Origin of the sequence: Listeria tempestatis (genome assembly GCF_963575625.1) — a bacterium.
Taxonomy (GTDB): Bacteria; Bacillota; Bacilli; order Lactobacillales; family Listeriaceae; genus Listeria; species Listeria tempestatis.
Genome location: NZ_CAUYTK010000016.1, coordinates 1 through 53,459, shown reverse-complemented (window position 1 = coordinate 53,459; position 53,459 = coordinate 1). Strand labels below are relative to the sequence as shown.

General features: G+C 40.7%; 44 protein-coding genes and 1 rRNA gene. 42 read left to right on the top strand and 3 right to left on the bottom strand.

Translation table 11 applies throughout. The annotated features are described in order from the left end of the window. The 16 genes from rrf to R8923_RS13425 form a co-directional block, all read left to right on the top strand. A 5S ribosomal RNA gene (gene rrf / locus R8923_RS13500) occupies positions 1 to 67 on the top strand; the annotation flags it as partial. A gap of 147 nt (positions 68 to 214) precedes the next feature. After that, positions 215 to 751: a DUF2179 domain-containing protein gene (locus R8923_RS13495; RefSeq protein WP_485873281.1), complete on the top strand. Its 537-nt coding sequence runs from the start codon at positions 215 to 217 to the stop codon at positions 749 to 751. 164 nt (positions 752 to 915) lie between these two features. Next, positions 916 to 1,404, top strand: coding sequence for a 5-(carboxyamino)imidazole ribonucleotide mutase (gene purE / locus R8923_RS13490; protein ID WP_485873280.1), 489 nt, complete (start codon positions 916 to 918; stop codon positions 1,402 to 1,404). Beyond that, complete coding sequence (purK, locus tag R8923_RS13485; RefSeq protein ID WP_485873279.1) at positions 1,397 to 2,521, top strand: 5-(carboxyamino)imidazole ribonucleotide synthase; 1,125 nt, start codon at positions 1,397 to 1,399, stop codon at positions 2,519 to 2,521. The genes purE and purK overlap by 8 nt, the downstream gene beginning before the upstream one ends. Positions 2,522 to 2,538: 17 nt before the next feature. Continuing rightward, a complete protein-coding gene (purB, locus tag R8923_RS13480) occupies positions 2,539 to 3,831 on the top strand; it encodes an adenylosuccinate lyase (RefSeq protein ID WP_485873278.1) in 1,293 nt (430 codons plus the stop codon). A gap of 191 nt (positions 3,832 to 4,022) precedes the next feature. After that, positions 4,023 to 4,736: a phosphoribosylaminoimidazolesuccinocarboxamide synthase gene (purC, locus tag R8923_RS13475; protein ID WP_485873277.1), complete on the top strand. Its 714-nt coding sequence runs from the start codon at positions 4,023 to 4,025 to the stop codon at positions 4,734 to 4,736. Beyond that, positions 4,736 to 4,981 (top strand): phosphoribosylformylglycinamidine synthase subunit PurS, encoded by a 246-nt coding sequence (gene purS, locus R8923_RS13470; protein ID WP_485873276.1) that lies wholly within the window; start codon positions 4,736 to 4,738, stop codon positions 4,979 to 4,981. Before purC ends, purS begins: the two co-directional genes overlap by 1 nt. Before the next feature lie 2 nt (positions 4,982 to 4,983). Further along, the gene (gene purQ / locus R8923_RS13465) at positions 4,984 to 5,673 is read left to right on the top strand and encodes a phosphoribosylformylglycinamidine synthase subunit PurQ (protein WP_485873275.1); all 690 of its coding nucleotides are present in this window, start codon (positions 4,984 to 4,986) and stop codon (positions 5,671 to 5,673) included. Further along, on the top strand, positions 5,660 to 7,879 hold the full coding sequence (gene purL, locus R8923_RS13460; protein ID WP_485873274.1) for a phosphoribosylformylglycinamidine synthase subunit PurL: 2,220 nt from the start codon (positions 5,660 to 5,662) through the stop codon (positions 7,877 to 7,879). The genes purQ and purL overlap by 14 nt, the downstream gene beginning before the upstream one ends. Then, on the top strand, positions 7,864 to 9,294 hold the full coding sequence (purF, locus tag R8923_RS13455; protein ID WP_485873273.1) for an amidophosphoribosyltransferase: 1,431 nt from the start codon (positions 7,864 to 7,866) through the stop codon (positions 9,292 to 9,294). The genes purL and purF overlap by 16 nt, the downstream gene beginning before the upstream one ends. Positions 9,295 to 9,313: 19 nt before the next feature. After that, a complete protein-coding gene (purM, locus tag R8923_RS13450) occupies positions 9,314 to 10,363 on the top strand; it encodes a phosphoribosylformylglycinamidine cyclo-ligase (protein ID WP_485873272.1) in 1,050 nt (349 codons plus the stop codon). Then, a complete protein-coding gene (gene purN / locus R8923_RS13445; RefSeq protein WP_485873271.1) occupies positions 10,360 to 10,920 on the top strand; it encodes a phosphoribosylglycinamide formyltransferase in 561 nt (186 codons plus the stop codon). The genes purM and purN overlap by 4 nt, the downstream gene beginning before the upstream one ends. After that, positions 10,921 to 12,438 (top strand): bifunctional phosphoribosylaminoimidazolecarboxamide formyltransferase/IMP cyclohydrolase, encoded by a 1,518-nt coding sequence (purH, locus tag R8923_RS13440; protein WP_485873270.1) that lies wholly within the window; start codon positions 10,921 to 10,923, stop codon positions 12,436 to 12,438. Positions 12,439 to 12,453: 15 nt separating this feature from the next. Further along, positions 12,454 to 13,716 carry a phosphoribosylamine--glycine ligase gene (gene purD, locus R8923_RS13435; protein WP_485873269.1) on the top strand — a complete coding sequence of 421 codons (1,263 nt, stop codon included), beginning with the start codon at positions 12,454 to 12,456 and terminating at the stop codon, positions 13,714 to 13,716. Between the two features lie 127 nt (positions 13,717 to 13,843). After that, positions 13,844 to 14,137: a YerC/YecD family TrpR-related protein gene (locus R8923_RS13430; RefSeq protein WP_485873268.1), complete on the top strand. Its 294-nt coding sequence runs from the start codon at positions 13,844 to 13,846 to the stop codon at positions 14,135 to 14,137. Between the two features lie 11 nt (positions 14,138 to 14,148). Then, positions 14,149 to 14,400, top strand: a complete 252-nt coding sequence (locus R8923_RS13425) for a hypothetical protein (RefSeq protein ID WP_485873267.1) — start codon at positions 14,149 to 14,151, stop codon at positions 14,398 to 14,400. 76 nt (positions 14,401 to 14,476) lie between these two features. On the opposite strand, the gene R8923_RS13420 is transcribed toward R8923_RS13425, so the two are convergent. Then, positions 14,477 to 15,385, bottom strand: a complete 909-nt coding sequence (locus R8923_RS13420) for an acyltransferase family protein (protein WP_485873266.1) — start codon at positions 15,383 to 15,385, stop codon at positions 14,477 to 14,479. An 838-nt stretch (positions 15,386 to 16,223) separates the two neighbouring features. On the opposite strand from R8923_RS13420, the gene R8923_RS13415 reads away from it, so the two are divergent. The 13 genes from R8923_RS13415 to R8923_RS13355 all read left to right on the top strand — a co-directional run bounded on the left by R8923_RS13415 (position 16,224) and on the right by R8923_RS13355 (position 33,637). Continuing rightward, a complete protein-coding gene (locus R8923_RS13415; protein ID WP_485873265.1) occupies positions 16,224 to 18,686 on the top strand; it encodes an immunoglobulin-like domain-containing protein in 2,463 nt (820 codons plus the stop codon). A gap of 342 nt (positions 18,687 to 19,028) precedes the next feature. After that, positions 19,029 to 19,727 carry a geranylgeranylglyceryl/heptaprenylglyceryl phosphate synthase gene (locus R8923_RS13410; protein WP_485873264.1) on the top strand — a complete coding sequence of 233 codons (699 nt, stop codon included), beginning with the start codon at positions 19,029 to 19,031 and terminating at the stop codon, positions 19,725 to 19,727. Positions 19,728 to 19,757: 30 nt separating this feature from the next. Beyond that, positions 19,758 to 21,953, top strand: coding sequence for a DNA helicase PcrA (gene pcrA / locus R8923_RS13405; protein WP_485873263.1), 2,196 nt, complete (start codon positions 19,758 to 19,760; stop codon positions 21,951 to 21,953). A gap of 15 nt (positions 21,954 to 21,968) precedes the next feature. Further along, positions 21,969 to 23,978 carry an NAD-dependent DNA ligase LigA gene (ligA, locus tag R8923_RS13400; protein WP_485873262.1) on the top strand — a complete coding sequence of 670 codons (2,010 nt, stop codon included), beginning with the start codon at positions 21,969 to 21,971 and terminating at the stop codon, positions 23,976 to 23,978. Positions 23,979 to 23,981: 3 nt separating this feature from the next. Next, positions 23,982 to 25,100 (top strand): CamS family sex pheromone protein, encoded by a 1,119-nt coding sequence (locus tag R8923_RS13395; protein ID WP_485873261.1) that lies wholly within the window; start codon positions 23,982 to 23,984, stop codon positions 25,098 to 25,100. A 189-nt stretch (positions 25,101 to 25,289) separates the two neighbouring features. Next, positions 25,290 to 25,583, top strand: a complete 294-nt coding sequence (gene gatC / locus R8923_RS13390) for an Asp-tRNA(Asn)/Glu-tRNA(Gln) amidotransferase subunit GatC (RefSeq protein WP_485873260.1) — start codon at positions 25,290 to 25,292, stop codon at positions 25,581 to 25,583. A gap of 22 nt (positions 25,584 to 25,605) precedes the next feature. Continuing rightward, the gene (gene gatA, locus R8923_RS13385; RefSeq protein ID WP_485873259.1) at positions 25,606 to 27,057 is read left to right on the top strand and encodes an Asp-tRNA(Asn)/Glu-tRNA(Gln) amidotransferase subunit GatA; all 1,452 of its coding nucleotides are present in this window, start codon (positions 25,606 to 25,608) and stop codon (positions 27,055 to 27,057) included. 15 nt (positions 27,058 to 27,072) lie between these two features. Further along, positions 27,073 to 28,503, top strand: coding sequence for an Asp-tRNA(Asn)/Glu-tRNA(Gln) amidotransferase subunit GatB (gene gatB / locus R8923_RS13380; RefSeq protein ID WP_485873258.1), 1,431 nt, complete (start codon positions 27,073 to 27,075; stop codon positions 28,501 to 28,503). A 134-nt stretch (positions 28,504 to 28,637) separates the two neighbouring features. Then, positions 28,638 to 29,582, top strand: coding sequence for a diacylglycerol kinase (locus tag R8923_RS13375; RefSeq protein WP_485873257.1), 945 nt, complete (start codon positions 28,638 to 28,640; stop codon positions 29,580 to 29,582). A gap of 30 nt (positions 29,583 to 29,612) precedes the next feature. After that, complete coding sequence (locus tag R8923_RS13370) at positions 29,613 to 30,569, top strand: glycosyltransferase family 2 protein (RefSeq protein WP_485873256.1); 957 nt, start codon at positions 29,613 to 29,615, stop codon at positions 30,567 to 30,569. 106 nt (positions 30,570 to 30,675) lie between these two features. Further along, on the top strand, positions 30,676 to 31,431 hold the full coding sequence (locus R8923_RS13365; protein WP_485873255.1) for a hypothetical protein: 756 nt from the start codon (positions 30,676 to 30,678) through the stop codon (positions 31,429 to 31,431). A gap of 47 nt (positions 31,432 to 31,478) precedes the next feature. Then, a complete protein-coding gene (rlmD, locus tag R8923_RS13360) occupies positions 31,479 to 32,840 on the top strand; it encodes a 23S rRNA (uracil(1939)-C(5))-methyltransferase RlmD (RefSeq protein WP_485873254.1) in 1,362 nt (453 codons plus the stop codon). Between the two features lie 263 nt (positions 32,841 to 33,103). Beyond that, positions 33,104 to 33,637, top strand: a complete 534-nt coding sequence (locus R8923_RS13355) for a molybdate metabolism regulator (RefSeq protein WP_485873282.1) — start codon at positions 33,104 to 33,106, stop codon at positions 33,635 to 33,637. 56 nt (positions 33,638 to 33,693) lie between these two features. On the opposite strand, the gene R8923_RS13350 is transcribed toward R8923_RS13355, so the two are convergent. After that, a complete protein-coding gene (locus R8923_RS13350) occupies positions 33,694 to 34,197 on the bottom strand; it encodes a shikimate kinase (RefSeq protein ID WP_485873253.1) in 504 nt (167 codons plus the stop codon). A gap of 122 nt (positions 34,198 to 34,319) precedes the next feature. Here R8923_RS13350 and R8923_RS13345 point away from each other — a divergent pair, with 122 nt between their 5' ends. From R8923_RS13345 to R8923_RS13295, 11 genes are all read left to right on the top strand, one after another. Further along, the gene (locus tag R8923_RS13345; RefSeq protein ID WP_485873252.1) at positions 34,320 to 34,820 is read left to right on the top strand and encodes a hypothetical protein; all 501 of its coding nucleotides are present in this window, start codon (positions 34,320 to 34,322) and stop codon (positions 34,818 to 34,820) included. Positions 34,821 to 34,937: 117 nt separating this feature from the next. Continuing rightward, positions 34,938 to 35,708 (top strand): ABC transporter ATP-binding protein, encoded by a 771-nt coding sequence (locus R8923_RS13340; RefSeq protein WP_485873251.1) that lies wholly within the window; start codon positions 34,938 to 34,940, stop codon positions 35,706 to 35,708. After that, positions 35,695 to 37,677: an FtsX-like permease family protein gene (locus tag R8923_RS13335; RefSeq protein ID WP_485873250.1), complete on the top strand. Its 1,983-nt coding sequence runs from the start codon at positions 35,695 to 35,697 to the stop codon at positions 37,675 to 37,677. The genes R8923_RS13340 and R8923_RS13335 overlap by 14 nt, the downstream gene beginning before the upstream one ends. A gap of 151 nt (positions 37,678 to 37,828) precedes the next feature. Then, positions 37,829 to 38,506 carry a response regulator transcription factor gene (locus R8923_RS13330; protein WP_485873249.1) on the top strand — a complete coding sequence of 226 codons (678 nt, stop codon included), beginning with the start codon at positions 37,829 to 37,831 and terminating at the stop codon, positions 38,504 to 38,506. Between the two features lie 73 nt (positions 38,507 to 38,579). Next, positions 38,580 to 39,470: an NAD-dependent epimerase/dehydratase family protein gene (locus R8923_RS13325; RefSeq protein ID WP_485873248.1), complete on the top strand. Its 891-nt coding sequence runs from the start codon at positions 38,580 to 38,582 to the stop codon at positions 39,468 to 39,470. Between the two features lie 16 nt (positions 39,471 to 39,486). Then, complete coding sequence (locus R8923_RS13320; RefSeq protein WP_485873247.1) at positions 39,487 to 39,948, top strand: hypothetical protein; 462 nt, start codon at positions 39,487 to 39,489, stop codon at positions 39,946 to 39,948. Between the two features lie 14 nt (positions 39,949 to 39,962). Further along, positions 39,963 to 41,705: an adenine deaminase gene (gene ade / locus R8923_RS13315; RefSeq protein WP_485873246.1), complete on the top strand. Its 1,743-nt coding sequence runs from the start codon at positions 39,963 to 39,965 to the stop codon at positions 41,703 to 41,705. Positions 41,706 to 41,710: 5 nt separating this feature from the next. Then, positions 41,711 to 42,778 (top strand): sensor histidine kinase, encoded by a 1,068-nt coding sequence (locus R8923_RS13310; protein WP_485873245.1) that lies wholly within the window; start codon positions 41,711 to 41,713, stop codon positions 42,776 to 42,778. Beyond that, entirely contained in the window at positions 42,763 to 43,863 is a 1,101-nt protein-coding gene (locus R8923_RS13305; RefSeq protein ID WP_485873244.1) for an iron-containing alcohol dehydrogenase family protein, read from the top strand. Before R8923_RS13310 ends, R8923_RS13305 begins: the two co-directional genes overlap by 16 nt. Position 43,864: 1 nt before the next feature. Next, complete coding sequence (locus R8923_RS13300) at positions 43,865 to 44,380, top strand: GNAT family N-acetyltransferase (RefSeq protein WP_485873243.1); 516 nt, start codon at positions 43,865 to 43,867, stop codon at positions 44,378 to 44,380. Positions 44,381 to 44,392: 12 nt separating this feature from the next. Then, positions 44,393 to 45,763: a M24 family metallopeptidase gene (locus R8923_RS13295; RefSeq protein WP_485873242.1), complete on the top strand. Its 1,371-nt coding sequence runs from the start codon at positions 44,393 to 44,395 to the stop codon at positions 45,761 to 45,763. Positions 45,764 to 45,973: 210 nt separating this feature from the next. Here R8923_RS13295 and gltC read toward each other — a convergent pair whose 3' ends face one another. Continuing rightward, positions 45,974 to 46,864, bottom strand: a complete 891-nt coding sequence (gene gltC, locus R8923_RS13290; RefSeq protein ID WP_485873241.1) for a glutamate biosynthesis transcriptional regulator GltC — start codon at positions 46,862 to 46,864, stop codon at positions 45,974 to 45,976. Positions 46,865 to 47,043: 179 nt separating this feature from the next. On the opposite strand from gltC, the gene gltB reads away from it, so the two are divergent. After that, on the top strand, positions 47,044 to 51,630 hold the full coding sequence (gene gltB, locus R8923_RS13285) for a glutamate synthase large subunit (protein ID WP_485873240.1): 4,587 nt from the start codon (positions 47,044 to 47,046) through the stop codon (positions 51,628 to 51,630). Between the two features lie 14 nt (positions 51,631 to 51,644). Next, a complete protein-coding gene (locus tag R8923_RS13280; protein ID WP_485873239.1) occupies positions 51,645 to 53,114 on the top strand; it encodes a glutamate synthase subunit beta in 1,470 nt (489 codons plus the stop codon). The last annotated feature ends 345 nt before the right edge of the window (positions 53,115 to 53,459 follow it).

Sequence of the window (53,459 nt, the reverse complement as noted above, 5' to 3'; positions counted from 1 at the left end):
TAGTTAAGCTTCTCTGCGCCGATGGTAGTTGGGGGCTTCCCCCTGTGAGAGTAGGTCGCTGCCGGGCAATTTGGAAGGCTCAGAAATTTTCTGAGCCTTTTTTTGTTATCTTTTTTTAGGAAAGTGTTTAAAGTGATATTTAAAATGGAATAGGGATAGTGTAGAATAGATAGGAAGGTATGTCTTTTTGTTTTTATAGGAAGTGGGGATTAGGATGGTTCATGGAGCAATTGGTATTGTGCTTACAATTTTCATTGTGAACATTTTATATGTTGCAATTTCAACGGTGCGTTTATTGCTAACGATGAAAGGTTATCGTTATTTGGCGGCTTTTGTAAGTGTTATTGAGATGGTTGTGTATGTGGTGGCACTTAGTTTGGTGCTTGACAACTTAAATAATATTGCGAATGTGATTGCATATGCAGTCGGATTTGGCGTAGGACTTTTTATTGGTATGAAAATCGAGGAACGATTGGCGTTAGGATATATTACAGTGAATGTAATTACGCAGAAGTACAATTTGGATTTGCCTAATCAGATTCGGGATTTAGGTTATGGGGTGACAAGTTGGCTAGCGAATGGTCGAGATGGTGAGCGGATGATGCTTGAGATTTTAACACCACGGAAAAATGAACGAAAGCTTTATAAAGAAATCGTGGCGATTGATGAAAAGGCCTTTATTGTTTCTTCAGAGCCAAAACAAATTTATGGTGGATTTTGGGTTAAAAGCATACGCAAACGAATGAAGTGAAGTCCTGCTGAATGGCGGGTCTTTTTTTTTATTAACCTAAAACCGAACGTTCGGTTTTAGATGCATAAAAACGTTCGATTTTTAATTGACATTGATGGTTTGTATTGGTAGAATTAAGGTGTTGAAACGGAAATTCACTTTTAATAGAAGGAGTTGAGCCGTAAATGTCTGCGGATGTTGGAGTCATCATGGGAAGTATCTCAGATTTTGAAACGATGAAAAAGGCTTGTGAGATATTGGATGAGCTTAAGATTTCATATGAAAAAAAGGTTGTTTCGGCGCATAGAACGCCTGATTTAATGTTCCGCTATGCGGAGGCGGCACGTGAAAATGGAATAAAAGTGATTATTGCAGGTGCTGGTGGGGCAGCGCATTTACCAGGAATGGTTGCGGCGAAAACTACATTACCTGTTATTGGTGTGCCAGTTAAATCAAAGGCGCTAAACGGGATGGACTCTCTTCTTTCAATTGTACAGATGCCTGCGGGGGTACCAGTTGCAACGGTTGCAATTGGTGAAAGTGGCGCAACAAACGCTGGTTTACTCGCTGCGCAAATCTTATCAATTTCTAATGATTTAATTGCTAGCCGATTAGCGAAAAGACGTGCTACACTAGAGGAAACTGTACTAGAAAGTAGTGATGAACTTGAATAAGACATTTTTATTGCCAAATAGCACGATTGGTATTATTGGCGGCGGACAATTAGGCAGAATGATGGCACTGAGTGCGAGAGCGATGGGATATCGGGTGATTGTTTTAGACCCAACGTTTGATTCGCCTTGTGGTCAGGTTTGTGATGAACAGATTGTGGCGGAATACGATGATATAAAGGCGCTACGTGAGCTTGCAGCAAAGTCTGATGTAGTGACGTACGAGTTTGAAAATGTAGATTATGGTGCACTTGCGAAAGTGGAAGATATGGTGAAAGTTCCACAAGGCTCGGAGCTTTTGTCGATAACGCAAGATCGGATTTTAGAAAAAGCTTATTTGGAGTCTGTAAATGTAAATATTGCACCTTATGCCGTTGTGGTTGATAAAGATGATATTTTAGAGCAGGTTAAAAGTATTGGTTATCCTGCAGTTGTGAAAACGGCGCGGGGCGGCTATGACGGAAAAGGTCAAATTGTTCTCCGCAGTGAAGCAGATGTGGATAAGGCTGCTGAAATATTAAAATATGGTTCGTGTGTGCTGGAAGCTTTTATTCCGTTTGAAAAAGAAGTTTCAGTTGTTGTTGCTCGAAATGCTAGTGGGCAAATTGAAACATTTCCAGTAAGTGAAAATGTACATCGAAATAATATTTTGCATACATCTATTGTGCCAGCAAAATTAGAAGTCGACATTCAAACCGAGGCGCAAGCAATTGCTGTGAAATTGGCCGAAGTTTTAAGTTTAGAAGGTGTTCTAGCTGTTGAAATGTTTGTGACAGCATCTGGTGCACTTTATGTGAATGAACTTGCGCCTAGACCGCATAACTCTGGGCACTATACAATTGAAGCATGTAACATTTCGCAGTTTACTCAGCATATTCGAGCGATTGTAGGCTTGCCACTTTTAAAACCAGAATTAATAAAGCCGGCTGTTATGATTAATATTTTAGGGCAACATGTTAAAGGTGTAGAGGAACAAATGGGTGATTATTCGCGTTGGTATGTCCATTTTTACGGAAAAAAAGAAGCTAAGAGAGGTCGGAAAATGGGACATATTACGATTTTAGCAAATGATCCTGATGCGGTATTAATTGATTTAGAAGAAACGAAAATTTGGGAATAGATGGAGGAAGCGGACGCATGATTGAACGCTATACGAGAGAGGAAATGGGTAGAATTTGGACGGAGGAGAATCGTTTTAATGCTTGGCTTGAGGTGGAAATTTTAGCTTGCGAGGCATGGGCCGAGCTCGGCGATATTCCAAAAGCGGATGTAGCTAAAATTCGTGAACATGCAACATTTGATGTGGAACGTATTAAAGAAATTGAACTTGAAACACGTCACGATGTGGTTGCCTTTACGCGCGCTGTTTCTGAAACACTTGGTGCAGAACGGAAATGGGTGCATTATGGTTTAACGTCAACGGATGTTGTAGATACGGCAAATTCTTATTTACTAAAACAAGCAAACGAAATTTTACGTCACGATTTGGAAAACTTTATTCAAATTTTAGCTGATAAAGCGCGCGAACATAAAAATACGGTTATGATGGGCAGAACGCACGGAGTTCATGCAGAACCAACAACATTTGGACTAAAACTTGCGCTTTGGTATGAGGAAATGAAGCGTAATTTGGAGCGATTTAATCATGCGGCAAACGGTGTCGAATTTGGTAAGATTTCTGGTGCAGTTGGTACGTATGCGAATATTGACCCTTTTGTAGAAGAATATGTCTGTAAGCATCTAGGCACCACGCCGGCACCAATTTCCACGCAGACACTTCAACGCGACAGGCATGCGGAGTACGTTGCAACACTTGCTTTAATCGCAACTTCTGTTGAAAAATTTGCGGTTGAGGTGCGTGGCCTTCAGAAAAGCGAAGTTCGCGAAGTGGAGGAAGCTTTTGCGAAAGGCCAAAAAGGGAGTTCGGCAATGCCGCACAAGCGAAATCCGATTGGTTCTGAAAATGTAACGGGGCTTGCACGTGTGATTCGCGGGCATATGATGACCGCATATGAAAATGTACCATTGTGGCATGAACGCGATATCTCCCACAGTTCTGCGGAACGAATTATTTTACCAGATGCAACAACTTTACTTGATTATATATTGAATCGTTTTGGAAATATTGTGAAAAATTTATCGGTCTTCCCTGACAATATGAAGCGAAATATGGATGCAACGCTTGGGCTTATTTATTCTCAGCGTGTGCTACTTTCTTTAATTGATAAAGGAATGGCGCGGGAAGAGGCTTATGATACAGTTCAACCAAAAGCGATGGAAGCATGGGAGACGAACACATCTTTTAGAAAGCTTGTCGAAAATGAACCGAAAATTATAGCATTACTTTCTGAAAAAGAGATTGCTGACTGCTTTGATTATCACTATCATCTTAAAAATGTAGATTTAATTTTTAATCGTTTAGGGCTCTAAAATACCAGCTTGTAGAAAGCCTAAAGTTTTTAGGTAAAACAAGATGTCACACGTAAAACTAGACTGCTGACAAATGGTGAAGCATACATATCATGAGAGTTTTAATTGCTTTTTGTCGTCAGTCTGAAATATGACTTGCTCGTCTAGTATTAGGCGGGTGAGGCTACTTTTTCAAAAAGGAGAGATTTTAAGTGACAGACGAACTCATTTACGAAGGCAAGGCGAAGGAACTTTTTACGACAGAAAAAGCGGGTGTGCTCCGTGCAAAATATAAAGACGATGCAACAGCATTGAACGGCGGAAGGAAAGAAGTTTTTGCGGGAAAAGGAATACGCAATAACAACATCACTTCGCTTATTTTTCGTTATTTGAAAACGTGCGGGATAAAAAGTCATTTTATTGAACAAATTTCGGAAACAGAACAGCTCATTCAAAAAGTGGAAATCATTCCACTAGAAGTGGTGGTGCGAAATGTTCTTGCAGGAAGTCTTGCGAAAAGGCTTGGTAGAAGTGAGGGGGAACTCATTGATACGCCGATTGTGGAATTTTATTTTAAAAATGATGCACTAGACGATCCTTTTATTAATGATGACCACGTTGTTTTTCTCGGCGCTTGTAACAGGAAGGAAATTGAAACGCTAAAGGCTATGGCACTTCAAGTGAACGCTAAATTACAGGAACTTTTTGAAAAAATAGGGATTACGCTTGTTGATTTTAAACTTGAATTTGGGCGTGACGACGTCGGAGAGATTTTACTTGCGGATGAGATTTCACCGGATACGTGTCGGCTTTGGGACAAGGAAACGAAGGAAAGGCTCGATAAGGATGTCTTTCGTCGGAATATTGGGAATTTAATTACAGTTTATGATGAAGTTTTATCACGACTTGAGGAGGTCATGAAGTAATGTATAATGTGAAAATTTATGTGACGCTAAAGAAAAGTGTGCTTGATCCGCAAGGGGATGCGGTTCGTGAGGCTGCTGTAAGTATGGGTTATTCGAGTATTCAGGACGTTCGAATTGGCAAATATATGGAACTCCAAGTAGAAAAAACGGAGCGTGACGTGCATGCTATGTTAGATGAACTTTGTGATAAATTGTTAACCAATCCAGTCATGGAAGACTATCGCTACGAAATTGAGGAGGCGTAAAAATGAAATTTGCTGTAATTCAGTTTCCGGGGTCAAATTGTGATTTAGATATGCTTCATGCTATCCGAGATGTGCTAGGTGAGGAAGCTGAATATGTGTGGCATGCATGCGATTCACTTGCTGGTTTTGATGCCGTGATTCTTCCAGGCGGATTTTCATATGGTGATTATCTTCGCACAGGGGCTATTGCTAAGTTTGCGAATATTATGAAAGAAGTAATACGTTTTGCGGAAGAAGGACGACCAGTTTTAGGAGTTTGTAACGGATTTCAAATTTTAACTGAGTGTGGTCTGCTTCCAGGTGCACTCATTCGAAACCGCAATTTACATTTTGTGTGCAAGACGCTTCCACTTCAAGTTGAAAATGCTGATACGATTTTTACGGCGAGCTACCAAGTTGGCGAGAAAATTCAAATTCCTGTTGCCCACGGTGAAGGAAATTACTACTGCGATGAAAAAACACTTATGGAACTTCAGGCGAACAAGCAAATTGTGTTTACATATGCAACTGAAAATCCAAATGGTAGCTTGGCAAATATTGCAGGCATTGTTAATAAAGGTGGTAATGTACTTGGCATGATGCCACATCCAGAGCGGGCTGTCGAGAGAATTGTCGGCGGAGTAGATGGATTAAAATTATTCCAATCGATTGTAAAATCTATGAAGGGGGCGAGTGAAAATGCTAGCAAATGAACCAACGACAGACCAAATTGCACAGCAAAAAATCTATCAGGAAATGGGATTAACAGATAGCGAATTTGATCTAATCGTTTCCATTCTTGGTCGCAAGCCGAACTACACCGAAACAGGCCTTTTCTCAGTCATGTGGTCAGAACATTGTAGTTATAAGACCTCCAAACCGGTTTTGAAAAAATTTCCAACAGAAGGAAAACAAGTGCTACAAGGTCCAGGTGAGGGAGCGGGAATTGTTGACATTGGCGACGGACTCGGCGTGGCTTTTAAAGTGGAGAGTCATAACCACCCATCATACGTGGAGCCATATCAAGGTGCGGCAACTGGAGTCGGCGGAATCATTCGCGATGTATTTTCAATGGGCGCTCGTCCAATTGCAATGCTAAACTCGCTTCGTTTTGGCGAATTGGATAACCCACATACGAAATACTTGGTGAATGAAGTCGTTTCAGGTATTGCAGGTTACGGGAACTCTATTGGGATTCCAACCGTTGGAGGCGAAGTGCAATTTGAGGCGTGCTACACGAAAAATCCACTTGTTAATGCTATGTGTGTGGGGCTAATTAAAAAAGAAGATATTCAAAAAGGACAGGCAGTTGGTGTCGGAAATCCAGTTATGTATGTTGGCGCAAAAACAGGGCGTGATGGCATTCATGGTGCAACATTTGCATCCGTGGAGTTTAGTGAGGAAGGTGAACAACAACGCTCGGCAGTTCAAGTTGGGGATCCATTTATGGAAAAACTACTTTTAGAGGCATGTCTTGAGGTTATTCAAGAACACGCTGATATTTTAATTGGTATTCAAGATATGGGGGCGGCGGGACTTGTTAGTTCGAGTTCAGAAATGGCATCGAAGGCGGGAACTGGTCTTCGTCTTGTGATGGATGATGTACCACAACGTGAAACACATATGTCCGCATATGAAATGCTTCTATCAGAGTCTCAGGAGCGGATGCTTTTATGTGTGAAACGCGGGCATGAAGCAGAAATTAAAGCTTTGTTTGAACATTATGGTTTACATGCTGTGACCATTGGTGAAGTGACGGACGATAAAATGTACACGATTATGCATCACGGGGAAGTTGTGGCGAATGTACCGGTTGATGCACTTGCAGAAGATGCACCGGTTTACCATAAACCGTCAAGTGAACCAAAGCGCTACCAAGCGTTTCAAAATGAAGCGCCATTTCGGCCTAATCATTTAGACATAAAAGAAACGTGGGAAAAACTACTTGCCCAACCAACTGTTGCGAGTAAGCGTCATATTTATGAGCAGTACGATTATCAAGTGCGAACAAGTACGGCAGTTGTGCCGGGTAGTGATGCGGCGGTTGTGCGAGTGCGCGGAACTAAAAAAGCGATTGCTATGACGACGGATTGTAATTCAAGGTTTTTATATCTTGATCCAGAGCTTGGTGGTGCGATTGCAGTGAGTGAGGCGGCGCGTAATATTGTGGCAAGTGGGGCAAAACCTCTTGCAATTACTGATGGACTTAATTTTGGAAATCCAGATAAGCCAGAAATTTTCTGGGAGATTGAAAAAGCGGCAGATGGCATTAGTAAGGCATGCTTGGCCCTTAATACACCAGTTATTTCAGGGAATGTATCGATGTACAATGAAACAGATGGCACAGGGATTTACCCGACACCAGTGATTGGTATGGTTGGTTTGGTTGAAAATAATAAAGATATAACAACGCAGGATTTTAAGTCGGCTTCTGATGCAATTTATGTGGTGGGGGACACTTTCGCTGAATATAATGGCTCTGAACTGCAAAAACTTATACAAGGTAAAATTTCTGGGCGTGCCCCGCGTCTTGATTTAGATGTGGAACTTTCAAACCAAGAAGGTGTACGTAAGGCGATTCAAGCGGGGCTTGTTCAAAGTGCGCATGATATTTCGGAAGGCGGTTTTGCGGTGGCGCTAGCGGAATCTTCATTTAAAGGGAATTTTGGCGCAAAAGTAACCGTGCCATTTGAACTGGAAATGATTTTTAGTGAGTCGCAATCGCGATTTATTGTGTCGGTAAAACAAAATGATAAGGCAAAATTCGAGGAACTTTTCGCAAATCAAAATGTGCATGAAGTTGGAGTGGTGACAGAAGACGCGGAGCTAATCATTTCTTCTAAAAGTGAAGAAGTGGCTGTTTCTACGAAAAGGCTACGTGAAATTTGGGAAGGGGCTTTGCCATGCTTGCTGAAATAAAAGGTTTGAACGAGGAATGTGGAATTTTTGGCGTTTGGAATCACCCGGCTGCGGCTGAAATTACGTATTATGGTTTGCATAGTTTGCAGCACCGCGGTCAAGAAGGGGCAGGGATTGTATCAACGGATGGTGAGACGCTTCGTGGGCACCGTAATTTAGGGCTTTTAGCGGATGTGTTTAAACATGGTGAACTTGACGGATTAAAAGGAACAGCAGCGATTGGACATGTGCGCTATGCGACAGCAGGTGGAAAAAGTTTAGGGAATGTGCAACCTTTTTTGTTCCACTTTCAAAACTCATCACTTGCGCTCGCTCATAATGGTAATTTAATTAATGCATCGTCATTACGTGCGGAGTTGGAACAGGAAGGAGCCATTTTTCAAACGAGTTCGGATACGGAAGTGTTAGCACATCTCATTAAGCGCAGTCAGACGGGGGATTTTATTCAAGATTTAAAAGTGGCGCTAAACCGAGTGAAGGGCGGCTTTGCTTATATGCTGCTTACGGAAAATGCTATGATTGCTGCACTAGATCCAAATGGCTTTCGTCCGCTTTCGATTGGTCGAATTGGCGACAGTTATGTCATCGCATCAGAAACATGTGCCTTTGAGACGGTTGGCGCTGAATTTGTCCGTGACGTTGAACCAGGCGAACTTATTATAATCGATGATGATGGACTTCACATCGACGTTTTTACAAAAGAAGTCAAGCACTCGATTTGTAGCATGGAGTACATTTATTTTGCACGTCCGGATTCCAATATTGCAGGGATTAATGTGCATTCTGCGAGAAAGCGTAGCGGAAAAAGGCTTGCACAGGAAGCTTTTGTCGAGGCAGATGTCGTAACAGGTGTTCCTGATTCGAGTATTTCAGCAGCAATCGGTTATGCGGAGGAAGCGGGATTACCTTACGAGCTTGGTTTAATTAAAAATAGGTATGTGGCCAGAACGTTTATTGAGCCGTCACAGGAGCTAAGAGAACAAGGGGTGCGCATGAAATTGTCGGCAGTTCGCGGCGTAGTAGAAGGAAAGCGTGTCGTCATGATTGACGATTCTATTGTGCGAGGAACAACAAGTAAGCGCATTGTGACACTGCTGCGGGAAGCAGGTGCTAAAGAAGTGCACGTCCGAATTGCTTCCCCGCCGCTTGCCTTCCCGTGTTTTTATGGCATTGATATTCAAACACGCAACGAACTCATTGCAGCAAATCATAGTATTGATGAAATTTGCCGAATTATCGGTGCCGATTCACTTACCTATTTAAGTGAAGAAGGGCTTGTTGAAGCGGTGGGCAAACCGTATCCAAACGAACCATATGGTGGTCTTTGTATGGCGTATTTTAATGGTGATTATCCAACTGATTTATATGATTATGAGGCGGAGTATTTAAAAAGTCTAGAAAATCAAAAAAATTAAGACGAGGAAGTGTTGAAAAGTGGAAAATGCGTACAGCAAGGCAGGCGTTGATGTTCATGCGGGATACGAAGTCGTAGAACGCATTCAAAAACATGTCGCAAAAACAGAGCGTTTAGGTGTTATGGGCGCACTTGGCTCTTTTGGTGGCATGTTCGATTTAAGCAAACTCGCACTAAAAGAACCCGTATTAGTATCAGGTACGGACGGCGTTGGAACGAAGCTCGCTGTCGCAATCTCTGCTGGGAAACATGATACAATCGGGATTGACTGTGTTGCAATGTGTGTAAACGATATACTCGCACAAGGTGCCGAGCCACTTTTCTTTTTAGATTATATCGCTACGGGGAAAAACACTCCGTCTAAAATGGAACAAATCGTAAAAGGTGTGGCAACAGGCTGTGAGCTGGCGGGTTGTGCGCTTATTGGCGGTGAAACCGCTGAAATGCCCGATATGTATGCGGCGGACGATTACGATTTAGCTGGCTTTACAGTGGGTGCTGTCGAAAAAAGTAAATTGATTCAGGCAGATGCCGTCAAAGCTAGCGACATCCTAATTGGACTCCCTTCAAGCGGAATCCACAGCAATGGCTATTCGCTTGTTCGGAAAATCTACTTCAAAGATGGAAAAATGGAACTAAATGCTAAACTTCCAGAACTAGGAGACGGGGAACTTGTGGATTATTTATTAGAACCAACTAAAATCTACGTAAAACCTGTTTTAGAAGTTTTAAAACAAGCAAAAGTGAACGGAATTGCGCATATAACGGGAGGCGGTTTTGTTGAAAACTTGCCGAGAATGCTAAACGAAAATTTAGCGGTGGAAATTAAGCTTGGCTCTTGGCCAGAATTGCCAATTTTTAATAGTCTTAAAATGCGCGGAAAGCTTAATGAAATGGAAATGTATCATATTTTCAATATGGGAATTGGGATGGTGCTTGCTGTTCCAGAAAACGAAGCGGCAAATGTTTTAAAGGTACTTCGAAATTTAGGCGAAGAAGCTTATGAAATTGGACGTGTCACCGAGAAACAAACAGAAGCTGTCACATTTATTGGAGGCGAAGCGAAATGAATATCGCCGTCTTTGCATCAGGTTCTGGAACGAATTTCGAAGCGCTCACAAAAAGCGATGTTGGGCATAAAATCGTCCTACTTGTCTGCGATAAAGCGGGCGCCAGAGTGCTAGAGAGGGCAAACAAATTTGGCGTGCCGACGTTTTTATTTGAGCCAAAAGCGTATCAAAATAAAGCGGAATTTGAAACCGCCATTTTAGCTGAACTAGAAGCAAAACAGGTGGATTTCATCGTCTTGGCCGGCTATATGCGTCTCATTGGCGAAACGCTACTTGCTACATACCCGAATAAAATCATCAATTTGCACCCATCCCTTTTACCGAAATATCCAGGCAAGGATGCCATTTTGCAGGCGCTTTTAGATGGGGCGAGTGAGACGGGTGTCACCGCACATTTTGTAGATAGAGGCATGGATACAGGGGAAGTGATTGCACAAGAGCGTATTTCCATTCTTCTGACAGATACGGAGGAGTCACTCACGGCGAAAATTCACGAAATCGAACATATCTTTTATCCCAAAGTGGTAAAAAATTTAGTAGAGGGGAAGTTTAAATAAATGAAAAGAGCGCTCATTAGTGTTTCGGACAAAGAAGGCGTGGTGCCCTTCGCGAAGGCACTCGTACAACTTGGTTTTGAGATTATTTCAACAGGTGGAACGAAGAAAGTTTTGGAGGAAAATGGAGTTTCTACCACCGGAATTGAAGCAGTGACGGAATTTCCAGAAATGCTAGACGGACGTGTAAAAACCCTCCACCCAATGATTCACGGTGGCCTTTTATTTCGCCGTGATTTGGAGATGCATGTGAATGAGGTTGAAAAACATGGCATCAAGCCAATTGATTTAGTTTGTGTCAATCTATACCCTTTCCAAGAAACCATTGAAAACCCTGATGTAACACTTAGTGAAGCCATTGAAAATATCGACATTGGTGGTCCGTCGATGCTTCGCTCGGCGGCTAAAAACTATCAAGCGGTAACCGTCTTAGTTGATACAGCAGACTATGTGCCCGTTTTAGCTGAGCTTAAAGCGGGTGGTGTGACACTCGAGACGCGCGAGAAACTTGCCGCAAAAGTATTTCGCCATACGGCTTCCTATGATGCGCTCATTGCTGGTTATTTGACGAAAGAGGAATTTCCCGAAAAGCTCACACTCACATATAATTTAAAGCAAGGTTTGCGCTACGGGGAGAACCCGCATCAAAAGGCAGCTTTCTACGAGGAACCACTTGCGGACGCTAAAAGTATTGCAAACGCAAAAAAACTTCACGGCAAAGAATTGTCTTACAATAACATTCGAGATACTGATGCGGCGCTTAAAATTGCATCTGAATTCGCAGAACCTGTAGCGGTAGCTGTGAAACATATGAATCCATGCGGCGTTGGAGTTGGTGCGACCATTTTTGAAGCATTCGAAAAAGCATATGAGGCGGATGAAACATCGATTTTCGGTGGCATTGTAGCACTAAATCGGGAGGTTGACGCTAAAACTGCGCAAAAGTTGAGTGAAATCTTTCTGGAAATCATTGTTGCGCCAAGTTTTTCTGATGACGCGCTAGCGATTTTAACCAAAAAGAAAAATATTCGTTTGCTTATGGTTGATGTGTCGAGTCTTGCGCCAAATTTGGAGAAAACTTCTGTGAACGGCGGTTTGCTCGTTCAAGATGGTGATACTTTTGTGGATAGCCCTGAGACGTTTACGGTTGTGACGGAGAAAGTACCGACTGATGAAGAGATGCGGGCACTTCTTGTTCAATGGAAAATTGTGAAACATGTGAAGTCAAATGCCATTGTAGTTGGAACTGATGTGCAAACGCTCGGTGTTGGTGCTGGACAAATGAATCGCATTGGTGCAGCAGAAATTGCACTACAGCAGGCAGGTGAGAAGGCAAGAGGTGCGGTGCTTGCAAGCGATGCCTTCTTCCCAATGGATGACACCGTTATAGCAGCAGCAAAAGCGGGTATAAAAGCGATTATTCAACCAGGCGGCTCGATTAAAGATGCGGATTCTATTCTGGCCGCTAATAAGCACGGCATCACCATGGTGACAACGCATGTTCGTCATTTTAAACATTAAAAAGGAAGTGAAAAGATGAAAGTACTCGTAATTGGTAGCGGTGGTCGGGAACATGCCATCTGTCAAAAATTACTTTCCTCACGTGATGTGAACACAGTTTTTTGTGCACCGGGAAATGATGGGATGAAAAAAAGCGGCATACACTGCGTGGACATTCAAGAAACCGATACAAAAACGCTAATACGCTTCGCTCAAGAGGAAGCCATCACATTTACGATAGTCGGCCCAGAAATCCCTCTCTTATCAGGTGTAGTTGATGCCCTAACAGAAGCTAACTTACTCGCATTCGGCCCAACAAAAGCCGCGGCTCTAATCGAAGGAAGTAAAGATTTTGCCAAACAATTTATGCAAAAATATCAAATTCCGACTGCAAGCTCGAAGACTTTCACGAAATACGAAGAAGCCAAAGCCTATTTGGATGAAAAAGGAGTTCCCATTGTGATTAAGGCGGATGGACTTGCTGCCGGAAAAGGTGTTGCTGTCGCAATGACGATGCCAGAAGCAACACTTGCGCTAAAAGAAATGATGCTTGAAGAAAAGTTTGGTGTGGCCGCGCAGAAAGTTGTCATAGAAGAGTTCCTAGAAGGCGAAGAATTCTCCCTCATGGCCTTTGTAAACGGAGAAGAAGTCTATCCAATGCCAATAGCCCAAGATCATAAACGCGCCTATGATGGTGACAAAGGACCAAATACTGGTGGAATGGGTGCTTATTCACCCGTTTCACATATACCAGAAAAATTAGTCGATGAAGCGATTCAAACGATTCTTTTTCCCGCAGCAAAAGGCATGGTCCAAGAAGGGCGTGCGTTTCGTGGTATTCTTTACGCTGGCTTAATTGCCACAAATGACGGCCCAAAAGTGATTGAATTTAATGCGCGTTTCGGTGATCCAGAAACACAAGTCGTCCTCCCGCGCCTAGAAAGTGACTTCGCCGAGCTCATTTTCGCCCTTTTAAAAAATGAGGTTCCTGATGTACGCTTTAAAAAAGAAGGTGTCCACCTCGGCATCGTCCTTGCGAGCAAAGGCTACCCCGACCAATACGAAACCGGCAAATTGCTTACCGGCCTAGACCAAATCAGTCCAGAAATCGCGATTTATCATGCTGGAACTAAACTGGACAAAGCCGAAAATCTCGTCTCAAATGGCGGCCGGGTACTGTTACTTCAAGTTTCTGCGGATTCAATGAAAGAAGCGCGCCACAAATTATATGAAGAGATGAAGAAGTTAGACAATCCAGATTTCTTCTACCGAATTGATATAGGGGCGAAAGCTGAATAGAATAAAAAAAGCGGATTAGCGTTTAGCCAATCCGCTTTTCCCTTTTACAGAAATAAAGTATTTGCTTTTTCATACGTTGGTACGTTAAAATATGAAAGTACAAGTAGAGGAACGGAGGTTATCTAAAATGCAAATAGAAAAGATTCGTGGGGAAGGTTTGGATGCTTTTTTTAATGGTATTTTAAAACTCGAGACGCTTGAAGAATGTTATGCTTTCTTTGATGACGTCTGCACTGTTAATGAAATTCAGTCAATGTCACAACGTTTCCAAGTTGCAAAAATGCTTTCTGAGGGGAAAACATACAATGTTATTGAAGCAGAAACAGGGGCAAGCACAGCAACAATTTCACGAGTAAAACGTTCGTTAAATTACGGGAACGATATGTATGAAGTGGTGTTCGACCGAATGGAAAAGGAGTAAGCAGGCTGTAAATGAAGAAGCAAAGGAAAGGGTTCCAAACTGTAATTATCGCTATTTTGGTTCTCGCGGTTATGTATATTTCAATCGATATGATTATTCAAAATGCTGGGCTTAACTTTAGCAAATTATGGCACTGGATATTTATTATTTGTTTTAGCCTTACAACACTTTTTAACGTGCGCATAAAAAACTATATTGGAATCTCCATTGGGCTTTCTGGCATGTGGATTTGTGTATTAAGTCTTATTTTGATGGCTATTTAGTTTTAGAAATGCTCGGAACTTGCTCATGCAAGTTCTTTTTTTACACAAAAAATCGCTCGTATTAGGAGCGATTTTATTAATATCTACTTAAAAATTTCAAAATGTTATTACTAAATTTACCAAGTAAAATCCCTACTGCAAAAGTAAAAATGAGATAGACGAGTAGGCCAAGAATTAGCGGGTTAAAATAACCGACTAAATCGAACGTGTAGCTTGGGAACCCTTCAATCAGATAAAGGAAGAAGGACCAAACGCCCAAGAACATTAAAAATTTACTTTGTACGTTAAAAGCTTGGATAACCATAATGACAAGAAGTGCTCCGACAAAGCAAAAGAATGACGCCGCTGGAATATTGGAAGTGAAATATAAAAATACGCATATCACAATTAATGTAATCAAACTTGCCCATTTTACAGTAACTTTTGCAAGAAATTTATCTTTCAACGGCACAAGCCACCGCTCTTCTCTTTTTAAGAAGACCCCGACAGGAAAGGCAATGGAATAGAATAACCAATATTCATCGATAAATACGATGCTGACTGAGCCAAGTAATAAGATGATTAATTGCCATTTTTGATTTTTTACAAATAACTGTGTGAGTAAGAAAATCGTGTACCAAAATAATATAAATAAAACAAACCACATTGTCGGATCTAAATCACGTCCAATATCAAAGAAGAACATGATAGAAAATAATTGTTTAATTGAAAAAGTTTGTTGGAAAATAATTCCTACAAAAATAAGTTTGAAAATGCTAAAAACCCAGTATGGAATAATGATTTTTATATAACGCTGGTAGTATTTAGAAATTCCATTTTTCTCTGCAGAAGCAGTTAAACCGTATCCTGAAAGAATCAAAAATATCCATACCGATATGGGACCGATATAATGATAATTATCAAAATTTTTATAGCAAATATGTGACACAATCACTATAAAAATGGCTATCCCTTTTAAAAGAGTTGTTTGCTGCTTAGATATCATAAAGTAATCTCCTCATTTAACTAAATTAATGATTGGTAGGTGCTACGATATATTCTATTCATTTTCTCTAAAAAGAGATAGCCCCGTCTAAAATCATGCTCAATTATAACATAGGCTATACTCTAAAAAAATGGATTTTTTATGACAATAAATGAAATTTGCTATTGAAAAATCGACAAAAAAGAACTTTTTAAGAATTCAACGAATGTTATTTACTTAAAAAAGGCAGGTCAAACGAAAAGCTACAATAAAAAAAGCGAAGAACAGATAAGAGAACATTTTGAGTTGGAGATGAAAAATTAGCGTAAGACCAATGAATCATGCTTTAAAAAAAGGGCATCAAAATGATGACAAGAATAATAGAGTCAGCTTGTGATATATGCTTGTTGGACTATTCAAGAGGTTATATTCTTTAATTAACAACAAAAAGTGAAGTTTTCTAAGTAGTGGAAAATATTTTAAGACTTAAATTTATTATGAAAAGTTGAAGTTAACTCAGATAGGGTATTTTTATCCATTTTTTTTAGAAGAGAGGAGCAAGCTAGTTTTTCTAAGGTTTAAAGAGTAACGGGCTAAATGACTATACATTTAACTAATAAAAATTGTCATAAAATGTATATATTTTTTCTTGAAATATCCATTTTTATCTCCTTTTTCGATAAGTACAACATGTTATCATAAAAAATGCTCAAGGTAATAAGGACTTGGAAAGGAGGTCAGCGTTTAAAAAATTGATATATAGATAAGGATATCAGCCGAAAAAAATATGGATTAAAGGAATCCGAATAAAAATCATTTATCATGTGTTAAATTTAAAACGCTTAAAGGAGATTAAGAATTGAAGATTAAGAAAACTGGACTAAGAAAAATTATGGTGAGTTCTATTGTTGCGACCGTTTTTGCCTCAACTGTTGCTGTATCGTATCCATTCAATGATGTAGTGGCTAATGCAACTGAAGGTAATTCACAGCAAGCGGAACAAAATAGTTCTTTATTAGGTGCTAATACAGAAAATCTACTGGAAAATCCTGGGTTTTCCGGTGATGGAAATATTATTACAAGTTGGGGAGTAGAGAATACTAGTTCTACTAGCCCAACTTATTATATGGAAAACTACCGAGTATATAAAAATTCTGGTGAATATGCGCAGAATTATGTGACACCAAAAAATGATGGTAGTCTTGATATCACACACAAAAGAGCTGTAAATAATGGATATATATTTTATTTAGGGCAAGATGTTGAGGTTATAGAAGGACATAGGTATCGTTTATCTGCTGATTATAAGTATGTTTCAGGGTCAAATTTAGAACATGTTCAAATAAGAACTGCTGATAATAATACAGAGCTGTCGAGTAGTAGTTGGTTACCAGTTACTAATCCTACAGCTCAAAATTATACGACAACGATTACGGCTCCTTCAACTACAACGATGAGGGTCGAATTAAAAGTTCTTGGTTTTGATGATGCAATTGGTGAGGAGGGGACAGTGAATGTTGGGAATATTTCTTTGATTGACTTAGATGCTGACCTTGTTCAAACAACAATTAATGAATTAGACACAGATTCTGTGAAAGTAGAAGGAAGTGCAGAACCTAATGCGAATATTGAGATTAAAGCAGGCTCAACAATACTTGCTACAGGGGTAGTAGCATCAGACGGTCATTATAGCATGACAATTCCAAAACAAAATGCTGGAACCGTTGTAACTGCAACCGCAACGGCACGAGGAAAAACATCAAGTGCTAATACAACGGTTGTCCAAGGTAACATTGCTCAAACAACGATTAATGCGTTAGACACAGATTCTGTAAAAGCAGAAGGAAGCGCAGAACCTAATGCGAATATCGAGATTAAAGCAGGCTCAACAATACTTGCTACGGGAGTAGTCGCGTCAGATGGTCGTTATAGCTTGACGATTCCAAAACAACGTGCAGGAACCGTTGTAACTGCAACCGCAACAGCACGAGGAAAAACATCAAGTGCTAATACAACGGTTATCCAAGGAAATATTACGCAAACAACGATAGATCCTTTAAATACAGAATCTAGAACAGCAACAGGAAGAGCAGAACCTAATGCGACGATTGTGCTAAAAGATCAAAATAATAATCAACTTGCAAGCGGTACGGTTGGATCTGATGGTTTTTATAGTGTAACAATTCCGGCACAAGCATCGGGAACTGTGGTAACTGCAACGGCAACAGCTAATGGGAAGACTTCTAGTGCGCTTACAACTGTCACACAAGTTGCAAAAAGTGGCACGGTAGAAGTAAAACAAGATTATTATGTAGGTTATGATAGCCGTGTTCAAGCAGAAGTGACGGGTGATGTGACAAAAGTTTATTTAGAAGTTGATGGTGTTAGAAAATCAACCGTTCCTGTTACTGGAAGCTTCAGTTATTACGCTAAACATGATATTACAAGTATGACTCAAACAGTCTATTTAGTGGGACTTGATTCCGCGGGGATAGAGTTAGACCGTGCACGTGTCACTTTAAAAGATGGTCAACTGAAAATTGGATCAGTTTCTCCAGACAGTTTTGTAGTAGGGACTGATGCCTATGTAGAGGGAACTTATACGGGTTCGGTTGCAAAAGTAGCGCTTTCTGTAAATGGAACCATTCTTTCCAAAGTTCCAGTTGGGACAGATGGGACATTCCGATATTATGCACGTAAAAATATTACAAATGCGAACACAGATGAAGTATTTGTTATCGGTTATAATTCATCCAATACAGAAATTTCACGTAAGAAGGTAGAGCTATACGGAGCGGAGAGTTTAACTGGTACGATTACGGTTCTTCCAAATTACTATGCAGTTTCAAGCTCTTATGTCGAAGGAACGTTTACAGGTAATGTAAAATATGTTTCCCTAGTTGTAAATGGCACTGAATATTCAAGAACATCTGTAATGGATGCAACGAATTGGAGATATTACGCCAAAGATAAAGTTGCAATGGGCGATACAGTTATGGTAAAAGGATATAATTCTGCTGGAACTGTGGTAGATCAAAAGACAGTGAATGTTGTTCTAAGCCCACCTGGAAATAGCTCAATTACTGCAAATGACTTTGTCTTAAATCAAGATAAATATGTGACAGGAACGTATGATGGAGACGTGAAATATGTTGGACTGAAAGTTAATGGAACAATATTGAAAAAGGTTCCAGTTCCAGAAGGTGGAACATATTCTTACTATGCTCGTCCTAATATTTTATCGACTACAGATACAGTAACAAGTATTGCTTATGATAGAGCAGGTGTACAGGTTGCAGAAGTACCAGTTCGTATTCGTTAAAAATGAAAACGACAAACGAAATCACTAGGATAAAAAATAGGTTTATCGTGTTCTATAGAGATATAAGCCCAAATTTCTACTAGTATCATGTAAATTAAAATAAGAAATTGTAAACCTCTAAAGGCCGTGTATGTCAATACATGGCCTTTAGAGGTTTTAGTATTGTGCCATTGAATTTGAAGAAGCAGAGTCTGAAGGTGAAAATAGGGTTTAGGGATAGTTTTTTGATAAAGTTCAAAAAAAGTTAAATTCTTGCTAGAACAGGTGAATGAAAAAGCAACAAATGCTATAATAGATAAGTCTAGCTATAAGAATTGGAATTTTAGTAAGGAGTTTATGAATTTGCGGCATTTATTTAAAATTGATCCAGCGAAATCATTGTCTGTTGAAGCTTGTCAGAAACTTTTAGAAAGTGAAACGGATGGCTTCATTATTGGTGGGACTGATAATTTGACACTCGAAAATGTGACAGAAACCTATGAACGTTTCATGGAAACAGATTTACCGCTTTTTTTGGAAATAAGTTCCAAAGAGATGATTTTACCCCTTGCGGACCAATTTTTAATTCCGATGGTTTTAAATACACGGGACACAACTTGGTCGCATGGCTTACATGTTGAAATGCTGCGCAAATATGCACCTCATGTACCGTTTAAACGAATGACGCCAGTCGGTTATGTAATTTTAAATGCGGAAGCAAAGGCGGCTGTGAAAACGGAAGCTATGACCAATTTGGAAGCGAGAGATGTGGCGGCGTATGCTGAACTGGCGGAACATTTTTTTCACCTCCCCGTTTTTTATGTTGAATATAGTGGGCGGTTGGGTGATGTGTCTTTATTACGAGCTGTGCGAGCTGTACTTCGCAATACGAAGTTGTGGTATGGCGGTGGAATTCGCTCGTATAGAGAGGCGAAGGAAATGGCGAGCGCGGCGGATGTGGTCGTTGTTGGTAATTTGATTTATGAAGATTTGGAAGCAGCACTTAAAACGGCAAAAATTTCGCGTCGTGCTAGCGAGTGCGGAGAAGGTATGATAAAATAAGAACAAATGTTTGTGTGGTGGTGGATAAAAATGCAATTAAATAGTGAAGAACTTGTAAAAGGATTAAATAAGGAACAAAAGCAAGCGGTAGAAACGACGGAAGGGCCGCTTTTAATTATGGCGGGAGCAGGGAGCGGGAAGACGCGTGTTTTGACGCACCGAATTGCGTACTTGATTAAAGAACGTGAGGTAAATCCGTATAATATTTTAGCTATTACGTTTACTAATAAGGCGGCGCGTGAAATGAAAGGGCGGATTACGGGACTACTTGGCGGTGTTGCGGAATCAATTTGGATTTCCACATTTCACTCGATGTGTGTGCGCATTTTAAGGCGTGACATTGACCGAATTGGCTATGAGCGTAACTTCACAATTTTAGATAGTAGTGACCAGCTTTCTGTCATCAAAGGGATTTTAAAGGATAAAAATATCGATTCGAAAAAATATGAGCCACGCGGAATTTTAGCGTCGATTAGCAATGCTAAAAATGAACTGATGGACGCTATGGAATATAAGCGTGAGGCGAGCGGGTACTATGACAACATGGTGGCCGAAGTTTACGAAGCGTATGAGAAGAAATTGAAGAAAAATCAGGCGCTTGATTTCGATGATTTAATCATGGTGACGATTCAACTTTTCGAACGTGTACCGGATGTTTTAGAGTATTATCAGCGGAAATTTCAGTACATTCATGTGGATGAGTATCAAGATACAAACCATGCGCAGTATTTGCTCGTTAAGCTTCTAGCAGCGCGGCTCCGCAATTTGTGCGTTGTTGGGGACTCGGATCAGTCGATTTATGGCTGGCGCGGTGCGGATATTTCCAACATTTTGTCATTTGAAAAGGATTATCCAAACGCGAAAATGATTATGCTAGAAGAGAATTACAGATCCACAAAACGAATTTTAGAAGCGGCAAACCGTGTTATCGAAAACAATCGTAATCGCAAGCCGAAAAATTTATGGACTAGTAACAGCGAAGGTGCAAAAATTTTCTATCATAAAGCGTTAACGGAAAAAGAAGAAGCGTCTTATGTCGTTAGTAAAATTCAAGAAGAAGTCGTAAGTAAAAATCGCCCGTTGTCTGATTTTGCAATTCTTTACCGAACAAATGCTCAGTCGCGTGTCATGGAGGAATTTTTCATGAAATCGAATATGGCGTACACGATGGTCGGTGGTACAAAATTCTATGACCGTAAAGAAATTAAAGATATTTTAGCGTATTTACGCCTAATTTCAAATAATGAAGATGATATTAGTTTAGCGCGCATTATAAACGTGCCCAAACGAGGTGTGGGAGCGGGTTCGCTAGATAAATTGGCAAATACTGCGGCCGCGTATGATTTAACGCTTTTTGAAGTATTAAACCGCATTGAACTTGCCGGCATTCCCGCGAAAACGAGTAAACAGTTGGTCGAATTCCACGATTTAATTCGCGGCTTTAGTCAAATGCAAGAATTTCTCTCTGTAACAGAGCTTGTCGAGCAAGTTTTGGATAAAACAGGGTATCGTGATATGTTGAAAAATGAAAGGACGATTGAAGCACAGACTCGGCTTGAAAATATTGATGAGCTTCTTTCGGTTACGCAAAATTTCGAAAAAGAAAGTGAAGATAAGTCACTTCTCGCATTCTTAACGGATTTAGCGCTCGTAGCCGATGTGGATCAGTTAGAAGACGATTTGGAACAAACTGGTGCGGTGACATTAATGACGCTCCATTCGGCGAAAGGGCTTGAATTCCCAGTTGTCTTTCTTGTCGGTCTTGAAGAAGGTATTTTCCCGCATTCGCGTGCGCTTTTTGAAGAAGATGAAATGGAAGAAGAGCGACGCTTAGCCTATGTGGGCATTACACGTGCTGAAGAAGAATTATTTTTAACAAGTGCATATTCCCGTATGATTTTTGGGCGTTCAGCAGCTAATGTTGAATCTCGCTTTATTGGTGAAATTCCCCAAGATTTGCTTGAAACGGGGAACGAAAATAAATTAAAAGAAGTACCATTTAAACGTTCCACTATTAATACGAAACAAGTGGCAAATTACCAAACGAGCGGAGCTGAAAAAGTAGGGTGGTCCGTTGGTGATAAAGCGACCCATAAAAAATGGGGTACTGGCACCGTTGTAAGCGTAAAAGGTGAAGGTAGCAATATGGAGCTTGATATTGCCTTTCCAAGCCCAACTGGAATTAAACGATTGCTGGCCGAATTCGCGCCAATTGAAAAAGTGTAAAGGTAGGTTATGAGCATGAACGAAAGAACAAGATACGACGAAATTATTGCTGAACTAAATCAGTATAGTTACGAGTATTATGCCTTAGATAAGCCAACAGTAGAAGATGCTGTCTATGATAAATTACTCCATGAATTAATTGCTCTTGAAGAAAAGCACCCTAATTGGATAACAAGTGACTCACCGTCACAGCGAATTGGCGGTGAAGTTTTAGAAGGCTTTAATAAAGTGGCGCATAAAACGCCAATGCTTAGCTTGGCCAATGCATTTAACGAACAGGACTTGCTTGATTTTGACCGCCGTGTGCGCGAAAAAGTCGGCGATGACCGCGAATATATGTGCGAACTTAAAATTGATGGCCTTGCCGTATCGCTTGAATATGAAGCGGGGAGCTACAAGCGAGGTGCAACACGTGGAGATGGCACAATTGGGGAAGATATTACCGCCAATTTGCGGACGATTCGGTCCATTCCGATGAAATTAAAACGTGACTTTTCCATTGAAGTCCGCGGCGAGGCCTTTATGCCTAAAAAATCATTTAAAAATTTAAATGAAACACGTGAACAGGAAGGGCTTGATTTATTTGCCAATCCGCGTAATGCGGCGGCTGGTTCACTAAGACAATTAGATACAAAAATTGCAGCTTCACGAAATTTGGATATCTTCCTATATGCAGTAGCCGATTTTGGTGAAATGGGTGTCACTAAACATAGCGAAGGCCTAGATATGCTTGGTGAACTTGGTCTTAGAACGAATAAGGAACGTGAAGTTTGTGGCACAATGGATGAAGTATTTGCTTATATTCATAAGTGGACAGAAAAACGAACATCACTCGATTATGACATTGACGGAATTGTCATCAAAGTTAATGATTTGGCACAGCAAAATGAACTGGGCGCTCGAGTTAAAACGCCGCGATGGGCCATTGCTTATAAATTTCCGGCTGAAGAAGTGGAAACAACATTACTTGATATTGAACTTAGCGTTGGGCGGACAGGTGTCGTAACGCCAACTGCAATTTTAGAGCCTGTTCAAGTTGCGGGGACAACAGTGGGACGCGCCTCTCTTCATAATGAAGACTTAATCCATGAAAAAGATATTCGCATTGGTGATGCTGTCGTGATTAAAAAAGCTGGAGACATCATCCCAGAAGTCATTCGTAGCATTCCAGAAAAACGAACAGGAAAGCAGCAACCGTTTCAAATGCCGAAAGTTTGCCCTGACTGCGGAAGCGAACTTGTTCGGTTAGAAGAAGAGGTCGCACTGCGCTGTATTAATCCAAAATGCCCGGCGCAAATTAAAGAAGGGCTCATTCATTTTGTCTCGCGCAATGCAATGAACATTGATGGACTCGGCGAAAAAGTGATTATTCAGCTCTTTTCACACGAACTTATTGCTGACGTTGCAGATTTGTTTTCCCTTTCAAAAGAAAAACTGTTAGAATTAGAACGAATGGGAGAAAAATCTGTTTCCAATTTGCTTTCGAGCATTGAAAAAAGCAAGCAAAATTCGCTTGAGAGATTGTTGTTTGGTCTTGGCATTCGTCATGTAGGTGAAAAGGCGGCGCGAACACTCGCACTTCGCTTTGACACGATGGACGCCTTGCGAGTAGCAGACAAGGAAACCCTTCAAAATACGGCCGACATTGGCGAAAAAATGGCGGATAGCATCGTCACTTATTTCGAAAATGAAGAAGTCCATGAACTGCTCGCTGAACTCAAAACAGCTGGCGTGAATATGGCCTATACAGGTCCACGCATTGAAAATCAAGATGCGGAAGACTTAGTTTTCTCCGGAAAAAAGGTAGTTTTAACTGGGAAATTGGAACAGCTTACGCGAAACGAAGCGAAAGCCTTAATTGAAAAACTTGGCGGCGATGTTTCCACTAGCGTCAGCAAAAAGACGGATGTTGTTGTTGCGGGCAGCGATGCAGGTTCTAAGCTTCTAAAGGCAAATGAACTTGGCATACCTGTCTGGTCGGAAGAAGAGCTTATGGAATACTTACCAGATGAGGGTGAATTATAAATAATGAAAAAATATTTAATACTCGTTTTGGCTTCGCTACTTGTACTCACAGGTTGTGCACCAAAACTGTCATCAGATGAGAAAGTGGTCACAAAAGATGAGGAAAAGAAAAGTGAAACAGGGATTATGACAAAAAATCAAATTTCTGAGAATTATTATAAGACAGTTCTGCCTTATAAAGCGAGTAAATCAAGAGGTTTAGTCGTATCAAATATTTATTCGCGCTATGATATTAATGAATTAGAATCTGGTTTAATGCGCGTTTCACAAAATGAATATTCGCCAGATGACTACCTTTTCCAAGAAGGACAATATTTAGATAAGGAATTATTAACATCATGGCTTGGGCGAAAGAGCGATAAAAATAAAGAGGGTTTGAACCCAGTAGATAACGGTTTTGGTGAAAACCGCAACCCCATTTATTTAGCGCATATTTTAGAACAAAATTATTTAAAGAAAACGGATAATGATACAGTTGCGCTTGGTGGTGTATCGATTGCACTAGCCATGAATTCTGTTGACTATTATCAAAAAGAACAATACGGTGATACGTTTGAACAAGAGATTAGTGATGAAAAATTATTAGCTGAAGGAAAAACGATGGCTCAAACTATTTTAACGCGAATTCGCCAAACGAAAGGCTTAGAAAATGTGCCTGTGACGATTGCTATTTATAAACAAGGTCGACGTGACGCTGTCGCGCCAGGAAATTATATGGCTTATGCAACCACAAACAACAATGATCTTGGCGGTTTTAAAACAATTAAGGAACAAAATTATGTATTGCCAAGTGTAGATGCACAGTCTGATCACAAAGCAGATAACGATTCTTTCTTAAACTTCCAAGCAGATATTGAAAAATACTATCCCAATTTCACTGGTGTTGTAGGTCGAGCACGCTATGAAAATGGACAAATGGCGGATTTAAATGTGGATATTCCATTACAATTTTACGGAGAAGCAGAAATTATTGGTTTCACACAATATGTCACTGATTTAATTGGTAAACATTTACCAAAAGAAGCCAACATCCAAGTAAGCATTTCAACATCGGACGGTCCTGCCGCATTAATCACACGTAAACCAAGCGACAGTGCAGCGAATGCACATATTTACAATTAATTGAAAAGTTTCAGTCTAATTTTCCGCGACATACTTTTGTTTTGTGTGAACTTGGAATTTTTCTACAAGCTAAGTTCCTAGCCTACGCTAGGAACTTTTCATGTTTTCCTTGCATTTTTTATATCCCAATAGCCGCTTCTATGATATAATTTTAGCATTAGTGGAAAAAACGAAAAGGAGGATGGCATCTTGACAAACATATCAAAAGAGACCGTTTTAAAAGTGGCTAATCTAGCTAAACTTGACGTTTCAAGCGAGGAAGCCGATGTTTTTGCGAGCCAATTAGGTAATATTATTGAAATGGTGGAAAAACTGGACCAGCTAAATACAGCAAATGTTGAGCCAACTTCTCATGCAATTGAGGTTTCAAATGTCTTACGAGAAGATGTTTCTCACCCTGGATTAAAACGTGAAAAAGTACTCCGCAATGCACCTGACACGCAGGATGGCATGTTTAAAGTACCAACAATTTTAGAAGACTAATCTTTTTAGGAGGGAATTAATTTTGGGATTATTTGAACACTCAGTGAAGAACTTGCATGATATGCTCGTTAAAAAAGAAATTTCCCCATTTGATTTGGTGAAGGAATCTTTTGACCGCATTGATGCAGTAGAAGATAAAGTACAATCATTTATAACATTAAATAAAGAAACAGCGCTCGATGTCGCTGAAGAACTAGGTGACTCTGGCATTAATCCAGAAAATATGCTTGCAGGACTCCCAATCGGGCTTAAAGATAATATTGTAACGAAAAATTTGCGAACAACAGCTGCAAGTAAGATTTTATACAACTTTGACCCAATTTATGATGCGACGGTCGTCCAAAAGCTAAAACAAGCCCAAGTGATTAATATTGGGAAATTAAATATGGATGAATTTGCGATGGGTTCATCAACTGAAACATCTCATTTCCATAAAACATACAACCCGTGGGACTTATCAAAAGTACCTGGTGGATCATCAGGTGGTAGTGCTGCTGCTGTAGCCGCGTCTGAAGTGCTATTTGCCCTCGGTTCAGATACAGGTGGTTCGATCCGCCAGCCTGCCGCTTTTTGTGGCGTTGTTGGAATGAAACCTACATATGGCCGCATCTCTCGGTTTGGGCTCATTGCTTTTGCCTCATCGCTTGATCAAATCGGTCCTATTACTCGGACGGTAGCAGACAATGCTTACTTGCTACAAGCAATTTCTGGCGTAGACGAAAATGACTCGACTTCAATTGATGCACCTGTCGAAAACTTCTCAGAATATTTAACGGGTGATGTAAAAAATCTTAAAATCGGTGTTCCAAAAGAGTACCTAGGCGAAGGTGTAGAGCCTGGTGTGAAAGCCGCTGTTATGGAAGCTTTAAAAACACTCGAAAAACTTGGTGCGACTTGGGATGAGGTTTCCTTACCGCATTCTGAGTACGGGGTAGCGAGTTATTATATTTTAGCATCTAGTGAAGCTTCTTCTAATTTAGCTCGTTTTGATGGTGTGCGTTATGGTTATCGTACGGAAGGTGCAAATTCACTTGAAGAACTTTACAAAAAAACACGTTCGGAAGGTTTTGGCGATGAAGTGAAGCGCCGTATCATGCTTGGAACGTATTCGTTAAGTTCTGGGTACTACGATGCTTACTATAAAAAAGCGCAACAAGCGAGAACGTTAATTAAGCAAGATTTTGAAAAAGTGTTTGCAGATTATGATGTTATTATTGGACCAAGTACACCGACGACTGCTTTTGATATTGACGGCATGATTCATGATCCAATTACAATGTACCAAAATGATTTATTAACAATCCCGATTAACTTAGCAGGGCTTCCTGCCATTTCGGTGCCTTGTGGGTTAAGTGAGGGATTACCAGTTGGCTTACAAATTATTGGCAATCACTTTAAAGAAGGTCAAATTTACCAAGTTGCTCATGCGTTTGAACAAGCAACAGATTTTCATAAAAGAAAACCATCATTATAAAAAGGCGGTGCAGTCATGAATTTTGAAACTATTATCGGGCTTGAAGTCCATGTTGAATTAAAAACAGAATCAAAAATTTTCTCTTCTGCTCCGGCGCATTTTGGTGCAGAACCAAATACAAATACAACGGTGGTTGATTTAGGTATGCCAGGCGTGTTGCCTGTTTTAAATAAACGGGCAGTTGAATTTGGTATGAAAGCAGCTATGGCCATCAATTGTGAGATTGCAAAACATACAAAATTTGATCGTAAAAATTATTTTTATCCAGATAATCCAAAAGCATACCAAATTTCTCAATTTGATAAACCGATTGGTGAACACGGTCATATTGAAATTGAAGTCGACGGACGTAAAAAGAAAATCGGCATTACGCGTCTTCATTTAGAAGAAGATGCAGGGAAAAATACGCACACCAATAAGGGCTACTCACTTGTTGACATTAATCGTCAAGGAACACCGCTTATTGAAATTGTATCGGAACCAGATATTCGTTCGGCAGATGAAGCGTATGCGTATCTTGAAAAATTAAAATCTATCATTCAATATACTGGCGTTTCCGATGTGAAAATGGAAGAAGGCTCTATGCGATGTGATGCAAATATTTCAATACGCCCAGTTGGACAAGAAGAATTTGGGGTTAAAACAGAGCTTAAAAATTTAAACTCCTTTAATAATGTGCGTAAAGGAATTGAATATGAGGAAAAACGCCAAGCAGAAGTACTAATGGCAGGTGGTATCATTGAGCAAGAAACACGCCGTTTTGACGAAGCGACAGGTAAAACGTCCCTCATGCGTGTGAAAGAAGGATCGGATGATTATCGCTATTTCCCAGAACCAGATTTAGTAGACCTTTATATCGATGATGCTTGGATGGAACGCATTCGCGCTGAAATTCCTGAACTCCCGGACAAACGTCAAGCGCGCTATGTAAGTGAGCTTGGGCTTCCAGCATATGATGCAATGGTGCTTACGCTCACAAAAGAAATGTCTGATTTCTTTGAAGCAACATTAAAAGAAGGTGGAGGCGCAAAACAAGTATCCAACTGGCTCATGGGCGAAGTGTCCGCTTATATGAATGCCGAACAAAAAGAGTTGCATGAAACGGGGCTAACGCCACAAAACTTAGCGGGAATGATTCACCTCATCGAAAAAGGCACAATTTCTTCTAAAATCGCTAAAAAAGTTTTCCGTGAGTTAGCCGAAAATGGTGGGGACGCGGAAGAAGTTGTGAAAGCAAAAGGGCTCGTTCAAATTTCCGACGAAGGTGAACTGCGTACAATCATTTCTGGAATTCTAGATGAAAACGCGCAATCTATTGAGGATTACAAAAATGGTAAGGACCGAGCAGTTGGCTTCCTAGTTGGTCAAGTGATGAAACAAACAAAAGGGCAAGCTAATCCACCAATGGTAAATAAATTACTCATCGAAGAAATGAATAAACGTTAAGCAAACTAGAAGGAGGGGCAACAAAAAGTCCCTTCTTTTTATTTTAAAAAAAGTTGCATTTTGCTATAATAAGAATGTTAGTGAAAATTTGTCGATAAAACGTAATGAGTTTTATGTGAGAAAGGATGAATTCCATGGCGAAGCGCGCCCGTGTCATCTATAATCCAACTTCAGGACGAGAAATCATAAAAAAGAATTTAGCAGATGTGCTCATGGTGTTAGAAAATGCCGGCTATGTAACGTCAGCTCATGCGACAACACCAGAGCCTGGTGATGCCGAACGTGAGGCAAGGCAAGCTGTGCAAGAAAAATACGATTTAGTCGTCGCAGCAGGTGGTGACGGGACAATAAATGAAGTTATAAATGGGATTGCTGAACAAGTTTACCGTCCAAAAGTAGGCATAATTCCAACTGGGACAACGAATGATTTTGCGAGGGCACTACACGTACCGCGCGACGTTATGAAGGCAACGGAAATCATTGCTCGTGGCGATAGTGTGGCGATGGATATTGGGAAGGCAAACGATACGTATTTCATCAATATTGGCGGGGGCGGTAGAATTACGGAGCTGACCTATGATGTGCCGAGCAAACTTAAAACGATGCTTGGACAACTCGCCTATTATTTGAAAGGCATTGAAATGCTCCCATCTTTAAAAGCAACGAATGTGCGTGTTGAATATGATGATGGTGTCTTTGAAGGAAAAGCAATGTTCTTTTTACTTGGCCTAACGAACTCTATCGGAGGCTTCGAAAAAATTGCCCCCGACGCGAAACTAGATGACGGCAAGTTTTCCCTCATCATCTTGAAAAAAGTGAACTTAGCCGAATTTATTCGCTTGGTGACACTCGCGCTGCGCGGCGACCACATTAAGGAGCCGAATATCATCTATGTGAAATCAAAAAAAGTAGTGGTCACCTCCGAAGAGAAAATGCTTATTAATCTTGACGGAGAGCTTGGCGGAGAGACTCCAATGACATTTGAAAATTTAAACCAGCATATTGAATTTTTTGCTGATATACATGCTATTCCAGCAACCGATTTAGACAGCAAGAAACAAGCGGATGCTCAAATTTAAAAAGGGTAAATGATAGGAGAAAGAGCAAAAATGAAAAAAATAACGATTCTAGTTCCTGCTTATAACGAGGAGCAGGTTCTAAACATGTTTTATGATCAAGTCTTACTCACACTGAATGCAATCGAAAACTATGAGTTCGAAATTTTGTTTGTAAATGATGGAAGTAAAGATCATACACTTGAAATTTTAAAACAACTTCGCGACAAAGATAAAAGAGTAAGCTATATTAACTTAAGTCGCAATTTTGGTAAGGAAATTGCGATGATTGCTGGACTTGACTATGCGGATAGCGATGCTGTAATTATTATGGATGCCGATTTGCAGGATCCACCTGAACTCATTCCAGAAATGATTCAATACTGGGAAGAAGGGTATGATGACGTCTATGCAAAACGCCGCTCGCGTGACGGTGAGAGTGCTATGAAGAAGCTGACTTCAAGACAGTTTTATAAGTTGCTTAAAAAGCTCACGAAAGTACCCATACAAGAAGATACAGGAGATTTCAGATTGCTTGATCGCCGGGCAGTAAATGCTTTGCGTGAGTTTCGCGAAGCACAGCGTTACACAAAAGGCATGTTTAGCTGGATTGGTTTCCATAAAAAGGAAATTCTATTTGACCGTGATAAACGCGGCGCTGGTCAAACAAAATGGAATTATTTTCAATTGATGAATTTAGCAATGGAAGGGATAACTTCTTTTACGACCGCCCCTCTAAGACTCTCAGCACTTAGCGGCGTGTTGCTTTCAGTCATTGCTTTTATTTTCATGATTTGGACGTTCATTAAAACCCTTCTTTTTGGGGAAAGCGTAAGTGGCTACCCATCACTTATGGTCGTTATTTTATTCCTTGGTGGCATCCAGTTACTCTCACTCGGAATTATTGGCGAATATTTAGGGCGAATCTTCAACGAGACGAAACAACGTCCGCTCTATTTTGTAGACCGTCATAATGAAGAAAAAGTGGATATTATAAAATATAAGAAATAGTAGCTTAAATTAGTCAAAAATATGTCTTTTTTGTCATGGTATTGTATTATTTTGGTTTTGCCAGTATAATGGTAGAGTCAAAAAATAGAAAGTGGGTGAAGCAAACTTGAAAAAAGTAGCCCGACCTAAAAAAGCATTATTTCTAAGTCTTCTATTCATTCTTTCAGTTGCCATCGCACTTTTCGTAGTCTGGCAAGTTCAAGCCGAGGAAATTACACCTAAGGTGAGTAAATCAGAACTTATTGCAAGTAATCATTCGTGGATTGCAACGAAAACAGCTATTCCGCTGACAGACGACATTTCATTTATTCCGGCTGAAAAAGATACGGATGTTAATATATTAGCTAACGGAAATTTAGTTGTTGATGTGACCAACCAAGAACTTTTAACAGAACTCTCCAAAGAAGATTCTATGTATGAGGGGATGAAAGAATATCGGTTAGTCATTGCTGCTGCGAATGTGGCGGAGTATATCAATAATTCGAAATTTAAATATCCAATGGTTCATGCATACGCGGGCTTCTCTGATTATCAAATTGAAAGTGGTACGCGTGAAATCCAAACGAATAAGGAAGAAATAAATTTAACACGTCAAAAAAATCAAGTGACGACTAAATCAATTGTGCCTGTGGCGTTTTCGGATGAAGTGGCCAAAAATAGTGTTGAAGCACTCCAAATGAACATCTCACCAGAAAGCCTAGCACTAGATGATACTTTCCAAACGACGGCCAAAACAGTCAAAGCCTATCCGAAAACTTTATTTTATGATTTTAATGTCACGCGAAGTTCATGGCTCATTTTTTCAGAAACGAAACAAGTAGATGTTTCTGTGCCAATTGGGATTGAATATATTATTAAATAACAGCAGGGCAGTCACTCGCTCTGCTTTTTGAATGGGGGAAAAGTCAGATGCCAAATGAAATGCTAAAGAAAAATCAAATACTTTCTGTAACAATTGAAGATTTGACACATGACGGAAGTGGAATCGCCAAAATCGACGGCTATCCGCTATTTGTACCAACAGCCCTTCCAGGCGAAGTAGTCCGTGTGAAAGTGCTCAAGGTGAACAAAAAGTATGGTTTTGGAAGAATCGAGAGCTTTGAAAAAGAAAGCCCAGAACGCGTCACCCCGCCGTGCCCCGTGTATCACAAATGCGGCGGCTGTCAGTTGCAACACCTCTCTTATGAGGGGCAACTTTTGTTTAAAAGAAGGCAAGTCGAACAGCTTCTAAAGCGCGTCGGTAAACTTGATACCGAAGTCCTGCCAACAATTGGAATGGCAAAACCGTTTCGCTACCGAAATAAGTCACAGGTGCCTGTTGGTTATGTGAACGGAAAACTTGGTGCAGGTTTTTATCAAAAGAGAAGTCATGACATTATTGATATGGATACGTGCCTCATCCAAAATGAAAAGAGCGATGCGGCTATTCAGGAGGCCCGTACTGTTTTCGCGGAGTTTTATACGGAGCCATACAATGAAGTCACCCATCAAGGCGATTTGCGCCACATTATGACGCGTGTGGGCAAAACAACAGGTGAGCTCATGCTCGTTTTAATCACGCGTACGCTTGATTTCCCGAATAAACAAGCTATCCTTGAACAGCTAAAAAAACGCGTTCAAGGTGTCACATCGATTGTCCAAAACGTCAATGCGAATAAAACGAACGTTATTTTGGGGGATAAAACGGTCACGCTTTATGGTCCGAGTACGATTACAGATACAATTCATGGGATTCAATTTGCCATTTCCGCACGGAGTTTCTACCAAGTTAACCCAGAGCAAACGGAAGTCCTTTATCAAAAGGCGCTTGATGCAGCCAATCTAACCGGAAATGAAACGGTCATTGACGCTTATTGCGGCATCGGTTCCATCTCGCTTTGCCTCGCCAAAAAAGCCAAACATGTTTACGGCGTTGAAATTGTAAACCAAGCGATTCAGGATGCACGAGCTAACGCAAAACTAAACCAAATTGAAAATGTCACATTTGAAACTGGAAAAGCAGAAGACGTTATTCCTAACTGGTATAAAAAAGGAATTTGCGCAGACGTCCTAGTCGTCGATCCCCCAAGAAAAGGCTGCGACGAAAAATTGCTTGCAACTATCTTAAAAATGAAACCCCAAAAAGTCGTCTACGTATCCTGCGACCCAGCAACCCTCGCGCGCGACTTGCGAATCTTAAGTGAGGGCGGCTACAAAGTCATGACTGTCCAACCAGTCGACATGTTCCCGATGACGACGCATATTGAAAGTGTCGTATCTTTGGAATTATAAAAGAAGTAAGCCTGACTCGTGATGGTTCAAGAAGAGAAGCTGCCCATTTCTAATTTACGTACATGTGTGACCAATTTTTAATCTGTTTAATGAATAATTAAGCATTTTTGTAAAAACGAGCTGATGTGCTTGAGTTAACTAAGGAAATGCAATGAAAAATTAATGGCAGTGACGAGCCAAAATTCTCCCGTGCTTTTCCCCTCAAAATTTGATACAATCATTATGAACATAACTTCACATGGAAGGAGTAGTTGACTTTGAGTATGACGATGTATTTTGATAATGAAAACGGGATTCAAAAGGAAACGAGCCATCCGCACTTTACGGAGCATTTTAGCACGGATATTTATTATGATTTGGAGCAAAAAGAGGCGCCGTTTAGTAGCGCTATCAGTCAAGAAGTTTTAGAACGCCTCACGTCTTATTTTAAAGATAAATCAGATGAAGGTTTGAATTTATCCGCATTTCCAAAGCATTTCGCGGAAGAAAAAGGGATTTCATTTGTGGAGCCAAAAGACTATGATGCTGTGACGCTTCAAAAAATGCGCGAAAGCCAGGATGAGAACACCATTTTATCCATGAAAATAGCAATTAGTGCCGCACTAGGTCAAATTAAAATTACGGGCTATATTTTACCTGCCTTGCGCGATAAGGCGCTTGATGCCTTACATGTTTTAAAAGAAATCGATGTAGCTGAATCGGGTTATTATGACCAAATGTTTTATGATTTATTGACCTTCACAAAAGATTACACGGCGATTTTACCAGAACTATGGTGCAAGCGCTGCATCCAGTAAAACCTAAACGTTTACGCAAAATAAGACTGAAATAATCCCCTCAGAATGTGAGGGGATTATTTCAGTTGCGCTAAAATTTCATCTACGATTTCGTATGGATCTTTGTTGTCTGTTATAATGACATAATTGGCAGTTTGCTCGTATAGTGGTGTGCGACTTTCGAAAATGGCGGTTATCTCCTCACCCGTTTTAGCCTGAAGGAGGGGTCTTGTTGTGTCGTTTCTTAGGCGATGTAAGAAGATTTTTGGGTGTGTCTTTAAATAAAAAACCGGTGCGGGGTGGTGGATTAGAAAAGCTTGATTCGTGTCGTCAAGTATAATTCCTCCTCCTGTTGAAAGCACGGCAGATGTATCGCGTAATTTGGCTAGTTTTGCTCGCTCCATTTTGCGGAATGCTGCTTCGCCCTCGGTATCAAAAATTTCGCGAATCGCCTTACCTTGCTCTTTTTCAATTTCTTTATCAATATCAATAAATGGAAGTCCCATTTTGTTTGCTAATAGTTGACCAGTTGTTGTTTTCCCAGCTCCCATGAAGCCTGTTAAAATAAGCTGTCTTACCATGTAAATCCCTCCAGTTTACAAGTATTTTAACATTGGGGAGAATTAAAGGTCAATGGTCCCTCTTTTTATCTGTTGCAATTTAGTGTAGAATGAGGGAGAGAGACGAGGGAAGGATTAGAAATATGAACAATTTAGCTAAATTAAAATCAGGTGAAACAGTAAAGCTTATGGTGAATCGGCGGCTTGTTTTTTCAAATGTGCTAATGACGTTGGCATTATGCGTCTTTATATATTTAGGTTTTAGTCATTTGAAAGGGGTAACGGGAACGGAAGAATTTATTCTCCTAATTTTTTTAGCGGCAGCAACTTTGCGCCCTGTTTTCAGGCTTTTAAATGTGCAGCCGACGATTGAGCTATCAAAGGAAGGGATTTCATATCGTGGTGATTTCCAAGCTTGGCGAGTCGTTTATGAGTTAGAGGTAAAAAAACCACGAATTACGATTTTTCAACATGGGCGACTTGAAATCTATACATCTATTAAAGAAGTGAAGCAACTTGTGTGGGATATTACGGCGTATGATAGTGAAATGCCACTTTCTGAGTTGGAAATATTGATTCAAGCCTGTATGATAGAATTTGGTGAGGGGAATCGTACAACTGAAGAAGCCGCATTAATTTTTTAAGCAGAGCAGAGGCTCTGTTTTTTTTGAAAAAATAGCTTTCTACAACTATAGACCTTGTTCAAAACTTTCGGTATACTGTAAAATAACACGAGATGACTAAATATCAGGAGGAAAACGATGGAAGATGTTATTTTAAAAGCCCATAAAGTACGAAAAGTTTATGGGTCAAAAGGAAGTCTTTTTCCTGCTTTAAATAGTATTTCTTTAGAGGTGAATAAGGGAGAGTTTATGAGTGTCATGGGACCGTCTGGTGCGGGCAAGTCAACACTTTTAAACGTACTTTCTTCTATTGATAGTCCTACTTCTGGTGAAATTGAAATTAACGGAAAATCACTTTCTGATATGCGCCAAAAAGAGCTGGCAATGTTTCGACGCGATCAGCTGGGTTTTATTTTCCAAGATTATAATTTATTAGAGACGATGTCTATAAAAGACAATATAGTTTTGCCACTTGCTTTAAACCGCGTATCGCCTTTTGAAATTGAAGTGCGTTTTGAAGAAATCGCAAGGCAATTTGGCATGTATGAACTTCGCGATAAATTTCCAAGTGAAGTTTCAGGCGGACAAAAACAACGTACGGCGGTTTGTCGTGCCATGATTACAAAACCAGCGCTTATTTTTGCTGATGAACCAACAGGTGCGCTTGATTCAAAAGCAGCAACCAATTTACTTGAAGGGTTGCAACAAGCGAAAGAGCAAGGAAATGCGACTATTTTAATGGTGACGCATGATGCTTTTGCAGCAAGCTACTCGGACCGCGTTTTATTTATTAAAGACGGTGAAATCTATACAGAAATTCATCGCGGGAAAACAACACGTAAACAATTCTTCCAAAAAATATTAGATGTACTGGCAATGCTTGGCGGTGAAGCTGATGACGCTTTTTAAAATTGCTGTCACAAACATGTGGAAAAATTTTAATCAGTATATGATTTACTTCATTAGTATTGCGATAAGCGTATTAATTTATTTTACATTCATGTCCCTTTCGCAAAATCCACTTATTGATAAAATTTTCAAAAGATGGGAACTAATTGGGAACTCTTTATTTTCATCAGCAGGATTCATTTTAATTTTATTTGTCGGCTTTTTCATTTTTTACTCCAATAGCTACTTTTTAAAAAGAAGAAAAAGAGAGTTTGGGTTATATGCGCTACTCGGTTTAAGAAAAGGGCAGATTAGCATTATCATTATTTTTGAAAATTTGTTAACTTATTTACTGGCGCTTGTTACGGGAATATTAACGGGCATTTTCTTTTCTAAATTGTTTATTATGCTTCTTTTTTGGATTGTCAACTTACGTGTAGATACTAAGCTCGTAGTGTCAGCAACAGCCATTACAGACACAATTTATACATTTCTCATCATTATGGCTATTACGTCACTTTATGCAATCTATATTGTTTTTCGTTACAGTTTGCTACAACTTTTCAAATCAGAAACTCGCGAAAAACGCGTGCCAAGGGGTTCGTTAGTTTTAACCATTATAGGGCTTGCACTTATCATTTTTGGCTATTTTCTGGCGCTCCAAATTGTCATTACTTCTCCTTTTTTTGAAAAAGTAGGTTTTGGTAACAGTATTTTGCTGGTTTTAGGATCAGTTGTACTTGGGACGTGGATTTTTATTCGCTTCTCCATGCCACTTGGGCTACGTTATTTTTATAATTTCAAAAAAATCTATTACCACGGAACAAATTTAATTACTGTGACTTCCCTTCGCTACCGCATGAAAAAAAATGCCAATACACTTACCATGATTGCCGTTTTAAGTGCCACGACGCTCACAATTATTGGTGCCATTAGCAGTTTTTACTATGTCACAATTGATCAAGTGCAAAAGGAAAATCCGAGTAGCTATCAATTGTTAAATTTAACACCTGATAAAGAAGCTGAAGTGGAGCGGATTATAAAACGTGATAAAGAGCATAATTTAGTATATATGACAAAAGGAGCTTACATTGATGCGTATATTGACCAAGAATTAAAGCAGATGCCTGTTGATTATTACCAAAATAAGGCTCGTTTTTCTTTTATTACCGTATCAGAATTTAATCGCCTCAATTCGGTTGAAGGAAGAAGCAATAAACCCATACGTAATTTGAAAACAGGTGATGCCGTTTTTGTTGGCAAAGAAATGAACAATACACGCGATAGACGTGTGCAACAATTAATTGGAAAAAGCTTTCAAATTGTGACAAAAGATAAGAAAACAACAGTCGGTGACGTCACGATTACAGACTTTCGCTATTATCCGATTTTTAACACAGGTTTTGCAGATGCTATGCTCGTTGTGAATGACACGTTTTACAATAAGCTTAAAAAAGAGTTTCGCGCACAAAAAGTGTCTATTTATGATGTCACAGAGGTTGATCACTCTGAAGAATTAGGGAATAAAATTCAAGTGGCAACTGAAGGAAAAGTCAATTTATGGTCGGAAACATTTTCAAGTTACTATTCGAATTATCATATGGTATCCATTTTAATGGGAACATTTCTTTATATCGGGGTGTTTATCGGTCTGGTGTTCTTTATGGCTACGGGTAGTATTATTTACTTTAAACAAGTGACGGACGCTTATTTAGAACAAAATCAATTTGCAACACTTTTTAAACTTGGCTTGACAGAAAAAGAATTGAGACGAGTCGTCTCAAGACAAATTGCACCGATGTTTATTATCCCACTTTTACTTGGCTTGTCACATAGTCTTGTCGCAATGATAGGACTATCAAGAAATATCGATTATAGTTTGCAGTGGCCAGTCGTCATTGTTACAAGTATTTATTGCATCTTATATGGTTTTTACTACTGGCTATGCTTAAATAGCTATACGAATATTGTGACGCGTTTTCGCGCTTAATTGGTAAAAAATGAGATAATCAGCTAAAATAGAGAAGAACGAAATGGAGTATGAAAACAGAAGGATTTCATTATCTGGTAATGAAAAATATGTTATAAAATATAGGATAGAAATAACCGTATGATGTTAGTTTGAAATTGGAGGCAAAATAATGGTTAAAGTATATATTGTAGAAGATGATATTGTCATTCGCGATACAATTCAAAAACATTTGATGAAGTGGGGCTTTGACATTCATACAGTGGGGGATTTTAATAATATTTTAAATGAGTTTTTAGAATTTGAACCACAATTGGTTATTTTAGATGTGAATTTGCCTTACTTTGATGGTTTTTACTGGTGCAATCAAATTCGTGAAGTTTCCAACGTGCCTATTATTTTCCTCTCATCTAGAAATTCACGTATGGATCAAATTATGGGAATGAATATGGGGGCAGATTATTACATCGAAAAACCTGTTGATTTGGATGTTTTAATGGCTCGAATCAATGCACTTCTTCGGCGCACATATTCGTATGCTGAACTTGAAGAGCCAAATGTTATGGAACACAATAATGTCTTTTTGCATATCGACACAAATACGCTTACTTTTCTCGATGAAAAAATTGAGCTAACTAAAAATGAGTTTTTAATTTTATATGAATTAATGAAACAAAAAGGTAGCATTGTTAGCCGCGATGAAATTATGCGTGCACTTTGGGAAGATGAAAGCTTTGTAGACGATAATACGCTAACTGTCAATGTTGTACGCATTCGCAAAAAACTTGCCGAAATTGGTTTAGATGATTTTATTAAAACGAAAAAAGGGCAAGGCTACATGATTGAATAAATTGGGGGAAGTAGGTTTCTTTTGATTCGAGAAACTTTTACTTCCTGTTTTTACATAAAGAGGAGGGGTTTGAATGAAGGTTTTAGTTTTAGGTGGTACGCGTTTTTTTGGTAAACGACTGGTTGATATTTTAAAAGCCAGAGGGCACGATGTGACGATTGTAACGCGAGGTAAGGCGGACGTGACGATTCCAGCTGGTGTGAAGCATTTAAAATTAAACCGAGAACGTCGTGAAGATTTGTTTCAACTGGCGAATGAGCGCTTTGATTTGATTTATGATAATATTTGTTTTTCCCCGCAAGATGCCCTTTATTTAATTCAGGCATTTAAAGGACAGAAAACACGGCTCATTTATACGTCCTCTCTTTCCGTATACGGGATAAAAGGACGAGCACTTTTGGAAGAAGACTTTGATAGCAAGCACTATGAAATTATTCAAGGTGACCGTCTTGACTTTGATTATGGCGAGGGAAAGCGCCTCGGGGAAGCTGTTTATAGCCAAAAAGCTGATTTTGACGTAGTAGCTGTCCGCTTTCCAATCGTGCTTGGTAGCGATGATTACACAAAGCGTCTTCAGTTCCATACATCAAGGATAATAAATGGCACGGAAATTGGTCTTCAAAATGAGGAGGCAGAAATTGGCTTTATTAGTTCCGATGAAGCCGCAAAATTCTTAGCTTTTATTGGCACACAGTCGGATTTTACCGGACCAATAAACGCGGCGTCAAACGGTGTCTATAAACTCGGTGAATTAATTGAAACACTAGAAGAAGTTACTCAGAAAAAAGCGCTTGTTGAAGATGTGTCAGAAGTTGATGATGAAAACGAATCGCCGTTTGATATCCAAAAATCGTATTATTTAGACAATACAAAAGCTAAAAATCTTGGTTTCGTCTTTCAAGATGTTCATGAATGGCTGCCAGTTGTGGCCAAAGAACAAATACAAGCGAAAGATTTTAAATAAGAAAGAAGAGAAGAACATGCTAACTTTTGAAGAAAAAAAACAAATCATTTCCCGCTTTACGGAGCTTGAAGAAAAAGCAATTTCGCTCGGACGTGTGAATTATCACTATCCATCAAGTAAACGCGAGAAATCCATTTTAATTAAACATTTACACCCTAATGGAAACGGCTATGTATATGCCCCCTATTTAGATGTAAGTATGCTAGATAAACAAGGTTATTTCAACATCTTTGAAGCGAGTGAATCCGAATTAGTGGAGCTCATTTCAGCTGCTATTACCTATATGGATAGTGATGGTGATATTTTTAAGGAAGGGCAAGAAATCACATATGTGGATGAATTTGAAGAAAAACTGGTGTTAACTTATGAAAATAAAATGTGGATTGTATATGCCGCGGAAAATGTAGAAGCTGTATTTCCAACGCTTGAAGCTGCGGAAAGCTATTTAGGTGACGAAGGTTTTTTTGAACAAAAGTAGAGGAGGATTTCAGGTTGGAAACAGTTCAAAGTTTACGTGAACGCATTGCCGTCAGCAATCACTTGGCAAAAGCAGATTGTATTATTAAAAATGGTCGAATCATCAATGTTTTTACGGGAGAAATTATGGAAGGTGATATTGCTATTAAAAATGGTTATATCGCCGGTATCGGCTCGTTTGAAGAAGCCAGTAAAATTATTGATGCAAAGGGTCAATACATCGCCCCAGGCTTTATAGATGCCCATGTTCATGTGGAAAGTGCCATGATTACCCCAAGTGAATTTGCGCGTGTACTCCTGCCAAACGGGGTGACCACAATTGTAACAGATCCGCATGAAATTGCTAACGTGGCAGGTGTCCCTGGCATTGAATTCATGCTTCGGGATGCAGAAGCGGCTCCAATTGATATGTTTGTCATGTCGCCTTCTTCAGTTCCGGCAACACCTCAAGAAAATAACGGAGCAACACTTCTTGCAAAAGATTTAAAACCGCTTTATGCTCATGAAAAAGTTATCGGGCTTGCGGAAGTGATGGATTTTCCGTCTGTTGCTTCTGGCTCGGCTGATATTTTACAAAAAATCATTGATGCGAAAGAAAATGGCGGACGTATTGATGGGCACGGGGCCGGTTTAACACGTGATAATTTGAATAATTATTTGGCCGCTGGGATTCGGACAGATCATGAAAGTACAACGCGTGATGAGGCACTTGACCGCGTTCAGGCGGGGATGTTTGTCATGCTCCGTGAGGGGACTGTTGGACGCGATTTAGAAAAAGCAATTCAGGCAGTGCGTATCGAAAATAGTCACCGTTTTTGTTTTTGTACAGATGATAAATTGATTCCGGATTTAGTTCGGGAAGGCTCGATTAATTACAATATCCGTTTGGCGATTGCGCACGGAATTGCACCTATTACAGCGATCCAGATGGCAACAATTAATGCCGCGAACTGTCATAATTTACCTTATTTGGGAGCAGTCGCTGCTGGTTACCAAGCAGACCTTGTTTTCCTTGAACGCTTGGAGGATGTTGCGATTACTAAAGTTTTCAAAAAAGGTGAGCTACTCGTTCAAGACGGCATTCGTTTGGAAGAAAAATTTGAGAAAGTAGACACGAGCTTTGTTTCACCAAAAATCAAGCACAGCTTGACAAAAGCAGATTTGCAACTATCTTTAAAATCAGAAAACGTCCGTGTAATGGGCATGCTACCCAATAGTTTATTCACAGAGCGTTTAACGGCTAAAGTTAGCCTAGAAAATGGTGAATTTATGCCTGATGTTTCTAGTGACTTAGCCAAAATGGTTGTTGTCGAGCGACATAAAGGGACAAAAAATATTGGTCTTGGCATTGTGAAAGGTTTTGGCTTAAAAAATGGTGCTATTGCGACAACCGTTGCCCATGATTCTCATAATATTGTAGCGGTGGGCATGTGTGATGCGGATATTGACTTTGCCATTCGTCATTTAACTGAAATTGGTGGTGGCGTTGTTGTAGTTTCAAATGGTGAATTACTCGGTGAATTGCGTCTTGAAATTGCGGGTCTACTTACACACGCACCGTTTGAAAAAGTACAGGCTGATTTAGAAACCCTTTTAAATGTATTTCAAACGATTAGCGAGGCACGCGGTTTTGACCCGTTCCTGACGTTATCTTTTCTTACTTTGCCAGTTATTCCAGAATATAAACTCACAGATCAAGGCTTGTTTGATTTCCAAAAATTTGATTTTGTTCCACTTGAAATTGACGAGGAAGGGTGAATGAAATGACGTGGTGGCGTTATGTACGTGATAAGCGCTTTTTCTTGTTTTTCTTTTTCATTGTGATGTTTTTTGTCGGCCTTTTAATTTATATCGATCCAAATAGTAAATTAACGGTTGGCAATATTATTTACTTATACTTTTTTGTGATTATGTTTTTAATTGCCTATCTCATTCTTGGCTATATTTTTAAATATCGATACTGGCAAGAAATGAAAGAACTGGTTTCGGGGGAAATTGATGAAAATATTATTGAACTTTTACCGAAGCCAAGAACGAGCGAGCAAGCTTTCTTTAATGAATTGATGCGCAAAAAACATCGTGAGGAACAAAAAACGGTGACGGCACTTCAAGATAAGCAGGAAGAATATCATGACTTTATTTTATACTGGGTACATGAAGTAAAGACGCCACTTGTTGCCAGTAAAATGTTGATTAAAAATCCGGATTTGAACGATACTGAAACGATTTTTGAAAAAGTCGATGAGGAACTTGACAGGGTGGATCAATTAGTGATGCAAGCACTGTACTTCTCCCGGCTTGACACATTTGCAAAAGACTATTTTATCCAAGAACAAGATCTTGGAAGTGTGGTTAGGGAGTCGATTAAACGGCATTCGCGCCTTTTTATCTCGGGAAAGAAAAAGCTTTCGATGGGAGACGTGAGTGTTGATGTGCGAACGGATAGCAAATGGCTCGGTTTTATTTTGGATCAGATTATTTCAAATGCCTTGAAATATACAGCAGAAGGCGGTGAAGTGAAAATTTGGTGTGAGGAGAAAAAAGACCGCACCCATTTGCACATTTGGGATAATGGTCGCGGGATTAGTGCAGAAGATCTGCCGCGTGTATTTCAACAAGGCTTCACGGGTATGACAGGTCGGAAAGAGAAGAAAGCAACTGGCATGGGGCTTTATTTAGCGAAACAGATGGCGAAAAAGCTTGGTCATTCGGTAGAAATTAAATCGAGTGAAGGGGAGTTCACGGAGCTAATCCTTCACTTTGCAAGAAAAGCAGACTATTTATTAGTAGCAAAAGATTTGGGGGAGGATTCATCATGGTTGAAGAATTAATTGTACGCGGTGCGCCGCAAGAATATGTTTGTGGTAATGGTGCGTGGGAAACGCTACCGGAACATTTAAAAAGACGTCATTTAGAAAAAATTCTCGTTTTGCATGGCGAAAAATCATGGGAAGTTGCGAAAGAGAAATTTCCAGACTTGCCGGGTGTGACCGTTTCGTTTGAACCATATAGCGGCGAGTGTACTTATGAAGAACGCGACCGAATTGTGAAGCTTGTGATAGAGAAACAATTTGAAACGATTGTTGCGGTTGGCGGCGGGAAAATTACAGACTTAGCCAAAGCGGCCGGGCATGTGTTACGCATTCCTGTAATTATTTTACCGACACTTGCTTCGACTTGTGCGGCAGCGACACCACTTAGTGTCATGTATGATACAAATGGCAGAATGATTTGCTATGATGTTTTCCCAGAAAGTAATGCGCTCGTTTTAATTGAGCCAGAAGTCATTTTACATTCACCCATTCCACTTATGATTGCTGGAATTGGTGACACGCTTGCGAAATGGTATGAGGCCGATGTCATTATTTCCCAGCTGGAAAATCCATCTGTGGAAGTTGAAATTGCTTATTTTGCGGCAAATAAATGTCGGGAAAATTTACTTAAGCTTAGCGTTTCGGCCATTCAAGCTATGGAAGCAGGTGAACTAAGCGATGCGTTCATTAAAACGGTTGAAACGAATATTTTAGTTGCGGGTATGGTTGGTGGTTTTGGCGACAAATATGGCCGGACGGCTGGCGCACATTCCATTCACGATGCGCTCACGATGATTCCAGAAACACATCATATTCTACACGGGAATAAAGTGGCATACGGTGTATTTGTTCAACTCGTGCTTGAAAATCGTTTTGATGAAATTGAACGACTATTGCCATTTTATGCGGCGCTAGGCTTACCGACTTCACTTTCTGACATGTTGACGGAGCCGCTTTCTGAGAGTGCAATACGTGCTGTTGCAATTCGTGCCGCGGAGGCGGGCGAAACGATTCATATGATGCCAGGTGTTATAACTGCGGATAAAGTCGAACAGGCAATTCTTGGTCTCGAAAAATATCGAATGGAAAAGCAGGTTAGATAAAATGAAGATACGGATTCAAACGCAGGGAGAAAATCAGGAAGTTTTTCAGATTCATAAACGCGCTTTTGGTCGCGAAAATGAAGCGGAGCTAGTGGACCTTATACGCGAATCAGAACAGTATGTAAGCGACCTTTCACTTGTTGCTGAAACGTTAGACGGGAAACTTGTTGGTCACGCGCTACTAAGCGAAATTTTTCTTGAAAAAGAAGGGGAAACTCGCATCTTACTTGGTCTTGCACCTATTTCGGTGTTGCCAGAATTTCAAGGCGAAGGGGTTGGTCAGGCACTTATTGAAGAGGGGATTCGACTTTCACGTATAAAGGCGTACCCTGGAATTATTGTGCTTGGGCATGCAACTTACTATCCTAAATTTGGTTTTGAAAAAGCGGCTCATTTTGGGATTTCTGCACCGTTTGATGTACCAGCTGAAAATTTTTTGGCGCTTGAATTATATCCGGGCGGGCTAGTTGATTTTAGCGGAGAAATTCGCTATCCAGATGCGTTTAATCAAGTATAAAGGAGATTAGAAATGAGCTTAAATTTGATTCAGGCGCCGCTTGCTGAAATTGGTACGCCAGTTGTATTGACTATTGAAACGATGGAAGCGCGCCTTAATAAAGTCATAGCGAATATGAAGCGAGAAAATCTTGATGCAATTGTAGTTTATGCGGATAAGGAGCACGGTGCTAATTTTGAGTATCTAACGGGATTTATTCCGCGGTTTGAAGAAGCGATTCTCGTTTTACACAAATCAAAAAAAGCATTTTTACTGCTTGGAAATGAAAATATGAAGATGGCAGCACATGCGAGAATTCCAAATGAAGCGATTCATGTGCCACATTTTTCATTGCCAAACCAGCCGATGATGCCGAACTTTTCTTTAGCGAGTCTGTTTGAACGTACTGAACTGCGCGGCGCGCAAACAATTGGGCTTGTCGGATGGAAAAAGTTCACATCGGAAACGGAAATAAACGCGAACTTGTTTGATTTGCCGCATTTCATTGTGCAAGCGGTTGAAAATAGCGCGAAAGACGCAACGCTCATTTCGGCGAGTGGGGTGTTTATCTGGAATGAAAGAGGTGCACGCGTCACAAATAATGCGAACGAAGTCGCGCACTATGAATTTGGTGCGAGCCTTTCTTCCACAAGTATTTTAAAAGCAATGGATAAAATCACTTTAGGTAAAAGTGAAATGGAAATTGCGGGGGAACTGGCTCGGCTTGGGCAGCCTCACACAGTCGTTTCGATTATGGCGACGGGTGAACGCTTTCAATACGCAAATCTTTATCCGACAAATAAATTGGTGAGTCTTGGGGATAAAATTTCCCTTACGTGTGGCTTTAAAGGCGGCTTGTCGAGTCGCGCGGGATATGCGGTGCGAGATGCAAGTGAACTTCCAGATGGACAAAAAGATTACGTCGAACGCGTTTCGGAGCCGTATTTTAAAGCGATTGTAAAGTGGCTTGAAACGGTAAGGGTAGGTTATAAGGCGGCGGATTTGTATCAGGATATGGAAATGGTTTTGCCGAAGGAAACGTATCACTGGCATTTAAATCCGGGGCATTTGACGGCTGATGAGGAGTGGATGGCTTCGCCAGTTTACCCTCATTCACCGCATACACTAAAAAGCGGTATGATTTTCCAAATCGATATTATTCCTTCTGTAAAAGGTTATGCAGGCGCAAGTGCGGAAGAATGTGTGGCGCTTGCTGATGCCGATTTACGTGCAGCGATTAAACGGGACTACCCAGAACTAAATGCGCGCATAAAAGAACGGCGTCGCTATTTACGTGAAGTGCTAAAAATCAATATCCATGAAGATCTTTTACCATTATCAAACACTGTTGCTTACATGCGACCGTTTTTGCTAAACCATGAACTTGCTTTTATTAATGATTAATAAGTTTGATGGGAGTTTTCATCTGGACGATTATTTGAGTTCTAATAATCTTTTCAATTTCCAACTTGGTGATATTTTTGCTACTCTTTTGTTTTTTGAAGGGCGCAAATAACATAATGAGCTTGATAGTGAGGCATAAATTCAGTGAAAACCATCTTTGAAATGGGATGAACACTTGAATTTATGCTTCTTTATTTTAGTGCTAGGAATTTAATCACCTTTAAAAAATTCTAAAATAAAATCATGAAACAGTCGTTCAGACGGGGAGAGGTTGCGTTTTTTTGTGGTGATGAGGCCGACTGAACGGCGCAAGTCCTTGTCGCGCAAGGGGATGCTAATGGTTTCTTTGAAGATGGCGCCGTCTAAAATCATTTCTGGGAGAATGGAGATGCCAAGACCTGCGCCAACTAAACCTTGAATCGTATAGAAATCGGTGCTTTGAAAAGCAATATCAAGCGTAATGCCTTTTTTTTCGGCGGACTTTTGGACGATTTGGAATAGGTCAAAATCGCTTGGATAAAGGATAAATTTTTCTTGTCCGAGGTCGTGAAGCGTTAACGTTAGCTCTTGACTTAGCGGATGCGCTTTTGGGACGATTACTTTTAATTTTTCATCAAAAAAGCGGGTTGTGTAAAAAGATTCGGATTCTGCTGGAACGGGTGACAGGAAAGTGAGGTCGAGGTCACCTGAGTGTAGCATGTTTGTCAGTTCAGCGTTTGAGCCTTCCAGAAATTGATAGGAAATGTCGGGATAGTTTTTTCGGAATTCCGAGATGACAGCGGGTAAAACTTTTGTGGAAAGGGAGTTGGGTAGCCCAACCCGCACGGTTCCAAGTGTTGGATTGGTATATTCGGTGACAATCGATTCAGCTTTTTGAAGTTCATTCATGGCACGTTTTGCTTGCTCAAGGAAATCTCTTCCAACGTTTGTTAGGCGCATATTTCGCCCAATGCGTTCAAATAGTGCCACGCCGAGTTCATCTTCAAGTTTAGTAATCTGCCTGCTGACGGCAGATTGGGCGACGTGTAGATTTTCGGAGGCTTGTGTCATATGTTCGACTCTTGCAACTTCCATAAAATATTTTAATTGGCGTAATTCCACATTAAACACTTCTTTCGTTCTCAAAATGAGATTGCTTTATTCTATTATATATATTGTTTCGATAAATGAAAAGGAATAAAATAGAACTTACACAAAACGTCACTTGATGGAAGTGAATTTTCTATCAATTTAGTTTATTCCGTCAATAAAGATAGACGGATGCTGGAGGAGGAATTTGAATGAGAGATGTAGGAATGCCAAAAAAACATGGCTTATATCATCCGGAAAATGAGCACGATGCTTGTGGTATCGGCTTTGTGGCGAATGTGCAAAATAAAAGTTCGCATAAAATTGTCGAACAAGGTATTCACATGTTATGCCAACTCAAACACCGCGGTGGTGAAGTTGGTGGGGATACAGGTGATGGCGCCGGCATTTTACTTGAAATTTCAGATGCTTTTTTTAGAAAAGTTTGTTCTGAAGAAGGTATTTTACTTCCAGAAAAATTGAAATATGCAGTGGGTATGATTAATTTTCCAAAGGATGAATCTGAACGTCTGACATTGATGGAACGCTTTACGGCTATTGTGAAAGAAGAAGGACAAACGTTTCTTGGCTATCGTAAAGTGCCAACGGATGCGACAAAAATTGGCGCGGGTGCAAAACAGACGGAGCCAGCCATTTACCAGATTTTTATTGAACGAAAAGATGCTCAATCTGAGAAGGAATTTGAACGCGCGCTTTATTTAATGCGGAAACAAATGGAAAACTTTGCCAAAACACTTGATTTAACAGGGACTTTTTACGTGCCGAGTTTGTCAACTCGGACTGTGATTTATAAAGGGATGCTACTCCCAGAGCAAATTAATGCGTACTATTTGGACCTCGCGAGCCCAGAATACACGTCGGCTTTTGCGCTCGTTCATTCGCGCTTTTCGACGAACACATTTCCAAGCTGGGAGCGGGCACATCCGTACCGCTACTTGATTCATAATGGTGAAATCAACACACAACGTGGCAATGTGAACTGGATGAAAGCCCGTGAGAAACGCGCAGAAAGCCCACTTTTTGGTAAAAAGCTTGAAAAAGTTCTACCAATCATTGATGAATCAGGGAGTGATTCGGCCACGCTTGATAATGCGCTTGAATTCCTCGTGCAAACGGGAAGAACGCTCCCGCACGCGGCAATGATGCTTATTCCAGAGCCGTGGGATAAAAATAAAAATATGTCGGAGGACAAACGTTCGTTTTACGAGTATCATGCAACACTCATGGAACCGTGGGACGGACCGACTTCGATTTCCTTCACGGACGGCCGTGTGATTGGGACGATTTTAGACCGCAATGGTTTGCGCCCGGCTCGTTACTATCTAACAAAAGAAGGGACAATCATTTATTCATCGGAAACGGGTGTCGTACCAGTTGATGCGGCGGATGTTGTGAAAAAAGAAACGGTTGGTGCTGGCCAAATGCTACTCATTGATTTGGAAAAAGGACGCATCATTCCAGATGCCGAACTAAAAGGAGCATTAGAATCAGCCGAACCATACGCAGCCTGGCTTGAAAATTTAACCGACATTTCCGAACTCACAAAAGAGGTAGATGATGAGTTCGAACCGCTCTCAAAATCGGCATGCTTTAAATTAGAACAGGCTTTTGGGTACACACAAGATGAGTTAAATAAAATTTTAATCCCAATGGTCACCGAGAAAAAAGATCCAATGGGCGCAATGGGCTATGACGCTCCGCTTGCCGTACTTTCAAAAAGACCACAACTTTTGTTTAATTACTTCAAACAACTATTTGCGCAGGTGACGAATCCGCCTATCGACGGACTTCGCGAGGAAACCGTTGTGTCGACGATGACGCTTCTAGGCGACGAAGGAAATATTTTAGCTCCTAGCGCACAAAACGCGAATCGAATCCGCTTAAAAACGCCCATTTTGTCTCGTAAGGAATTTGCGGCGCTTAAAAACCAAACTAAATTTAGCGAAGCCACAAAAATTGTGCCAATGCTATTCCAAAAAGAAGAGTGTGACTCGTTAGATGCGCGCCTAGACGTTATTTTTAACGAGGTAGAAAAAGCCATTCAAGCAGGAAATAAGCTCATTGTTTTAACAGATGAGGGAACGAATGCTGAATGGATTGGCGTCCCGTCACTTCTTGCAGTAAGCGGTTTGCATCAACATTTGATTCAAAAAGGGTTACGGACAAAAGCAAGCATTATCGTAAAAACAGCAGAAGCGCGTGATGTGCACCAATGTGCGACACTCATCGGTTATGGTGCAGATGCAATTTATCCGTATCTTGCCATTCATGCCTTCCATGATTTAATTGAGCAAGGTCGTATTACAGGCTTTACAATTGATGAAGCAGAAATGAGATATATTGAGGCACTGACAGATGGCATTTTAAAAGTCATGTCGAAAATGGGTATCTCAACCGTGCAAAGTTACCGAGGAGCACAGATTTTTGAAGCAATTGGTATTGGCGCGGATGTAACAGAGAAATATTTTCCTGGAACAGCCAGCGTATTATCTGGCATTCCACTTGATATTATTGCAAAAGAGGCGTGGCTCCGTCATAGACAAGCCTTCCACGATATTGGCTATCAAGCATTTACGCTAGACTCAGGCGGTGAGTATCAGTGGCGTTCAAACGGCGAGTATCACGTCTATAATCCGCTTGCCATTCACTCCTTGCAACGTGCGACACGTGAAAACGACCGCGAAGCTTACAATTTATATGCGGATTTAATGCAAAATCAAAATCAAGCTTTTCTCCGCGGGTTGTTTGATATAAAAACGGATCGTAAGCCCGTTCCTATTTCAGAAGTTGAACCAGCCGAAGCCATTTTTAAACGGTTTAAAACGGGTGCGATGTCATACGGGTCGATTAGCCAAGAAGCCCACGAAGCGCTCGCCATCGCAATGAATCGCCTTGGTGGCAAAAGCAACAGCGGAGAAGGCGGTGAGAATCCAGAACGTTTTGCGCGTGATGCAAACGGAGATTTACGCAGAAGCGCGATTAAACAGGTCGCATCTGGTCGGTTTGGCGTAACAAGCCACTACTTGGTAAATGCAGAAGAGTTACAAATTAAAATGGCACAAGGAGCAAAACCAGGCGAGGGCGGGCATTTGCCAGGTAAAAAAGTATATCCGTGGATTTCAAAAACTCGCGGCTCAACAACTGGTGTCGGCCTCATCTCCCCGCCGCCACATCATGATATTTATTCCATTGAAGATTTAGCCCAACTCATCTTTGATTTGAAAAATGCGAATCAAAAGGCGCGCATCAATGTAAAACTTGTTTCGAAAACAGGTATAGGAACAATCGCGTCTGGTGTTGCAAAAGGAAATGCTGATGTCATTTTAGTTAGCGGCTACGAGGGAGGAACTGGTGCAGCAGCTAGAAGTAGTATTCGCCACACTGGACTCCCGTGGGAAATTGGTCTTGCAGAAACACAACAAACACTCCTTTTAAATGGACTTAGAAATCAAGTCGTCCTAGAGACAGACGGCAAAATGATGACTGGAAAAGACGTTCTAATCGCAGCCTTACTGGGCGCAGAAGAATACGGCTTTGCGACAGCACCGCTTGTGACACTCGGTTGCGTCATGATGCGCGTTTGTCATATGGACACCTGTCCGGTCGGTGTGGCCACGCAAAATCCAGAACTTCGTAAAAAATTTGCTGGGTCTGCGGATTATGTTGTCAATTTCTTTCAGTTTATCGTTCAAGAAATGCGTGAAATGATGGCTGAACTAGGTTTCCGCACGTTAGACGAATTAATCGGTCAAAAACAATATATCGTCTCACATGAACGAAAAGAAGCGCACTGGAAAGCGAAATATTTGGACTTCAGCCAGTTGCTCTATACCGATGATTTCTACCGTACACAGACACAAATTTGCACGAAGAAGCAAAATCATAAGCTAGAAGAGACACTTGATGCTCGAAAAATTGTGCAACAAATTCAGCCAGCACTTGAAACAGGTCAAAAAGTGACAGGCACATTCAAAGTGCGCAACATTGACCGTGCAATTGGAACCATTTCAGGCTCGATGATAAGCGAGAAATACGGCGCGGAAGGCTTACCTGAAGATACTGTCGATTTAACATTTATCGGTGCCGCAGGACAAAGTTTCGGTGCTTTCACACCAAATGGTATGACACTTCGAATCATAGGCGATGCGAATGATTACTTTGGCAAAGGCTTGTCCGGCGGAAAACTCATCGTAGCACCAAATGATGCGGCACCAATAAACCCGCACGAGTCAGCTATCGTTGGCAATGTAACACTTTACGGCGCAACAGGCGGAGAGGCCTACATGTTAGGAAAAGCGGGTGCCAGATTTGCCGTGCGAAACAGTGGTGCGACCGCCGTTGTTGAAGGCATCGGCGATAATGGCTGTGAATATATGACTGGCGGTGCCGTTGCCATTTTAGGCGAAGTGGGAGACAATTTCGCAGCGGGAATGTCTGGCGGTGTGGCGTACGTTTATACGCGTGACAAGGAAGCCTTTCATTTGAAGACGAACCACGAACTTGTTTCGGTGCGGTCTGTGTCTTCCAAGCGGGAGATAAATCGTTTGAAGGATATGCTAATTCGCCATGTCGCCTATACAGGGAGCAAGTTTGCGAAATCCATTTTAGACCAATTTGAAAGTGAACTTGAGCATTTTGTCTATGTCATTCCGCACGAATATGAAGCGATTCTAACGCGCATGGAAGAGATTGAGGCAAGCGGTGAAACGCATGCGGCGGCTGAACTGGCGGCTTTTTATGAGCTGACAGGAAATAAAGAAGAAGTGACGGCGAAGTAAAGGAGGCGATGAGGATGGGAAAATCAACTGGTTTTATGGACTATAACCGTATTCCAGCGCCCGTTCGCGATCCGAAAAAACGGACGCGCGACTGGAATGAATATAATCTACCCATGCCAGAACATGATTTAACGGTTCAAGCAGCACGTTGTATGGATTGCGGTGTCCCGTTTTGTAGTGTCGGTATGGAAATTAAAAACGGCGTATCAGGTTGCCCGCTAAACAATTTAATCCCTGAGTGGAACGATGCTGTTTACCGCGGTGATTGGAAAGAAGCGCTTATGTTGCTCCTAAAGACGAACAATTTCCCAGAGTTTACTGGGCGCGTCTGTCCGGCCCCTTGTGAGGGTGCGTGTACAGTTGCGATTTCGGAACCGGCGGTCGGCATTAAATCAATTGAAAAGGAAATCATTGACCGCGGATTCGCCGAAGGTTGGATTCAGCCAGAGCCACCACAAAATAGAACGGGTAAACGGATTGCCATCATTGGCTCTGGCCCCGCTGGTCTTTCTTGTGCGGATCAATTAAATAAGGCGGGGCACTCTGTCACGGTTTATGAAAAAAGCGACCGTATTGGCGGCCTTCTCATGTACGGCATCCCAACCATGAAGCTTGAGAAAGAGTCTGTTACGCGCCGTGTCAATTTGATGGCCGCTGAAGGCGTCGAATTCGTGACAAATGTAAATGCCGGCGTTGACATTACGATGACGGATTTAAAAGCCGAGTTTGATGCCGTAGTCCTTGCGACAGGAGCGAGCAAGCCTCGGGACGTTGAAATCCCTGGCCGAGAAGCAGCAGGCATTCACATGGCCGTACCATACTTGACCGAAAGCATTCGTGATAACCTCGATAACGACGGAGTTCAAACCCTCTCTGCTTCTGGGAAAAAAGTGATTATCATTGGCGGTGGGGACACCGGTGCGGATTGTGTTGCGACAGCCCTTCGGCAAGGCGCAAGCTCCATCCACCAATTTGGACACCGCGGCAAGCTTACAGAAGAGCGGACGGATAAAAATCCGTGGCCTGAATATCCGCACATCTTTCAAATGGACTACGCTCACGCTGAAGCAGAAGCCGTCTATGGAACCGATCCACGCGAGTATTTGATTAGCACGGTAGCGTTTGAAAAAGACGACGCAGGAAATCTAGTTGGTCTTCACACCGTCCAAGTTGACCATGATGTGGAGAATCATAAATATACAAAAATACCAGACACTGAACGTTTCTTTGAAGCCGACATGGTCCTCATTGCCGCTGGATTCGCTGGTGCTACAGATGACATTTTCACTAATTTCAATGTAGAAAAAACAAAGCGCCACACAATTGATGCCACAAAAGGATTTTACAGAACAAGTGAAGAAGCCGTGTTCGCCTGCGGAGACGCAAGATACGGACAAAGTCTCGTTGTAACAGCAATTGCTGAAGGCAGAGAAGCTGCTCGCGAAGTCGACTTCTATTTGATGGGTGAAACGTTTTTACCGTAGGAAAAGATGCAGAAGTTTTGGACAAATAAAAGAACCAAAATCAGGCAATAAAGCCATTTTAACAAATGGACTTTGCAGGATTTTTGGTTCTTTTTTAATGATGTTTTAGAGTCTTTGTTGTGGTTTTGTTTATGATAAAAGCTGAACTATATAATTTTGTTTTTATTGTAAAGTTTCATTATATGAACGTTGGACTGCTTTTTTAGTACTTGTATGATTAAAGATGGAGACATATTTATATGGAATGATGGTATTATAATGATAAGCCTCTCCGTTTCTTGTTTGGTGATAAAGTCAATATGTATAGGTGTCGTGAAATAGAATCAGTATATACAATTTTAGATT

Coding starts and splice junctions, on each gene's coding strand:
- R8923_RS13310 (WP_485873245.1), top strand. CDS start 41,711: ATGACGTGGTGGCGTTATGTACGTGATAAGCGCTTTTTCTTGTTTTTC.
- gltB (WP_485873240.1), top strand. CDS start 47,044: ATGAGAGATGTAGGAATGCCAAAAAAACATGGCTTATATCATCCGGAA.
- purQ (WP_485873275.1), top strand. CDS start 4,984: ATGAAATTTGCTGTAATTCAGTTTCCGGGGTCAAATTGTGATTTAGAT.
- R8923_RS13295 (WP_485873242.1), top strand. CDS start 44,393: ATGAGCTTAAATTTGATTCAGGCGCCGCTTGCTGAAATTGGTACGCCA.
- R8923_RS13335 (WP_485873250.1), top strand. CDS start 35,695: ATGACGCTTTTTAAAATTGCTGTCACAAACATGTGGAAAAATTTTAAT.
- R8923_RS13320 (WP_485873247.1), top strand. CDS start 39,487: ATGCTAACTTTTGAAGAAAAAAAACAAATCATTTCCCGCTTTACGGAG.
- R8923_RS13370 (WP_485873256.1), top strand. CDS start 29,613: ATGAAAAAAATAACGATTCTAGTTCCTGCTTATAACGAGGAGCAGGTT.
- purS (WP_485873276.1), top strand. CDS start 4,736: ATGTATAATGTGAAAATTTATGTGACGCTAAAGAAAAGTGTGCTTGAT.
- purD (WP_485873269.1), top strand. CDS start 12,454: ATGAAAGTACTCGTAATTGGTAGCGGTGGTCGGGAACATGCCATCTGT.
- purB (WP_485873278.1), top strand. CDS start 2,539: ATGATTGAACGCTATACGAGAGAGGAAATGGGTAGAATTTGGACGGAG.
- purH (WP_485873270.1), top strand. CDS start 10,921: ATGAAAAGAGCGCTCATTAGTGTTTCGGACAAAGAAGGCGTGGTGCCC.
- purN (WP_485873271.1), top strand. CDS start 10,360: ATGAATATCGCCGTCTTTGCATCAGGTTCTGGAACGAATTTCGAAGCG.
- R8923_RS13340 (WP_485873251.1), top strand. CDS start 34,938: ATGGAAGATGTTATTTTAAAAGCCCATAAAGTACGAAAAGTTTATGGG.
- R8923_RS13430 (WP_485873268.1), top strand. CDS start 13,844: ATGCAAATAGAAAAGATTCGTGGGGAAGGTTTGGATGCTTTTTTTAAT.
- rlmD (WP_485873254.1), top strand. CDS start 31,479: ATGCCAAATGAAATGCTAAAGAAAAATCAAATACTTTCTGTAACAATT.
- R8923_RS13355 (WP_485873282.1), top strand. CDS start 33,104: ATGACGATGTATTTTGATAATGAAAACGGGATTCAAAAGGAAACGAGC.
- pcrA (WP_485873263.1), top strand. CDS start 19,758: ATGCAATTAAATAGTGAAGAACTTGTAAAAGGATTAAATAAGGAACAA.
- purF (WP_485873273.1), top strand. CDS start 7,864: ATGCTTGCTGAAATAAAAGGTTTGAACGAGGAATGTGGAATTTTTGGC.
- ligA (WP_485873262.1), top strand. CDS start 21,969: ATGAACGAAAGAACAAGATACGACGAAATTATTGCTGAACTAAATCAG.
- R8923_RS13325 (WP_485873248.1), top strand. CDS start 38,580: ATGAAGGTTTTAGTTTTAGGTGGTACGCGTTTTTTTGGTAAACGACTG.
- R8923_RS13375 (WP_485873257.1), top strand. CDS start 28,638: ATGGCGAAGCGCGCCCGTGTCATCTATAATCCAACTTCAGGACGAGAA.
- R8923_RS13420 (WP_485873266.1), bottom strand. CDS start 15,385: ATGATATCTAAGCAGCAAACAACTCTTTTAAAAGGGATAGCCATTTTT.
- R8923_RS13330 (WP_485873249.1), top strand. CDS start 37,829: ATGGTTAAAGTATATATTGTAGAAGATGATATTGTCATTCGCGATACA.
- R8923_RS13425 (WP_485873267.1), top strand. CDS start 14,149: ATGAAGAAGCAAAGGAAAGGGTTCCAAACTGTAATTATCGCTATTTTG.
- R8923_RS13300 (WP_485873243.1), top strand. CDS start 43,865: ATGAAGATACGGATTCAAACGCAGGGAGAAAATCAGGAAGTTTTTCAG.
- R8923_RS13280 (WP_485873239.1), top strand. CDS start 51,645: ATGGGAAAATCAACTGGTTTTATGGACTATAACCGTATTCCAGCGCCC.
- R8923_RS13305 (WP_485873244.1), top strand. CDS start 42,763: ATGGTTGAAGAATTAATTGTACGCGGTGCGCCGCAAGAATATGTTTGT.
- R8923_RS13495 (WP_485873281.1), top strand. CDS start 215: ATGGTTCATGGAGCAATTGGTATTGTGCTTACAATTTTCATTGTGAAC.
- gatB (WP_485873258.1), top strand. CDS start 27,073: ATGAATTTTGAAACTATTATCGGGCTTGAAGTCCATGTTGAATTAAAA.
- R8923_RS13345 (WP_485873252.1), top strand. CDS start 34,320: ATGAACAATTTAGCTAAATTAAAATCAGGTGAAACAGTAAAGCTTATG.
- purE (WP_485873280.1), top strand. CDS start 916: ATGTCTGCGGATGTTGGAGTCATCATGGGAAGTATCTCAGATTTTGAA.
- purL (WP_485873274.1), top strand. CDS start 5,660: ATGCTAGCAAATGAACCAACGACAGACCAAATTGCACAGCAAAAAATC.
- R8923_RS13395 (WP_485873261.1), top strand. CDS start 23,982: ATGAAAAAATATTTAATACTCGTTTTGGCTTCGCTACTTGTACTCACA.
- R8923_RS13350 (WP_485873253.1), bottom strand. CDS start 34,197: ATGGTAAGACAGCTTATTTTAACAGGCTTCATGGGAGCTGGGAAAACA.